At 67.0% G+C, this 57,671-nt stretch carries 48 protein-coding genes (2 of these 48 only partly in view); 21 read left to right on the top strand and 27 right to left on the bottom strand.

Translation table 11 applies throughout. The annotated features are described in order from the left end of the window. A protein-coding gene (locus ACFQ0E_RS01495; protein ID WP_386821935.1) for a hypothetical protein crosses the window boundary here: on the bottom strand, positions 1–268 show its beginning. It extends 407 nt beyond the left edge of the window; only the first 268 of its 675 coding nucleotides appear in the window; the start codon lies at positions 266–268; its stop codon lies beyond the left edge, outside the window. A gap of 203 nt (positions 269–471) precedes the next feature. Between ACFQ0E_RS01495 and ACFQ0E_RS01490 the strand changes: the two genes are divergently transcribed. Beyond that, entirely contained in the window at positions 472–3,588 is a 3,117-nt protein-coding gene (locus ACFQ0E_RS01490; RefSeq protein WP_386821934.1) for a WD40/YVTN/BNR-like repeat-containing protein, read from the top strand. Between the two features lie 304 nt (positions 3,589–3,892). Next, positions 3,893–5,161, top strand: a complete 1,269-nt coding sequence (locus ACFQ0E_RS01485; RefSeq protein WP_386821933.1) for a sensor domain-containing phosphodiesterase — start codon at positions 3,893–3,895, stop codon at positions 5,159–5,161. A 64-nt stretch (positions 5,162–5,225) separates the two neighbouring features. On the opposite strand, the gene ACFQ0E_RS01480 is transcribed toward ACFQ0E_RS01485, so the two are convergent. Continuing rightward, the gene (locus ACFQ0E_RS01480) at positions 5,226–8,429 is read right to left on the bottom strand and encodes a WD40/YVTN/BNR-like repeat-containing protein (RefSeq protein WP_386821932.1); all 3,204 of its coding nucleotides are present in this window, start codon (positions 8,427–8,429) and stop codon (positions 5,226–5,228) included. Positions 8,430–8,442: 13 nt separating this feature from the next. Further along, positions 8,443–9,168 carry a hypothetical protein gene (locus tag ACFQ0E_RS01475; RefSeq protein WP_386821931.1) on the bottom strand — a complete coding sequence of 242 codons (726 nt, stop codon included), beginning with the start codon at positions 9,166–9,168 and terminating at the stop codon, positions 8,443–8,445. Positions 9,169–9,450: 282 nt separating this feature from the next. Here ACFQ0E_RS01475 and ACFQ0E_RS01470 point away from each other — a divergent pair, with 282 nt between their 5' ends. The 8 genes from ACFQ0E_RS01470 (at position 9,451) to ACFQ0E_RS01435 (ending at position 18,629) form a co-directional block, all read left to right on the top strand. Further along, on the top strand, positions 9,451–10,236 hold the full coding sequence (locus tag ACFQ0E_RS01470; protein WP_386821930.1) for an ECF-type sigma factor: 786 nt from the start codon (positions 9,451–9,453) through the stop codon (positions 10,234–10,236). 163 nt (positions 10,237–10,399) lie between these two features. After that, positions 10,400–13,081, top strand: a complete 2,682-nt coding sequence (locus ACFQ0E_RS01465; RefSeq protein WP_386821929.1) for a protein kinase domain-containing protein — start codon at positions 10,400–10,402, stop codon at positions 13,079–13,081. A 110-nt stretch (positions 13,082–13,191) separates the two neighbouring features. Beyond that, positions 13,192–13,992 (top strand): NRDE family protein, encoded by an 801-nt coding sequence (locus ACFQ0E_RS01460; RefSeq protein WP_386821928.1) that lies wholly within the window; start codon positions 13,192–13,194, stop codon positions 13,990–13,992. Between the two features lie 259 nt (positions 13,993–14,251). After that, positions 14,252–14,839, top strand: a complete 588-nt coding sequence (locus tag ACFQ0E_RS01455; protein ID WP_386821927.1) for a YceI family protein — start codon at positions 14,252–14,254, stop codon at positions 14,837–14,839. A 289-nt stretch (positions 14,840–15,128) separates the two neighbouring features. After that, a complete protein-coding gene (locus ACFQ0E_RS01450) occupies positions 15,129–15,338 on the top strand; it encodes a cold-shock protein (protein ID WP_137850334.1) in 210 nt (69 codons plus the stop codon). Positions 15,339–15,477: 139 nt separating this feature from the next. After that, positions 15,478–17,061, top strand: a complete 1,584-nt coding sequence (locus ACFQ0E_RS01445) for a sialidase family protein (protein WP_386821926.1) — start codon at positions 15,478–15,480, stop codon at positions 17,059–17,061. 143 nt (positions 17,062–17,204) lie between these two features. Next, positions 17,205–17,729 (top strand): hypothetical protein, encoded by a 525-nt coding sequence (locus ACFQ0E_RS01440; RefSeq protein ID WP_386821925.1) that lies wholly within the window; start codon positions 17,205–17,207, stop codon positions 17,727–17,729. Positions 17,730–17,789: 60 nt separating this feature from the next. Beyond that, complete coding sequence (locus ACFQ0E_RS01435; protein ID WP_386821924.1) at positions 17,790–18,629, top strand: DUF4253 domain-containing protein; 840 nt, start codon at positions 17,790–17,792, stop codon at positions 18,627–18,629. Positions 18,630–18,668: 39 nt separating this feature from the next. Here ACFQ0E_RS01435 and ACFQ0E_RS01430 read toward each other — a convergent pair whose 3' ends face one another. Next, positions 18,669–18,989, bottom strand: coding sequence for a DUF3817 domain-containing protein (locus tag ACFQ0E_RS01430; protein WP_386821923.1), 321 nt, complete (start codon positions 18,987–18,989; stop codon positions 18,669–18,671). Between the two features lie 236 nt (positions 18,990–19,225). Here ACFQ0E_RS01430 and ACFQ0E_RS01425 point away from each other — a divergent pair, with 236 nt between their 5' ends. After that, a complete protein-coding gene (locus tag ACFQ0E_RS01425) occupies positions 19,226–20,035 on the top strand; it encodes a DUF3883 domain-containing protein (protein ID WP_386821922.1) in 810 nt (269 codons plus the stop codon). Between the two features lie 99 nt (positions 20,036–20,134). Here ACFQ0E_RS01425 and ACFQ0E_RS01420 read toward each other — a convergent pair whose 3' ends face one another. The 11 genes from ACFQ0E_RS01420 to ACFQ0E_RS01370 form a co-directional block, all read right to left on the bottom strand. Beyond that, a complete protein-coding gene (locus ACFQ0E_RS01420) occupies positions 20,135–20,644 on the bottom strand; it encodes a hypothetical protein (protein WP_386821921.1) in 510 nt (169 codons plus the stop codon). A 68-nt stretch (positions 20,645–20,712) separates the two neighbouring features. Then, positions 20,713–21,186 (bottom strand): hypothetical protein, encoded by a 474-nt coding sequence (locus ACFQ0E_RS01415; RefSeq protein WP_386821920.1) that lies wholly within the window; start codon positions 21,184–21,186, stop codon positions 20,713–20,715. A 246-nt stretch (positions 21,187–21,432) separates the two neighbouring features. Continuing rightward, positions 21,433–22,035 carry a hypothetical protein gene (locus ACFQ0E_RS01410; RefSeq protein ID WP_386821919.1) on the bottom strand — a complete coding sequence of 201 codons (603 nt, stop codon included), beginning with the start codon at positions 22,033–22,035 and terminating at the stop codon, positions 21,433–21,435. A gap of 59 nt (positions 22,036–22,094) precedes the next feature. Next, complete coding sequence (locus tag ACFQ0E_RS01405) at positions 22,095–22,457, bottom strand: hypothetical protein (RefSeq protein ID WP_386821918.1); 363 nt, start codon at positions 22,455–22,457, stop codon at positions 22,095–22,097. A 128-nt stretch (positions 22,458–22,585) separates the two neighbouring features. Next, positions 22,586–23,155 carry a hypothetical protein gene (locus ACFQ0E_RS01400; protein WP_386821917.1) on the bottom strand — a complete coding sequence of 190 codons (570 nt, stop codon included), beginning with the start codon at positions 23,153–23,155 and terminating at the stop codon, positions 22,586–22,588. A 96-nt stretch (positions 23,156–23,251) separates the two neighbouring features. After that, the gene (locus tag ACFQ0E_RS01395) at positions 23,252–23,509 is read right to left on the bottom strand and encodes a hypothetical protein (protein WP_386821916.1); all 258 of its coding nucleotides are present in this window, start codon (positions 23,507–23,509) and stop codon (positions 23,252–23,254) included. A gap of 301 nt (positions 23,510–23,810) precedes the next feature. After that, a complete protein-coding gene (locus tag ACFQ0E_RS01390) occupies positions 23,811–26,306 on the bottom strand; it encodes an HD domain-containing protein (RefSeq protein ID WP_386821915.1) in 2,496 nt (831 codons plus the stop codon). A 95-nt stretch (positions 26,307–26,401) separates the two neighbouring features. Continuing rightward, complete coding sequence (gene aceE, locus ACFQ0E_RS01385) at positions 26,402–29,092, bottom strand: pyruvate dehydrogenase (acetyl-transferring), homodimeric type (protein ID WP_386821914.1); 2,691 nt, start codon at positions 29,090–29,092, stop codon at positions 26,402–26,404. Positions 29,093–29,430: 338 nt separating this feature from the next. After that, positions 29,431–30,129 carry a methyltransferase domain-containing protein gene (locus ACFQ0E_RS01380; protein WP_386821913.1) on the bottom strand — a complete coding sequence of 233 codons (699 nt, stop codon included), beginning with the start codon at positions 30,127–30,129 and terminating at the stop codon, positions 29,431–29,433. Then, entirely contained in the window at positions 30,126–30,875 is a 750-nt protein-coding gene (locus ACFQ0E_RS01375; protein WP_386821912.1) for an SGNH/GDSL hydrolase family protein, read from the bottom strand. Before ACFQ0E_RS01375 ends, ACFQ0E_RS01380 begins: the two co-directional genes overlap by 4 nt. 16 nt (positions 30,876–30,891) lie before the next feature. Then, complete coding sequence (locus tag ACFQ0E_RS01370) at positions 30,892–32,154, bottom strand: aminotransferase class I/II-fold pyridoxal phosphate-dependent enzyme (RefSeq protein WP_386821911.1); 1,263 nt, start codon at positions 32,152–32,154, stop codon at positions 30,892–30,894. A 122-nt stretch (positions 32,155–32,276) separates the two neighbouring features. On the opposite strand from ACFQ0E_RS01370, the gene rsgA reads away from it, so the two are divergent. Together rsgA and ACFQ0E_RS01360 are read left to right on the top strand one after the other, a co-directional pair. Beyond that, complete coding sequence (gene rsgA / locus ACFQ0E_RS01365; protein WP_386821910.1) at positions 32,277–33,407, top strand: ribosome small subunit-dependent GTPase A; 1,131 nt, start codon at positions 32,277–32,279, stop codon at positions 33,405–33,407. Between the two features lie 114 nt (positions 33,408–33,521). After that, positions 33,522–34,787 (top strand): flavohemoglobin expression-modulating QEGLA motif protein, encoded by a 1,266-nt coding sequence (locus tag ACFQ0E_RS01360; protein WP_386821909.1) that lies wholly within the window; start codon positions 33,522–33,524, stop codon positions 34,785–34,787. Between the two features lie 87 nt (positions 34,788–34,874). Here ACFQ0E_RS01360 and ACFQ0E_RS01355 read toward each other — a convergent pair whose 3' ends face one another. Next, entirely contained in the window at positions 34,875–36,224 is a 1,350-nt protein-coding gene (locus tag ACFQ0E_RS01355; protein WP_386821908.1) for a hypothetical protein, read from the bottom strand. A gap of 163 nt (positions 36,225–36,387) precedes the next feature. Here ACFQ0E_RS01355 and ACFQ0E_RS01350 point away from each other — a divergent pair, with 163 nt between their 5' ends. Next, positions 36,388–38,667 carry an NADP-dependent malic enzyme gene (locus tag ACFQ0E_RS01350; RefSeq protein WP_386821907.1) on the top strand — a complete coding sequence of 760 codons (2,280 nt, stop codon included), beginning with the start codon at positions 36,388–36,390 and terminating at the stop codon, positions 38,665–38,667. A 48-nt stretch (positions 38,668–38,715) separates the two neighbouring features. Here the strand turns inward: ACFQ0E_RS01350 and ACFQ0E_RS01345 are convergent, their stop codons facing one another. Beyond that, positions 38,716–38,913, bottom strand: coding sequence for a DUF4177 domain-containing protein (locus tag ACFQ0E_RS01345; RefSeq protein WP_386821906.1), 198 nt, complete (start codon positions 38,911–38,913; stop codon positions 38,716–38,718). A 49-nt stretch (positions 38,914–38,962) separates the two neighbouring features. After that, entirely contained in the window at positions 38,963–39,775 is an 813-nt protein-coding gene (locus ACFQ0E_RS01340) for a polysaccharide deacetylase family protein (protein WP_386821905.1), read from the bottom strand. A 57-nt stretch (positions 39,776–39,832) separates the two neighbouring features. Between ACFQ0E_RS01340 and ACFQ0E_RS01335 the strand changes: the two genes are divergently transcribed. Then, the gene (locus ACFQ0E_RS01335; RefSeq protein ID WP_386821904.1) at positions 39,833–40,153 is read left to right on the top strand and encodes a rhodanese-like domain-containing protein; all 321 of its coding nucleotides are present in this window, start codon (positions 39,833–39,835) and stop codon (positions 40,151–40,153) included. A 255-nt stretch (positions 40,154–40,408) separates the two neighbouring features. On the opposite strand, the gene ACFQ0E_RS01330 is transcribed toward ACFQ0E_RS01335, so the two are convergent. From ACFQ0E_RS01330 to ACFQ0E_RS01305, 6 genes are all read right to left on the bottom strand, one after another. Next, positions 40,409–40,741: a hypothetical protein gene (locus ACFQ0E_RS01330; RefSeq protein WP_386821903.1), complete on the bottom strand. Its 333-nt coding sequence runs from the start codon at positions 40,739–40,741 to the stop codon at positions 40,409–40,411. Positions 40,742–40,807: 66 nt separating this feature from the next. Beyond that, the gene (locus tag ACFQ0E_RS01325) at positions 40,808–42,178 is read right to left on the bottom strand and encodes a dihydrolipoamide acetyltransferase family protein (RefSeq protein WP_386821902.1); all 1,371 of its coding nucleotides are present in this window, start codon (positions 42,176–42,178) and stop codon (positions 40,808–40,810) included. Next, complete coding sequence (locus ACFQ0E_RS01320) at positions 42,175–42,528, bottom strand: SH3 domain-containing protein (protein ID WP_386823994.1); 354 nt, start codon at positions 42,526–42,528, stop codon at positions 42,175–42,177. The genes ACFQ0E_RS01325 and ACFQ0E_RS01320 overlap by 4 nt, the downstream gene beginning before the upstream one ends. A gap of 260 nt (positions 42,529–42,788) precedes the next feature. Beyond that, positions 42,789–43,778 (bottom strand): alpha-ketoacid dehydrogenase subunit beta, encoded by a 990-nt coding sequence (locus ACFQ0E_RS01315; protein ID WP_386821901.1) that lies wholly within the window; start codon positions 43,776–43,778, stop codon positions 42,789–42,791. Then, on the bottom strand, positions 43,771–44,853 hold the full coding sequence (gene pdhA, locus ACFQ0E_RS01310; RefSeq protein WP_386821900.1) for a pyruvate dehydrogenase (acetyl-transferring) E1 component subunit alpha: 1,083 nt from the start codon (positions 44,851–44,853) through the stop codon (positions 43,771–43,773). The genes ACFQ0E_RS01315 and pdhA overlap by 8 nt, the downstream gene beginning before the upstream one ends. Positions 44,854–45,111: 258 nt before the next feature. Then, positions 45,112–48,717 (bottom strand): Calx-beta domain-containing protein, encoded by a 3,606-nt coding sequence (locus ACFQ0E_RS01305; protein ID WP_386821899.1) that lies wholly within the window; start codon positions 48,715–48,717, stop codon positions 45,112–45,114. Positions 48,718–49,045: 328 nt separating this feature from the next. On the opposite strand from ACFQ0E_RS01305, the gene ACFQ0E_RS01300 reads away from it, so the two are divergent. The 4 genes from ACFQ0E_RS01300 to ACFQ0E_RS01285 all read left to right on the top strand — a co-directional run bounded on the left by ACFQ0E_RS01300 (position 49,046) and on the right by ACFQ0E_RS01285 (position 53,824). Then, entirely contained in the window at positions 49,046–49,906 is an 861-nt protein-coding gene (locus ACFQ0E_RS01300; protein WP_386821898.1) for a tryptophan 2,3-dioxygenase, read from the top strand. Between the two features lie 104 nt (positions 49,907–50,010). After that, complete coding sequence (locus ACFQ0E_RS01295) at positions 50,011–51,606, top strand: AbgT family transporter (protein ID WP_386821897.1); 1,596 nt, start codon at positions 50,011–50,013, stop codon at positions 51,604–51,606. A gap of 127 nt (positions 51,607–51,733) precedes the next feature. After that, positions 51,734–53,236, top strand: a complete 1,503-nt coding sequence (locus tag ACFQ0E_RS01290) for a peptide MFS transporter (protein ID WP_386821896.1) — start codon at positions 51,734–51,736, stop codon at positions 53,234–53,236. A gap of 162 nt (positions 53,237–53,398) precedes the next feature. Beyond that, positions 53,399–53,824 (top strand): hypothetical protein, encoded by a 426-nt coding sequence (locus ACFQ0E_RS01285; protein WP_386821895.1) that lies wholly within the window; start codon positions 53,399–53,401, stop codon positions 53,822–53,824. Positions 53,825–53,854: 30 nt separating this feature from the next. Here the strand turns inward: ACFQ0E_RS01285 and ACFQ0E_RS01280 are convergent, their stop codons facing one another. Continuing rightward, positions 53,855–54,367, bottom strand: coding sequence for a MarR family winged helix-turn-helix transcriptional regulator (locus ACFQ0E_RS01280; RefSeq protein WP_386821894.1), 513 nt, complete (start codon positions 54,365–54,367; stop codon positions 53,855–53,857). A 266-nt stretch (positions 54,368–54,633) separates the two neighbouring features. Between ACFQ0E_RS01280 and hppD the strand changes: the two genes are divergently transcribed. Beyond that, on the top strand, positions 54,634–55,722 hold the full coding sequence (gene hppD / locus ACFQ0E_RS01275) for a 4-hydroxyphenylpyruvate dioxygenase (protein WP_386821893.1): 1,089 nt from the start codon (positions 54,634–54,636) through the stop codon (positions 55,720–55,722). Between the two features lie 145 nt (positions 55,723–55,867). Further along, positions 55,868–57,169, top strand: coding sequence for a homogentisate 1,2-dioxygenase (gene hmgA, locus ACFQ0E_RS01270; protein WP_386821892.1), 1,302 nt, complete (start codon positions 55,868–55,870; stop codon positions 57,167–57,169). A 48-nt stretch (positions 57,170–57,217) separates the two neighbouring features. Here the strand turns inward: hmgA and ACFQ0E_RS01265 are convergent, their stop codons facing one another. Continuing rightward, complete coding sequence (locus ACFQ0E_RS01265) at positions 57,218–57,517, bottom strand: hypothetical protein (protein ID WP_386821891.1); 300 nt, start codon at positions 57,515–57,517, stop codon at positions 57,218–57,220. A 146-nt stretch (positions 57,518–57,663) separates the two neighbouring features. After that, positions 57,664–57,671: the final stretch of a hypothetical protein gene (locus tag ACFQ0E_RS01260; protein ID WP_386821890.1), read on the bottom strand. Its footprint extends 682 nt past the window's final position; 8 of the gene's 690 nt are visible here — the last part of the coding sequence; its start codon lies off the right edge, out of view; the stop codon is at positions 57,664–57,666.

Genomic DNA, 57,671 nt, shown 5'->3' with positions numbered 1-57,671 from the left:
GTGCTTCGAGGTTTTCGCCCTTGTTCAAGCCGAAGAGCGACGGGCGCGATCCGCGCGGGTTGAACAGGAACATCGCGATGAAGATGGCGGCGGCGAGTGTGGCCATGATGGCTACGCCGCCCCAGGGCGAAAGATCGTCTCCGTCGCTGGCAAGCCAGCCCACGACCATCGTCAATGCAACGAAGATGAACAGTCCCGCGAGGATCACGCGCACGACGGACAAACAGCAGTGGAGTCCTTTCGCTGCTCGTCCCCGTTCCATGCGCACCTCCGCCTTCGATGCCGAATGCTATCGCCGGGCGTCTGCTCACGGGAGCAATGCCGTCGCCTGGGTAAGCGCAAAGCGCGCACCCGGGGCTCTTCGGAGAGACATGCGCCTCGTCGTCCCGGGTGCGCGCTTTGCGCTTACCCGGGCTACGGGATCCGAAATCGTATACGATCTGCCCATCTCAGCCCGACCCAGGTCTCCCCATGCCCAAGCTCATCCCCTGGTGCCTGCTCCTCGCGCTTTGCGCCGCTGCCCCTGCGCATGCCGATGACTTCGATGGGCTGCACTGGCGGTTCGTGGGGCCGTATCGGGCGGGGTGGGCGACGGTGGGGGCGGGGGTGCCGTCGCGGCCGAACCACTACTACTTCGGTGCGGCGGGGGGCGGGGTGTGGAAGACCACGGATGCCGGGCACAACTGGACCTCGGTGTTCGATCGCCAGGCGGCGTCGATCGGTGCGCTGGCGGTGGCGCCATCGAATCCCGACGTGATCTATGTCGGCACCGGGCAGCCGCAGCCGCGCTACGACACGGCGGCGGGCGATGGCGTGTACGTGAGCCGCGATGGCGGGCGCAGCTGGACGCATGCGGGGCTGGCGAAGACGCGGCACATCGGGGCGATCCATGTCGATCCGCGCAACGCGGACATCGCGGTAGTCGCGGCGCTGGGGCCGCTGTACGCCGAGTCGCCGGAGCGCGGCGTGTTCCGCACCACTGATGGCGGCCGTCAGTGGACGCGCACGCTGGCCATCGACGACGCGACCGGCGTGGTCGATCTCGCGGCCGATCCTGCGCGACCGCAGCGACTGTTCGCGGCGGCGTGGCAGGCACGCAACTATCCGTGGATGAGCTATTTCAAGCCGATGGTCGGCAATGCCGGCGGGCTGTTCCGTTCGGAGGACGGTGGCGCAACGTGGACGCGGATCTCCGGTGCCGGCTGGCCCTCGGGCGAACTCGGACGCATCGGCATCGCGGCGACTGCGTACAAGGGCGGCACGCGGGTGTACGCGATCATCGACCATCGCGAGAAAGGCGGCCTGTATCGCTCGGACGACGGCGGCGCGACCTGGCAGGTCATGCAGAAGAATCCCGCGCTGACCTCGCGCTATTTCGCGCGGGTCGTCGCGCATCCGACCGATCCGGACACGGTGTTCGTGATGGGGCGGTCGATGCAGGTTTCGCGCGACGGCGGGCGCACACTGTCGTTCCTGCGCGGCTCGCCCGGCGGCGACGACTACCACCACCTGTGGATCGATCCGCAGCAGCCCGAGCGCATGATCGCCTCGGCCGACCAGGGCGCGATCGTCACGCTCAACGGCGGCGCGAGCTGGAGCGACTGGTACAACCAGCCGACCGGGCAGTTCTACTGCCTGCATGTCGACAACCAGTTTCCGTACCGGCTCTACGGCGGGCAGCAGGACAACGGTTCTGTGCGCATCGTCAGTCGTTCGGACTACGGCGCGATCAGCTTCCGCGACTGGCAGCCGGTCGGCGCCGACGAGCGCGACTGCATCGTGCCCGATCCCGACGACTCGCATGTGTCGTACGGCAGCGGCCTCGGCGGGCGCGTCAGCCGCTACGACGACCGCACCGGCGACGTGCAGAACGTCACGCCGGTGCAGGTGAACACCTACGGCCGCGATCCGCGCAGCATCGACCAGCGCTGGAGCTGGATCACGCCGCTGACGATCGCCGAGGTGGCGCGCACGCCGAACACGCCGCGCGCCCTGTATCTCGCTTCGCAGCAGCTGTATCGCAGCGAGGATCGCGGTGCGACCTGGCAGGTCATCAGCGGCGATCTCACCGGCCGCACGAAGACCGCCGAGGCCTGCGCAGGCGACGTGGCGGAATCCGAGGCGAAGGCCTGCGGCTTCGGGGTGATCTTCAGCATCGCGCCGTCGCCGCACAGCGCCGACGAGGTGTGGGTCGGCACCGACAGCGGCCTGGTGCAGCGCACCCGTGACGGCGGGCGCAGCTGGGAGAACGTGACGCCGCCGGACCTGCCGGCGTGGTCGACGGTGGCGCGCATCGAGCTGTCCGCGACAGATCCGCAGCGCGCGTATCTCGCGGTGGACCAGCATCGCCGCAACGTGTTCGCGCCGCTGCTGTATCGCACCCGCGACGGCGGCCGCAGCTGGCAGCGCATCGTCACCGGATTGCCGGAGGGCGAATTCACCACGGTGCTGCGCGCGGATCGCACGCGCACCGGTCTGCTGTTCGCGGGCACCGATCGCGGCGTGCACGTCTCGCTGGACGACGGCGACCACTGGCGGCCGTTCTCGCCGGACCTGCCGGTCGCCTGGGTGCGCGACATGCGCGTGATCGGCGACGATCTCGCGATCGCGACGCAGGGGCGCGGGCTGTGGATCCTCGACAACGTCTCGCGCCTGCGCGCGCTTGCGCAGCAGCCGAACGATGCGCGTCCGCGTCTCTTTCCTGTCGCCGACGCGGTGCGCCTGCGCAAGAACATGAACAAGGACACGCCGCTGGCGGCGGAGATTCCGTTGGGCAGGAACCCGCCGACCGGCGCGATGATCGAGTACGTACTGCCGCGCGATGTGAAGCGCGTGGAACTGCGCATCCTCGATGCCGGCGGCAAGATGATCCGCAGCTTCGACAGCGAACGCGATGCCGATGCGAACCTGCCGGCGGAACAGTATTTCTCCGATCTCTACCGCAAGCCGGCCGGCCCGCTGCCGAAGACCGCCGGCACGCATCGCTGGGTGTGGAACCTGCGCCATCCGCGTCCGCTGGCCACGTCCTACGAATACTCGATCGCCGCCACCGCCGGCGTCGAAACCTCCGCGCTGCCGGAAGGCCCGCTGGCGCTGCCGGGCGATTACCGCGTCGAGCTGGTCGTGGATGGCGAGCGCATGACCTCGCCGCTGCGCATCCGCCTCGACCCGCGCCTGTCGCTGGACGACGCGCAGCTGCGCGCGATCCTCGCGTTCAACCTCGAACTGGCCGAGGTGCTGAAGCGCCTGGTCGGCGAGATCGGCGCGACGAAGGCCGCGCTCGACGCATTGGGCAAGGCGCCCGCATCCGAGGCGAAGACGCAGCAGGCGGCGCAGTTGCAGGCGCGGCTAGATGACAACACAAGCACGCGCGGCCTGAATGCATGGATGGAGATTCTGTCGTCCATCGCCACCGATGCGGAAAGCGCCGAACGCGTGCCGACCGAGGCACAGCGCGCGATGCTTGCGGAAGCCAAGGAAGCCAAGGAAGCCAAGGAAGCCAAGGAAGCCAAGGAAGCCAAGGAAGCCAAGGAAGCCAAGGAAGCCAAGGAAGCCAAGGAAGCCAAGGAAGCGCAGGCGGGTCGCTGATCGTGTCCTGTGCATGCGGCAATGCGCGGCGCAATTCACGCAGCCGATCCTGCATGCCCATTGCGATTGATGACGCCTTGCGGCGTCCGCCGCATTCCTTGACGAGTCAGCAGGCGCGGCGTATTGAGTGAAGGGAGCGTTCGAAGGCGACAACACGCGCGACCAGACGGCGAGTGGATGCGACATGGCCAGGGACTCATCGCAGCAAGCCTCCGGAAGGAACAGGGACGCGCCTGGCGCGGCGCCAAGGCGTGCGGCGTCTGACCGTGCGGACATCGGGCCTGCCGATGACTCGCCCGCCGACATGGCGCATGCCGACCTGTATGCGCGGATCATCGCCGCGCAGGCCGAGATCGCCGCGCTCGCGCACGATCCCAACCGGGTGGTCGAAGCGGTCATCCATCGTGCGCAGGAGCTGACGCGCTCCACCGGCGCGGTGGTCGAGATCCTCGACGGCGACCAGCTCGTCTACTGGGCGGCGTCCGGCAGCGCGAGCGGCCAGGTCGGCCTGCGCCTGCCGATGCGCGGCAGCCTGTCCGGCCTGTGCATCGTCGAGAACCGGGTGCTGCGCTGCGACGACGCCGAGCACGATCCGCGCGTCAACCGCGAGGCCTGTCGCCGCGTCGGCCTGCGCTCGATGCTGGTCATCCCGCTGCCGCACGAGGGCCGGCCGTTCGGCGTGCTCAAGGTCGTGTCGCCGTTTCCTTTCGCCTATCGCGAGGACGACGTGCGCAGCATGGGCATGATGGCGACCCTGGTCGGCGCGGTGCTCGGACATGCGATCCAGTACTCCGACCTGCTCGACGAGTACAACCATCGCGTCGAAGCCGATCGCAGCGAAGCGCGGCGCCGCGAGGACAGCATGCAGTCGATCCGCGCGCTGATCCGCGAGCATGCGATCGAGATGGTGTTCCAGCCGATCGTGGCACTGGAGACGCGGCGCATCTTCGCCTACGAAGCGCTGGCGCGCTTCCCCGGCGGCACGCTCGGACCGGATGCGTGGTTCGCCCGTGCGGCGGATGTCGGCCTGGGTCTGGAACTGGAGCTGGAAGCCGCCGGGCGCGCGCTGGACTGCCTCGACGCTTTGCCGCATCCGTACCGGCTGTCGATCAACGCATCGCCGGAAACGCTGGTCGCGCCCGAGTTCGACGCGCTGCTGGCGCGCCACGACACCGCGCGGCTGATCGTGGAGATCACCGAGCACACCACGGTCGCCGACTACCGGCGCCTCTCCGAACGCCTCCGCGCGCTTCGCGCGAAGGGGGTGCTGGTCGCCATCGACGATGCCGGCGCGGGCTTCGCCTCGCTGCGCCACATCCTCCATCTCGATCCCGACGTCATCAAGCTCGACATCTCGCTCACCCGCGGCATCGATGCCGACATCCGCCGGCAGACGATGGTGTCCGCGATCCGCACCTTCGCCGCCGGCACTAACGCGACGATCGTGGTCGAAGGCGTGGAGACCGAAGCGGAACTGCGCACCCTCGTCGGACTCGGCATCGAGTACGCGCAGGGCTACCACCTCGCGCGCCCGGCGCCGTGGCCCGAGGTGCTCGCATCGTTCGGCCGCTGAGGCATCGGAACGCACGAAGGGCGCCCTCGGGCGCCCTTCGTCTGATGGAACTGTTGGCGTCGGATCAGCGCCGCGGCTTGCCCGTGCCCTTGCGCTGTCCCTTCGCGGCGAGGCCTTCCGGCACGCCCGAGGACTGCCAGGCCAGCGGTGCCTGCGCGGGAAGCGCGATCTCCGGCAAGCCCTTGGCCTTCAGCGCGGCATTGGCCTTCGCCAGGTCGCCGTCCTGCAGCCCCTTCAAATCGGCTTCGAGCTTCGCCAGCCGGCGATCGAGCACGCCGGTGTAGTCGACCAGGGTGTCGGCGGGTTTGCCTTCGTAGCCGATCAGGCCGCCGTAGAGCGCGTCCATGTGTTCCCGCAGGCGCTCTTCGCCGGTGATCGCGCCGCCTTCCTTGGTCGCGACGATCTCCTTGCGCAGGGCGTCGGCGCGCGCGGACAGCGCGGCCAGCTGCGCACGCAGCGCGTCGTCCTGCGGCAGCTTGCCTGCGGTGCCGTCCGCACCGCCGCGCACGGCCTGGATCTTGGCGATCAGCACGCTCATCCGGCCGAACATCGCGTGGACCTTCATCGTCGCGTCGAAGTTGGCCCTGCGGTCGGCGACGCTGAAGGGCGCGCGGCGATCGAGGCCGACCTCGATCTTCTGCTCGAACACCTGTTCGCCCTTGGTCATGCGCACGGTGTAGGTGCCCGGCGGTACGCGCGGGCCCTGCAGGCTGTTGCCGGCGACCGAGGCCGCAGGTGGCACGACCGGAGGCTTCACGTTCATCGACCACAGCACGCGGTTGATGCCGCGACGCTTGCTCGCGGGCAGGGTCTCGATGACCTTGCCGTCGGGGCCGATCACTTCGAGCTTGAGCTTGCCGAACAAGTGGCGCGTCTTCTGGAAGTAGGTGATGACCACGCCGTTCGGCGCATTGGCCCCGGCATAGCTGGCGTCGCCTTCCGGCCAGCCGCCGAAGGTGTTGTAGCGCTGCTGCTGCGCGCGACCCGGCAGGAAGGCCGCGTCCTTCGCCAGCGTCGCCGCATCCAGCGAGCGCAGCGGCGTGAGGTCGTCGACGATCCAGATGCCGCGGCCGTGGGTGGCCAGCACCAGGTCGTGGTCGCGCGGCTGCACGACGATGTCGCGCACCGCCACCGCCGGGAAGTCGCCACCCTTGAATTGCGCCCAGTGCGCGCCGTCGTCGAGCGACACCCACAGGCCCAGCTCGGTGCCGGCATAGAGCAGGCCCGGACGCACAGGATCCTCGCGCAGCACGTGCGCGTAGCCACGGATGCCCTTCGGGTCCTTCGGCGTCGCCAGCGCGGTCCAGGTCGCACCGTAGTCGGTGGTCTTGTACAGCATCGGGCCCATCTCGCCGAAGGTGTGGCGATCGAAGGCGACATACGCGGTGCCCGGCGCATGGCGGCTGGCATCGATGTAGGACACCCACGAATTCGCCGGCACCTTCGCGTTCGCGGTCACGTTCTTCCACGACGCGCCGCCGTCGCGGGTGACCTGCACGTTGCCGTCGTCGGTGCCGACCCAGATCACCTTGCCGTCCTTCGGCGACTCGCTGATCGTGTAGATCGTCGTGTGCATTTCCGCCGAGGAGTTGTCGACGGTGATGCCGCCGGACAGCTCCTGCTGCTGCTTCTTCGGATCGTTCGTGGTCAGGTCCGGCGAGATGCGATCCCAGGTCTGTCCCTGGTTGCGCGTGCGGAACAGGAACTGCGAACCCATGTACAGCGTGCCCTTCTCGTTCGGCGACAGGTGCAGCGGCGTGTTCCAGTTCCAGCGCAGCTTCTCGCCGTCGCGCGCGCGCGGCTGGATGTCGCGCGTGGCCAGCGTGCGACGGTCGATGCGTGCGAGGTTGCCGCCCTGGAATTCGGCGTAGGCGAAGTTCGGATCGACCGGGTCGGAGAACACCCAGAAGCCGTCGCCGCCGTAGAGGTTCTCCCAGCGCGAATTGGTCACGCCGCCGGGATACGAGGAATCGCCGACCCAGCTGCTGTTGTCCTGCAGGCCGCCGTAGACCTGGTACGGGTCCTTGTCGTCGACGCTGACGTGGTAGAACTGCGAGATCGGCAGGTTGTTCGCCTTCCACCAGCGATTGGCGCCGTCCTTCGAGAACCACAGGCCGCCGTCGTCGCCGGCGATCACGTGCTGCGGATCCTTCGGGTCGATCCACAGGTCGTGGAAGTCGCCGTGCGCGCCGCCGCCGGCGTTCGAGAAGGTCTTGCCGCCGTCGTTGCTCTGGATCAGCTGCAGGTTCGGCTTGAACAGGCGGTCGGGATTGCTCGGGTCGACGACCAGGTGCGAGAAGTAGAACGGGCGCCAGACCATCATCTGGCTGTCGTCGCGACGTTCCCAGGTGCGCCCGCCGTCGGCCGAGCGGTACAGCGCGCTCTTCACGCCTTCGACCACGGCATAGACGATGTTCGAATCCGACGGCGCCACGGCCACGCCGACGCGGCCGTAGGGCTTCGCCGGCAGGCCACCGCCGGTGACTTCCTTCCAGGTGCGTCCGCCATCGGCCGAGCGGTACAGGCCGCTGCCCGACGGCGCATCCGGGCCTTCGCCGCCGGAGCGGAAGGTCCAGCCCTTGCGGCGGAAATCCCACAGCGATGCGAACACCACGTCGGGGTTCTTCGCGTCGATGCTCATGTTGCCGCAGCCCGTGGACGGGTTGCCGCCCTTGAGCACCAGCGTCCACGACTTGCCGCCGTCGGTGGTGCGGTACACGCCGCGTTCGGTCGAATCGCTCCAGAGTTTTCCGGTGACGCAGACAAGCGCGGTCTCCGCGTTGCGCGGGTCGACCTCGATGCGCACGATGCGCTCGGAGTTCGGCAGGCCCAGGTGCTTCCAGCTTTCGCCGCCGTCGGTGGAGCGGTAGACGCCGTCGCCGATCGACACCGAGTTGCGCACCCAGGCCTCGCCGGTGCCGACCCAGATGTCGTCGGGGTTGTTCGGATTGAGCGTGATCGCGCCGATCGACTGCACCGGCTGCTTGTCGAACTTCGGACGGAAGGTGGTGCCGCCGTCGGTGGACTTCCACACGCCGCCGCTGGCCGCGCCGACATAGATGGTGAGCGCGCCGTCCTTGCGGCGTGCGGCGGCCAGCGCGGACACGCGACCGCTCATCGCGGCCGAGCCGATGTTGCGGACCCCCAGGCCGGAGATCACGCCCTGGTCGGGATGAGAGGCGGCGTCGTCGCGCGTCTGCGCGAGGGCCATGCCGGAGGAGAGGGTGGCGCCGATCGCCAGCGCCAGGACGTTCATGGACAGGTGCATGGTGGTCTCCGGCTCAGGACTTGGACGCGGGGAAATCGAAGATCGCGGCATCGACCGGCTTGTTCAGCTCGATCGCGTCGAGCTGCATCGGCGCCTGCTCGAACGGGAAGTACACGCCGTCGACCTTCACGTATTCGCCGATGTCGGTGGTCGACACCTGCTCCTGGCCGCGCACGAACTGGTGGTCTTCGATGCGGATTTCGAGGAAGTGGTCGGGGTCGAGGAAGACCACGCGGCTGTCGCCGTTCTTGAACGTGACGCGGATCTTGTGCGCGTCGGTGCCGTCGATGTCCTCGGTGCCGAGGTATTCGACCTTGCTGCCCTTCGCCTTCCAGTCGAGCAGCGGCCCGCCGATGTCGGCGGCGACGATCAGGCCCTTGGCGTCGTCCTCGCTGGTCTTCTGCGGATCGCGGCGGCCCTGGAACGGCTGGATCGCCCAGGCCTCCTTGCCGTTCCACGCGTTCACTGCGGTCAGGCCCTGCAGCGACAGTTCGAAACGCACCTTGTCCGGCGCGACGGCGACCATCGTCACGTCGGCCTCGATGCCGCCGCCGAAGCGCATCTTGCCGGTGGCGCGCATGCTGCGGACCGCGCGCAGCCTGTCGGCGCCGCCGCGCGCGTCGAGGTTCTTCTGGATCAGGGTCTCCGCATCGACGGCAGGTTCGCCCGCGTACGCGGGCAAGGATGCGGGCACGGCCAGGCCGGCGAGGCCGGCCACGAGCAACAGTCGGGTCAACATGGACGTCCTCCGGCGCCGGATGGCGCAGTCCACCGACTCTAGGCGCGGACGATGCGCGCGGGGCAGGCCCGGAAGTCACGCTTCGCCACGTACCGAGGACATGCGCCGACGCATGGGCAGGAGGCCCTGCGGGCCGGTCGGCGTCGGGCCGCGCAACGTACGCGGATAGCGCGGAATGCGGTATCGTCGTGCTGCCGCGTGGCAGTGTCTGGTGTCTCCCCCGGGGGTTGCGGAATCGATCGTCGGCACGGTCCCATTCGCGCAGGAGGAGGCTTTCCGGACATGAACAACACAGCGCCGAACAGCAGGATTCACCGCCACGATTCGCCGGGGGAGCAGCCGATCGATGACGTGTCGAGAGACGACGTGTCGAGAGACGACGTGTCGAGAGACGACGCGTCCGGAAACGCTGCATCCAGCGACGACGCGCGCAACCTCGTGTCGCCGCTCGATCCGGCGCTGCTCGATTCGCTCGGTCTCGATTCGCCGGAGTCGGTCACGCGCCTGATCGCCGATGCGCGCTCCGGGCAGGGTTCCGCATGGGATCGCGTGTATTCGCTGCTCTACGACGACCTGCACCGCATCGCGCGTTCGCAGATCCGCCAGCGCACCTTCGGCCAGATCTCCGCGACCTCGCTGGTCAGCGAAGGCTGGCTGCGCCTGGTCGGCGCGCAGGTCGATGTCGAAAGCCGCAAGCACTACGTCGCGCTCGTCGCGCGCGCGATGCGCTACGTGCTGATGGACGAAGTGCGCAAGGGCATGGCGGTCAAGCGCGGCCAGGGACAGGCCGACGTGCCGCTGGACGAGGGCATCGATGCCGGCGGCGATTTCGTGCTGGAGGAGATGATCGCCCTCGACGCCGCGCTGACCCGGCTGTCGGCGATCGACCCGCGCCTGGGGCAACTGGTCGAAATGCGCTATTTCGGCGGGCTGGACGAGATGGAGATCGCCGAGGCCCTCGGCATCACCGACCGCACCGTCCGTCGCGACTGGCGCAAGGCCCGCGCCTTCCTGCTGACCCAGCTCGGCGACCTGTCGCCCCGCCTGCTGCGCGACGGGGACGGCTGAGCCCACGGACGGGGCCGTGGCACGCATCCATGTTGCGATGCAGCATGGATTCCGCTGGTCTGGTTAGCACTTTTGCGGCATGGTATGGACACCTCCGTGCGGTCCGGTCCTACCGGTGCCGCGTCCATCGTCCAGCCGCGATCCGTCGCCAAGACCTGCCGCCATGACGCCGCAAGACGCCATCGATCCTACCGCCCGGGCGTTGACGCTGTTCGATCATTACGCCGAGCTGTCGCGTGCGCAGCTGTCGCTGGCGCTGGCCGAACTGCAGGTGCGCGACCCGGATGCATGCGTCGAACTGATGGCGCTGCTGGCCGCCGACGAGCAGACCTATTCCTTCGAGTCTCCGCTGCGCTGGTACGCCGAGCGCGGCCGTGAAGCCGAGACCGGCGCGGGCCGCGCGATCTGGTCCGACGGCACCCGTCTCGGCGCGTGGTGCATCGACGGCATCATCGGCCTCGGCGGCATGGGCGTGATCTACGCCGCGCATCGCGCCGATGGCCTCTACGAGCGCGAGGCCGCGCTCAAGACCATCCGCTCCGAACTCGCCTCGCCCACGCTGATGCAGGCGTTCGGCAAGGAACGCAGCCACCTCGCGAAACTCGAACATCCCGCGATCGTCAGCCTGTTCGACGCCGGCATCAGCGACGACGGCCAGCCGTGGCTGGCGATGCAGCGCGTGAACGGCCTGGCCATCGACCAGTGGTGCGACGTGCACCAGGCCGACCTGCGCACCCGCGTGAAGCTGCTGGTCGAGGCCTGCGATGCGATCAGCTACGCGCACGCCCACGGCATCCTGCACCAGGACATCAAACCCTCGAACCTGCTGGTCACCGACGACGGCCGCGTGAAGCTGCTCGACTTCGGCCTGTCGGCGATGCTGTCGCCGCAGAACGACGCCGGTTTCTCGCGCATCGGCGTCAGCGCCGGCTATGCCGCGCCGGAAGTCTTCCAGGGCGCGGCGCCGAGCGTGGCGATCGATGTCTATGCGCTCGGCGTGGTGCTGTACCGGCTCCTGTGCGACGGCTGGCCGCGCCAGCCCGGCGTGGCCGGTGCGCCACCCGAAGCGATCGATGCGCGCGCGCCCTCTCGGCTCGCGCTGCAGGCGGACCTGCTGTGCGCCCGCACGCGCGGCGTGAGCGGCGCGCAGGCGCTGTCGCGCGCGATGCACGGCGATCTCGACGCCATCGCCCTGCGCTGCGTGCGCCAGGCGCCCTACGAACGCTATGCCTCGGCCGCCGACCTGCGCGCCGACCTGCAGGCCTGGCTCGAACGCCGTCCGGTGGTCGCGCGCAACGGCGGCCTGGTCTATCGCGCATCGCGCTTCGTCCGGCGGAACGGTTTTTCGACGGCCGCCGCCGCGATGCTGCTGGTCGCCTCCGTCGCGGGCGGCACGATCGCGCTGTACCAGCAGCACCGCGTACGCATGGAAGCGCGCAACGCCGACATCCTCAACGGCCTGTTCGAGAAATCGCTCGGCGCAGCCACGCTGTCGTCGCTCGACGGCGCGCCCTTCGATTCCAACGCCCTGCTCGAGAATGCCGAGCGCCAGCTGCGCATCGCCGCCGGCGCCGACAACCCGCGCCTGCTCGCGCGCGGCCTCTCGTCGCTGGCGCGCGCCTATCTGGTGCGCGGCGACGACGCGCGCGTGCGTCGCCTGCTCGCCGAATCCAAGTCCCTCGGTGGCGGCAGCGCGCTGCAGGACGCGCGCGCCGACGCGGTGCAGGCGCATCTCTACAACCTGCGAGGCGATGCGCCGAGTGCCGAGCGCATGGCCCAGTCCGGCCTGGATGCCGCGCGCCTCGCCGAACCCGGTGTCGAAACCGCGCTGCTGCGCCTCGAACTGCGCGGACAGCTCGCGCGTGCGCGCTGGGAGCAGGGCGACAGCGAGGACGCGGTCGCGATCCTCAATCGCGCGGTCTCCGACGCCACCGACCTGGGCGAGGAAGGCTCGCAGGCGCTGGCCGAACTGCTCGCGCTGCGTGGCGAAACCTATTTCCGCCTGCGTCGCGTCGACGCCGCCGAACGCGACCTGCGCCGCGCGCTGTCGCATCTCGACGGCCACGGTCCTGCGATGCGCAACCACGTGCGCCGCCTGCTGTCGGCGACGCTGGTGCGCAACGGCTGCAAGGACGACGCGCACCGCATCGCCGCCGAGTCCCTGGTCAGCAGCTTGCGCGTGTTCGGCCAGACCCATCCGGAAACCGGCCTGGCCTGGGCCACGATCAGCAAGTCCTGGTACCACTGCCGCCAGGATGCGCGGCGCACGCGCATCGCCTACGACCTGGCACGCTCGATCCTCGGCCGGCGCACGCTGGTCGAGCAGGGCGGCCAGGGCCTGGCGGCGCTCGGCGTCGAACAGCCGATGTTCGTGGTGCGTGGCGGTGCCGGCGGTGGCGATGCGCTGCCGCCGCTGATGGCCACGATCCGCGTGGTCGGCCGTCGCGCCGAGGAAGCCTTCCCCTTGCCGTCCACCGCCATCGACGAGGACCTGGCGCGGATGATCCGCCTCGGCGAACGGCAGACGCTCTCGCAGCTTCTGGTGAGCAGCGATGGCCCGGCCGGCCTGCGCGCCCAGGACACCGCTGCGTTGCTGATCGACGGCGCGACCGCCGATGCGCAGCCGCAGGCGATCGATCCCACGCTGCGTGAATGGCTGACGCGCGACGAGACCTCGTTCCTGACCTACTCGACCTACGTCGCACGCGGCAGCGGGCTCGACACCGACCGTGCCACCGGCCGTGCCGCGCGCACCGTCGCGCGTGGCGATGTGCGCAAGGCGAGCGATGCGCCGAAGCCGACTGCGCCGGCCGCATCGAGCGAAGTGACGCCCGAGCGGCGCTGACGCCGGCGCCCGGTGTCGCGGTGCGCAACGCACCGCAGCGTTGCGCCGGCTGCGATCCGGCCCGCGACCGGCTCGCGTAATCTGCAGGGCCCCGATCGCAGCGAACCGCCATGTGCCTGATCGCCCTCGCCTGGCATGCGCACCCGCGCTACCGACTGGTCCTGGCGACCAACCGCGACGAATTCCACGCACGCCCGACGCGTCCGCTCGCCGCCTGGGACGACGCGCCCGATGTCGTCGGCGGTCGCGACGAACTGCACGGCGGCAGCTGGCTCGCGCTGCGCGGTCGCCGGCTGGTCGCCGTCACCAACGTGCGTCGCCCGCCCGAACGCGAGGGCCTGTCGCGCGGCGAACTGGTCGCGCACCTGGTGCGCCACGATGCGCCCGCGGCGCAGGCACTGGCCTTGCTGGCGCCCGTCGCTCCCGGCTACCGTCCCTTCAACCTGCTCATGCACGACGGCGACACGCTCGCGTACGCCAGCAACCTGCCCGATGCGCCGCCGGACGGCGAGGACGGTCGTCGCTTCGTGATGCGCCCGCTCGCGCCCGGCGTGCATGGCATGTCCAATGGCGCCCTCGATGCCCCATGGCCGAAGACCGCCGCCGCGATGTCCCGCCTCGACGCTTGGCTGGCCTCGTCCGCCGCCCAGCCCGACGACGACGGCTGGCCCGATCTGGAGCCGCTGTTCGCCGCGCTCGCCGACCCCACGCAGGCCCCCGACGACGCGCTGCCCGACACCGGCATCGGCCTCGAACGCGAACGCTTCCTCTCCTCCGCCTTCATCCACGGCGACGCCTACGGCACACGCGCCAGCACCCTCGTGCTGATCGCCGACGACCACGCCCGCATCGTCGAACGCCGCTTCGGGCCGGGTGGGCGGTTCGATGGGGAGACGCGGTGGGTGGCGTGAGCGCTCGGCTTTCGCCCCCTTTGCAAAGGGGGCCGACGCGCGCCGCGCGGCGGGGGGATTTGCGAACGCAAGCGGCAGGCCATGAATTTCATCGGTATCGATCGGCCTGCAAATCCCCCGCTGTCGCCGCCCCCTTTTCCAAAGGGGGCTCAGTGCCCGCTCGCAAATTGCATGTGTGTGTCGATCCCGTTCCTCCTGGTTCGTCATCACCCCTGATCGCCCCGCATCGATCGACCCGACCGCATCCAAGGAGTTCCAGATGACCCGCACGCCGTTCCGCCTCGCCCTCGCCGCCGTCGCCGGTCTTGCCGCATGCAGCGCGCAGGCGGCGTCGACCACCTACATCATCGATCCGTCGCACACCTATCCCAGCTTCGAGGCCGACCACATGGGCGGTGTGTCGCTGTGGCGCGGCAAGTTCAACAGCAGCAGCGGCAAGGTCACGCTCGACAAGGCGGCCGGCGCCGGCACCGTCGACATCGTGATCGACACCGCGAGCATCGACTTCGGCCACGATGCGATGAACGAGCACGCGCGCGCGCCCGACTACTTCGACACGGAGAAGCATCCGCAGGCGCGCTATGCCGGCACGCTGGTCGATTTCGTCGACGGCAAGCCGACCCGCGTCGCCGGCACACTGACCCTGCGCGGCGTCACGAAGCCGGTCGACCTGAAGATCAACAGCTTCAAGTGCATTCCCCATCCGATGCACAAGCGCGAGCTCTGCGGCGCCGACGCCCTGGCCACGATCCAGCGCGACGACTACGGGATCAGTGCCGGCAAGGACTGGGGCTTCGACATGGCCGTCACCCTGCGCATCCAGGTCGAGGCCGTGGCCGAGGAGTGACCGCAACCTCCACGACGCCCTCGGTTTCGGCCTGGCCGGGGCAGGGCGGGGCGGGGCCGGTTGACCGTTCGTCGGGGCCTGGCGCCCCGGCATTCCGCCCGGGCATTTGCTTTGTGCGGCGAGAGGCCCTAAAGTGACCCCCGCTGAATGTCAAGGGTCACCATCGAATCGTGGCCTGCCGCTGTAGATCAAGTACACGTACACCTACACCGTTTCCCGTTTCCTTCCTTGCAGCCAGCCACCGCCGCTCACGCGGCATTCCACAACTCCAGCTCAAGGAAATAACACCATGTCCCAGAAACAGACCGGCACCGTGAAGTGGTTCAACGACGCCAAGGGCTTCGGCTTCATCACCCCGGAAAGCGGCCCCGACCTCTTCGTGCACTTCCGCTCGATCCAGGGCTCGGGCTTCAAGTCCCTCCAGGAAGGTCAGCGCGTTTCGTTCGTCGCCACGCAGGGCCAGAAGGGCATGCAGGCTGACCAGGTCGAAGTGATCTAAGCGCGACCGCTGCACGCAACACCAGAAACCCGGCTTCGGCCGGGTTTCTGCTTTTGGGGCACAGGGTGCCGTCCCGCATGAGCCCTGCGCCATAATTCCGGCCATCGACTTTCAGAACCCGAGGGTGCCGATGCGCTGGATGGTCCGTGTACTTGCCCTGTTCCTGATCGCATGCGGGCTTCCCGCCCACGCGGCGTGGCAGCCCGACAACGCCCTGCAGCCGGGGGAAGGCGCCGTGCTGCTGACGGTGTCGGTCGACTACCCGAGCTTCGCGAACGAGAACGCATTGCCCGGCCTCATCCCGCAACTCACCGTCGAACGCCTCGACGATGCCAAGCCGAAGCAGTTCGTGCTCCGCAATCGGCTGCAGGGTCTGCACACGACGCGCGCCTACGCGGGCAGCCTCCCGCCCGGTCGTTACCGGGTCTACGACATCATGGGCTCGAAGTGCAGGCTGATCTGCGCCAAGGGCGGAATCTCGAAGCCCGGGACCGAGCACCTCGCCGAGTTCGTGATCGAAGCGGGGCGGGTGCGCTATCTCGGCAGCGTGCTGGTTTCGGTGCGCCCGCCCGTCAAACCGCGCAAGACCGCGACGGTGTACTGGGGCTACACCCGGCAGCCGGACCCCGTGGCGGGACGTCGCCTGCTCGACGGCCTCTATCCCGAGCTCGCCGCAGCCGCCACCGGCGAGATGCTGGTGGGCTGGGAAACCCCGCCCCATGCCGAGGCCACCGCCGATGCCGCGCTCGACCGCATCCGTCGCGAAACCAGCAGCCTGCTCGACCCCACGCCGTACGGCGACAGCGGCGTGCAGTTCGGCGGGCTCAATGGCGTCGTCAAGCGCGCCAGCGCCCAGTCCATGCGCCTGATCGATACCGGCAGCGTCTTCACGATCAAGTCCGCCCTCCAGGGCCCCGACGGCCGCATGCTGGCGGGCGGCGAAGCGAGCACGCTGCGCTATTCGTCCGACGACGGCAGGACATGGCAGGACGTCGGCGCCGGGCTGCCCTACGGCATCGTGCTGCAAATCCGTTCGATCAGCGGCGACGAAGTGGTGTTCCTGCTCCATCACGGCGCCAATGCGGCGCTGTATCGCGGCCGTTTCGGCGACACGTCGTGGACGCAGGTCGGCGACTGGCCGATGGAATTCAAGTTCTGGACCGGCCTGCCCGGCATGCCGCCCGAGATGCAGCTCCAGGGGCGCAAGGTGGCCGTCACGCTGCCGAGCAAGAGCGGCGTGTTCGTCGACCTGGACTCGGGCGAGAGCCACGCGATCAATCCGCCGGGGTCGCTGGCGATGTTCACCTACACGCCCGATGGCGTGATGCGTTGCATCTGCTTCCGTTCGATCGCCGCGAATCCCTGGGAAAGCCGCGATCTGGGCAAGACCTGGCAGGATTCGCCGTTCGATCGCTGGATGGTGCTGCCGGCGTTCCGCGATGCCACCCATGCGTTCTCGTACAAGGGCGCGATGTTCAACAAGAACAAGATGGCCGTCATGCACACCCGCGATGGCGGCGCGACCTGGACCGAATCCCGGCCGCCGGTGCCGGGCGGCTGGTGGCGTCCGTTCTACGCCGCCGATGGTCGGCGCATGGTGCTCAGCGGCTTCGTCGCCGTTGACGGCGACATCCTCGCGCGCGCCTACTGGAGCGACGACGAAGGCGCGCAGTGGACCGAATGGGTCAACGAAGGCATCTGGCTCCACCCGAAGCAAAGCTGAGCTGCCTGCGCCCCCTCGGAGGGCCCGCAGGACGATGGGCGGGTGACCGCTCATTCGCGATGGCTTCGATTGTCGCGTCGTTCTTGGCATCATCGACCGCGCGGCATCCGCCGCCAGGCCCGCGTGGCCAAGGGGAGCAACTCATGCATCGCCACACCTGTCGCCATGCCGGCGTTGCCGGTACGCCTGCGCCATCCGTCGGCGCGACCGCGAAATGCCTGTTCGCCGTTGCGCTCGCGTTCTCCGCTGTTGCGTGCACCGATTCCACGTCACCAGACACCAGCGCTGCCGCGTCGGGCGCGACCACCGCCGATGCGGCAGCGTCCGCGCCTGCCGAACACCCCGTGCCCTCGGGCGAGCCGCCTGCGGACGTGGTGCGCGACCTGATCTTCGAGGAATACGCCGAGCTGGAGAAGGCCGGGCCGATGCCTGCGACCGTCACCGCCAGCGGACAGCCGCTCAAGCTGCGCGCCAAGCTGTTCGACGCGCGCAAGGAAACCTGCAGCCCGCGTCCGCAGCAGCCTCCGGGTCACTACGAATGCACGCTCACGATCAAGCTCAGCCTCACCGGCGATGGCAGCGATCCCGCGCGCGAGGAGCCGTCCGAGCAGGGCGCGCGACTGGGCGTGAAGTGGGATGCGGTCAGCGGTCGCTGGATACGCGGCTAGCCGCTTGCGGCTGCACGTCCGCATGCCTTCACGCCCACCCTGCACATCACGGAGCCCACCATGACCGTCTACGGCTGCGCCACCCCCGACTGCAAGCGCATGATTTCCAGCTCGATCGTGCCCGGTGGCAGCCCGATCGCCCATGCGAATCCGGAGCAGTGGTCGCTGTTCGGCTTTTCCTGCGGCGCCTGCAATGCGATGCGCTGCGACCGCTGCGCGATCCGCAGCATCGGCGCCTGCGGCTGTGGGCAGTCACTGCGCATCGCGATCCGCCCTCGGCCACCTGAAGACGGCGATGCGTCATCCACCGCAGTGCCTGCGTCCGGTACCGATGACGAACGCGCGCATGCGTTCGCTGCGATGGTCGCCGCTCAGACGGGTGGCGAGCTGGTCGAATACAGCACGGTCGACTTCGGACGCGAACGCAGGGACGGCGCGCGCACCCTGCTGCTGGACCGCGCGGGTCGCCGCGAAGGCGAGCAGGGCATCGCCCTGGTGCGGCTGCTGCGCAGCATGGGTCTGCCGCCGGGCGTGCAGGTGTTCGCGAACACGCTGCGCAACCTCGGCGACGACGCCACCCATGCCGGTCGCGACCATGTCGTCTTCGTCGCTTCACGCGATCCGTTCGAGGTCATCCGCGTCGCCGATGTCGACCCCGTGAACCACGGTCTTGCCGCGGAAGATGTCGTCGCGCAGCTCATGCGCTGGCACGAACGCCACGGCGTCGAGATCGTCGCCGCAGACACTGAGACCGTGGTCTTCCGCTTCCTGCGCATGCCCGAGGACGTGACGGAACTGACGCAGGAGATCGTCGAGTTCTGCCCGGACCTTGAGGAAACCTTCGAGATGGAACCCGACACCCTCGCGAAATCGCCGTGGGTGTGGCTGTGGTGGGATTGACGCGGGCCCTGCGCCGCTCGCGGCATGCAGGGCCTCGCCTTACGACGCGCGCTCGCCCAGCAGGCCGATGCGCCGGAACCACATCTCCACCGGCACGGTGACCAGCGGCGGCACGGCCGCGAGCAGCGCCACCACCAACGCCCACAGCGGCCAGCGCAGCCGCACGCCCGCCGCGACCGCCACCACGGCGTAGAACAGGAACGCGGCCCCGTGCAGCCGCCCGAACAACCACACGCCCAGGTCGGTGACTTCCAGCCCGTACTTCAGCCACATGCCGACCAGCAGCCCGGCCCAGGTGAAGCCTTCGATGAACGCAGCCGCCGCGAACCAGCGGCCCGCGGCTGACAGTGGTTTGGACATGTCGTGACTCCGGCCTGCCGCCTGCGGGCAGGGCATGCAGGGTTTGCGGTGATGGGGGCGATGCGGCGCGGGATTATGACTGATGTGCGGGGGCGATTCGGCATCACATTTCTCCCGACATTCGCCGACCGATGTCGTTGGATGCCGTTTGCCGGATCTTTGCTAACCTGGCGAAAAGTCGGGGGTGAGGGATGACGGCGGGCACTGACTGGTCTCGGGAGGAAGTCGAGGCATGCGTGGCGGACTATCTGCAGATGCTCACGCTGGAGTTGAACGGCCAGCGTTACGTGAAGCGGGCGCGTGCCAAGGCGTTGATGGATCGGCTGGAGGACCGCAGTCTCGGGTCGGTGGAGTTCAAGCGTTGCAACATCAGCGCCGTGCTGATCGAACTGGGTTATCCCTACATCAACGGCTACAAGCGGCGCGACAATTTCCAGAAACGCCTGCTGACCGAGGTCGTGGCGCGCATGGCGTCGGCCGACCAGGCCTTGCAGGACGCGGTGCTCGCGGCGGTGTCCCGCCCGGCGACGCCGGCCGTGGCGTACGGGGATCCCTGGGTCGCACGTCCAAAGCCGGACAAACGCGTCGCCGATGCGCCCGAGACATACGCGCCGACCTTCTCTGCGTCGCATCGGGATTACCTCGCGCAGGAGGCGCGCAATCGCTCGCTCGGCCGCGCCGGGGAGTTATTCGTCATGGATCTCGAAGCGCGTCGCCTGCATGCCGCAGGCAAGAAGCGGCTCGCCGACAAGGTCGAGCATGTCGCCGCCACGGAGGGCGACGGCCTCGGCTACGACGTGCATTCCTACGAAGACAGCGGCCAGGACCGCCTCATCGAAGTGAAGACCACCTCATTCGGCGAAGACACGCCGTTCTACGTCAGCCGCAATGAGTTGGCCCGCTCGCAGCGCGATGCGGAGGTCTACCACCTGTATCGCGTCTTCGACTTCCGCCAGAAACCGCGCGTGTTCTCGATCGATGGTCGCATCGATCAGTGGTGCCGATTGGATGCGGTGAACTTTCTCGCGCGTCTGTCGGAGGGATGATCGTATCCGGCTGCTTGTCCAGTCATTCAGAAACAAGACCATCGATCATCCCGTCACGTCGCCACCCTGCGAGTCCGCCTTGCGCTTTTTGTCGGACTTTCAATGCGGGTGCGCGCGAAACACCCCGTCGTCGTCGGGCAGGATGAAGGTGATGGCCGAGTCCGGCGAGTAGTCCCGCGCAGGGAATGGGCCGTAGATCATCATTGCGTCGGCATGCAGGCCCGAGAACTCCGTGCGGACTTCGGAGGCGGCGCAGAAGCCGAATGCGTCGATGTCGATGCCATTGTCTGCAACTCGGCCGACAACACATTCTCCGGTGCGACCGATGATCGCGTCGATGTCGTCGAGCGGCAGGTCCTCGGCGCGACAGGTCTTGATGCGATCATCGAAATAGAAGCTGACGACACTACCAGGCTTGAAACGGGTGCTGATGGCATCGAGGGCCGCCTCGCAGTCGCACACGTACCAGGACACCGCGCCTGCGCCACGGGCGATTCTTTCGAGAATGATGGCGGCTTTGCTTCTCAGCAATCGAGTTACACCATAGGCATCGAGCAGCTGATGAGTGATGGATGTCCTGATCGTCATGTCGTCTTCGTCCAAGGGCATGGGCGGATGTGAGGTGGGGCGTGCCGAGGAAGAAGGCTTTGGGTGTCCCGGCTTTCGTGCGACAAGGCCTAGTTGTCCGTCCACACGCTCTTGCGGTGCCTCTTGCCTTTCGTGGGGTCGATCTGCCGGGGGCATGCGATCTGCTTGTCCGGCGGTGGTGTTTCCATGATGTCGACGAAGAAGATGCGATGGAATGCGTCGTCGTCTACCTTCTTGACGAGTGTCACCACCTGGGCATGTGTCCTGCCGCCAGCGTCCACGTTGAAGGGGCGGGGTTCGACGTCCGTGTAGCGATCACTGAGCTTGAGTGCGATGGTATGCGCGCCCGGTGCCAGCTCGACGGTCATGCAGGCACCGTTCGGAAGGGCGGGATACTCTTCGCCGTCGATCACGACTCCCGGCTTGATGCCGCCGTTGATGAAGTACTTTGGTCGGCTGATGTGCAGGGTGCCGGTCTGGCTGTTCTCTTCGCCACTCGCATCCGCAGCGGGAACAGTCAGGGGCAGCAGCAGGAGGGCGATGGTGAGCAGGCGATATGTCATGTCATTGCGAGGTCACGGCGATGGTCGGCATCATCTGACAGCGAGCGCGGCCGTTCAATCAGGCTTGCCGCCGTTCGTCAGCGAGTAGGGTGGTGGTGAGCGCAGCGAACCCCACCATTGGCCGCGAGCGGTGATGTCGAATCGTCGTGGCATGCGCATTGAAGCTCACGTCGGCGGATGTCTCGTCGCTTCGTTCTGGTGGGGTTCGCTGCGCTCACCGCCACCCTACGAGTCCATCTTGCTCGTTTACGAGCCGCCCGGCACGTATGTGCCCGGGATTTCGGGCAAGCGTATGTCGGCGTATCCGAATGGTTCGATTTCAACCCGACCGTTCTCCATGGGTCGGCCGAGTTGGCCGATCAGCATGCCGTCCTTGAAGAAGATCTTGTATGCACTTCGCAGGTACTTCGCGGAGCCGATCCAGATGATGGTTTCAAACCTGCCGCCGCAGTCATCGTGACGCAAATGCGGGGAATCGATATCGATGTGCTGATACCCGCCGCAGTGCAGGCAACGGCCTCGGTCGTTGCGATGCCGTACCGCGTCATACAGCTGCCTGGCTCGGCCGAGCAGTGGGTTGGGGCCTTCTTCGTGCAAGCCGTCGTACGGAAATTCAACCCGCATGCCGATGCGCATCGCTGTGAAAGCGTCTTCCCATTCGGCAGGTGAGCGGATGTCCTCCGCCATGGTGGGAACATTGCATGCGCCGCACCACACGGTCTTTGTCGGCATCCACAATAGCTTGTCCTCATCCGCCGAATGCGTGGTTGTGTCGTAGTCGATGGCATAGAGTGCAAGACAGCCCGAAACTGGTATTTGCGTCGAGCACTTGATGCATTTGATGGGCATGGGAATCTATGTCGATGTACTTGCCGGCGCGCTGTCGTTTGTCTTTGGCTGAGTTTTTCTTACGGCAACGGCAGGTGATCGTTGCTGCAAACCCCGCATTTGCGGAAGTAGAAGCAGCCATGCACCTGGCAGAATGTGGAAGTGTCAGGATCAACGGAGTCCTGGGTGATGACTGCGCTTGCCGCGATAAATCCAGCGGGCAGGTGCACGGCTAGTCGCGCGGTTTCCGAGTACCAGACGAACTCCCATACGATGGTCATTTTCTGTTCCGCAGCGGCCTGCTTCGCGATCTGGTACGCCTGTGGGACGGACAGCGTGCTCACGCTTGCGAGGTGTTCCGCAGCGCGCAGGAGCTTCGATGGGTCGACATGGGCCCATATCGCGAACATCGCAGGGTCGTGAAGGATGTTGTGGTCGTTCATTTGCATGTCGCAGCATGGGTTCGGGGCGGTGGTGCAGCTTGCGGTCCTCTGACTCCGTTTGCGGCGGGTGCGAGACCCGCCCTACAACAGCAGGCATCGTAGGGCGGGTCTTGCACCCGCCTTACGGGTTACGAGTCAGCCCGCGCAAGCTCGAAAAGGAAGCGTTGTGCGCAATAACGAATGATCGCCTCGGCGTCGGCGTAGTGCATGTAACTCGCATCGGACTCGGACCCGAAATAATCCCACAAGCCATAGCCAGAATGCTCGCCATCGATGAAGAAGCCCGGCTGGTCGCTTTCACGCAAGCCGCATGGATCAACTTCTGGGTCTAGGCTGAGTGTGAAGCTCCATTCCGCATGTCGTGCGCGGAAATAGAATGGGTACCCACGAAGCATACCATCGCCTTCCACGGGGCTGTTTCCATGCACGTGGGCTTCCAGGCCGATGGTTTCATCCTTGAAACGGTGTTCGGCCAGATAGCCATCTTGAGATTGCACAACATTATAAGCAGCGCGTTTGGCGACAGACATTTCCCACCGCGGCGGGTGGGCATTCAATGTGTCTTGGGCGACACATCTCGTGGCATGCGCAGTTGTGTGGGTGTGGTCGACTGGCGTCACCGTGACTTCGCCTGATTCATGCAATTCATTCCGGAATGCGGAAAGACGCTGAATGATTCTGCTGAGGAAAGATTTCATTTTCTGGCTGGCTCAGTGAGATAGGGCGACGCTCAATTGCAGCCTGCGAGTTGGGATTCGGAAATGAACCTGGCCCCTTTCCGTTCGCGTATTCTTTCATCTGTCTATTCGATAGGAGGCAGACGCGCCTTGTGAGTCGCCATCGTAAAGCGTGACTTCACGAGCGATGATGCGTGCAGCTTCGCGATTGTCAATTTCCAGAACGATCCGCAGAGCCTGGCACAGGAAGAGCACGCCGCGAGGAGGCGTTCCCGCGAGCGTGCGCAACGCGTTGCCAAGAGGGACGCCGCGATCCAGCTGCAGTCGTAGCTCATCGGCAATGGATTCTGGCAAATTGGGATTCAGCAGTGTCATTTGAACTCGGTGGCGGGGAGTTTCGTCGGATAGGGCACGGATCGCTCCGGGGCTACCTGCTTCATGCTTTTCTAAACGTCCCGGGCGCGGCTTTTGGCCTTGCTCGGGCGCCTTGGTTCACGTGACATCTCGCAAGACTCGCAGACTTTGGCTCCGTTCGCGGCGGGTGCGAGACCCGCCCTACAACAGCAGGCACCGTAGGGCGGGTCTTGCGCCCGCCTTACGGGGTACGTCAGTCATCGCTCGTAGGGCGGGCTCAAGCACGCCATACGAGTTCAAGGCCGCCTTGCGGATTTGCCTGTTAATTTTGACGATAATATTTCGTTACCGTACGAAGTATTTCCGCACTTCTAACGGATCCAACGCATTCTTCCGATTCGGAAGTTTCAAATGCTCCCCATGCCTCGGCAATTATATTTTCTAGAATTGATTTGTACTTGATTGGAGCGATTCCTAGGAGCCAAGGGAATGAGTCTTTGAATTGATAAGGGGATGGGACGCAAATTATTTCATCTTCATACTCAAATTCATCGAAATAAAAGCTGCCTATCTCGTCATATTCCTCATGCTCGACTTGACCTTCATGCGTCGTAATGACGTCAGCTGTTTCTATCCAATCTTTAAGTTCACTTATAGTGAATCGCTTTCCTTCTTTCAGCCATATGGATAGGTCAAGGTTTGGCTGTAGTGGGTGTAGTCTTTCAAGGTCATCAAGAGAGTTTTTTCCATTATTTATAACATCTAGGGCCCATTGCTGCCAGCTCTCTATTGATCCTCCCACGGACGATTCGGAACGCTTTGCATCATGGTTGTTCGAGCCTGCCACCACGACTCCTGTCAGTCCTTTTGCTGTCCCGCACCTGAGTCCATTGATCGTAATGGCAGCCGCCTCGGAGGAGAAAGAGCTTTGATTAAGTCCGAGTCGACCTATTAATTTTCCGTTTTCATATAAATCATGTAGTTTTCGTCGGTCGCTTCGTGCGCGTCTCGTGAGATCCTCTTCGGGTATTGATTTCCAATCGTCAGGGGAAATTACTAAATACCTTTCTTTTGATATCCGAGAGTAAATTTTTATGTCGCTTGCTGGGGCGATGTTGCAGATCAGTTCGGATGCTAATTCTTTGGTTACTTCGATCAACTCTGATTTTTTTTGGCTATAAGGCGGCCCGGGCAAAATCCGAGCCATTTTTTCATTGCTAACTTTGAGGGAGACGATTGTCCCCTGTCTTTTTAGTTTTGAGTTTGCGTCTGGTTGCATTATTAGCGGACGCCCAGATAGGCCGTCATCAAAGATCAGATGCCATTGATCTGAGTCGTCCCCGGGCTTCCTCTCGTATCTGCGCGTGACTACTTCTACGTGATTTGCCAGCATAAATACAGAATAGAAGCCTATTCCAAAATTACCTACTGACTCAAATCCTTCGCTAGCAAGCCCAGGGATTTCCTCTCTTAAGAAATCTGATTTCCATAGGGAGTTGCCGAAGTCAAGCAGCGTGTTAGTGAGCACGTGCCTGCTCATTCCAATTCCCGTATCCGATACGCGAATCCAAGTGTGATTTTCTTCTTCTGCGGGATCAAATCCCACTTCCACCTCTCCTTCGTCAGCTCCAATTCCATCTATTGCGCGCAGTGCTCTTACCGCATCCATCGCGTTCTGGATCAGTTCACGGATGGGTACTTTAGGGCTGTCGCCGTAAAGTGCATTTCCTCCAAGCGCCTTGATCAATTTTGGTATGTCGCCAACAGTTGGGCCTATATTTAATGGCGCCCAGTTTTTGGTTGCAACTTGTCGGGAGAAGGCTTCAGGTGAGTTGCTCCCTAAAACGCCGATTGCAGCAAACACTTTTCTGCCGCTGTCTCTTAGTGCTGCGTATGCGTCCCGAAGCTCTCTGTCAATCATTTGTGCGGTGTCATATGCAAGCCACCATGCTGTTCTTTCGCTGCTTGTAAAGGGCGAGCCGGAGGAGATTATCAAATAGCCATCAGAGTTTCTTATAGGCTGCCCTAATTTAGATTGAAATTTCCAGTGGTCTCGTGATATTCCGGATGGCTGTTTGAGTGCGAATAAGAACCAAGGGGCGCGCAGTGCATCAATATGGGCGGCATCGGATGTTCTTAATAGTAATGCTATTTTTAATAGGTCGATCTGCCAGTCTGTTGCTTGAAGAAATGCTGGTGGAGGCAGTATTCGATCTGAAAATCTATTGCTGACGATGTGTGTGGGCCAGTGATGGCTGGCTGCAATTTCTCCAATGATTGAACCATAGTATGAACGTAACTCTGAGTCTTCAATTAAATAAGCTTGATCCCCTTCGCTGTCGGTCCACGAGGCTTTTGGGAGATCTTGTGCTTGGTCGGCATGGAGATGGCGTAAAATGTGAAATAGGGCAATTTTTTCTTCTTCAGATCCCTGCTCTGGTTCTTTGCTCTGAAATTTCTGAGCAATTAAGTCCTTCCATGTTGTTGTTTGTTTTATGCCTGTCAATCCTGCCGGGAATGCTGCTACTGAATGTGCTGCGTCATGAAGCAGGAATGAGCCTCCAAGGACATAGGCTTCTGCGGGGTTTATGGGGTAATCGCCGCCGGCAATTTCACGTGCAACGCGCCACAGGGCATCAACGTGTGTAATGTCATGTACCGTAAGGCCTGGTAACGTCGTTGATATTTCTTGAATCATTTTAGAGACACGGTTGCGAAAGGAGAGAAAGCTTGTCTTTAAGCGTTCTCGAGCGACTCTGTTTGAGTCGCCGCTGGCTCCGAGTGTCGCTTGCCATAACTGTTGATCTTCAATCCCCATGATTTCTCCTGGTTGCCCGAATCAGTTGAAAAAATTCAAAAGAGACTCTACTGAATATGCAAAAAAGGCGGCCAATGGCCGCCTTTTTGTTGAACTCAAACCCCCACCGGATTCCCCCGGTCCACATCGATCTTGTACAACTTGATCGCGCGGGCCGCATCTTTCGCCGTCATCTTGCCTTCCTTGGCGAGCGCGTCGATCGCGGCGTGCGCGATGTAGTAGCGGTCGACTTCGAAGTGGCGACGCAGGTTGGCGCGGGTATCCGAGCGGCCGAAGCCGTCGGTGCCGAGGACGGTGTAGCGCATCGGGACGAAGGCGCGGATCTGGTCGGCGAAACCACGGACGTAGTCGGTGGCGGCAATCGCGGGCCCCTGGCGGCCTTCGAGCAGTTCGGTGACGTAGGCCTTGCGCGGGGTCTTCGCTTCGGGGTTGAGGCGATTCCAGCGTTCGACGTCGTAGCCGTCGCGGCGCAGCTCGGTGAAGCTGGGGCAGGACCAGATGTCGCTGGTGACGCCGAAGTCCTTGTCGAGCAGTTCGGCGGCGGCGATGGCTTCGCGGAGGATGGTGCCGCTGCCGAGCAGCTGCACGCGCAGTTCGCCCTTCTTGGGCTTGCCGGCGTCCTTGAGCAGGTACATGCCCTTGATGATGCCGTCGGGCGCGCCTTCGGGCATGTCCGGGTGGCTGTAGTTCTCGTTCATCAGGGTGATGTAGTAGTACTCGTCCTGCTGCTCGGCGAGCATGCGCTGCATGCCGTACTGCAGGATGACCGCGACTTCGAAGCCGAAGGTGGGGTCGTAGGCGCGGCAGTTCGGGATGGCGCCGGCGAGCAGGTGCGAGTGGCCGTCTTCGTGCTGCAGGCCCTCACCATTCAGCGTGGTGCGGCCGGCGGTGGCGCCGAGCAGGAAGCCGCGCGCGCGCATGTCGGCGGCCTGCCAGGCGCTGTCGCCGATGCGCTGGAAGCCGAACATCGAGTAGTAGATGTAGAACGGCAGCATCTGCACGTCGTTGGTGCTGTAGCTGGTGGCGGCGGCCATCCACGAGGCGAAGGCGCCGGCCTCGGTGATGCCTTCCTCCAGCACCTGGCCGGCGGCGTCTTCGCGGTAGTACATGAGCTGGTCGCGGTCGACCGGCTTGTACTTCTGGCCGTGCGGGGCGTAGATGCCGATCTGGCGGAACAGGCCTTCCATGCCGAAGGTGCGGGCTTCGTCGGCGACGATGGGCACGCAGCGCGGGCCGACCTGCTTGTCGCGCAGGATCACGTTCAGCGCCTGCACGAAGGCCATGGTGGTGCTGATCTCGCGATCGCCGCTGCTCTTGAGCAGGCGGTCGAAGACGTCGAGCTTGGGCGCTTCGAGGTTCTGGCTGGCCTTGCGGCGGCGCTGCGGCAGGAAGCCGCCGAGCGCGCGGCGGCGTTCGACCATGTATTCCACTTCCGGCGACTTTTCGCCGGGGTGGTAGAACGGCACGGCGCCGTCCTTGAGCTGCTCGTCGCTGACCGGGATCTTGAAGCGGTCGCGGAAGGCGCGCACGGCTTCGTCGTCGAGCTTCTTGGTCTGGTGCGTGGGGTTGAGCGATTCGCCCGAGGCGCCCATGCCGTAGCCCTTCACCGTCTTGGCGAGGATGACGGTGGGCATGCCCTTGGTCTGGCGGGCGTTGTCGTAGGCGGCGTAGACCTTGTGCGGGTCGTGGCCGCCACGGTTGAGGCGCCAGATGTCGTCGTCGCTGAGGTTGGCGACCAGCGCGGCGGTTTCCGGATACTTGCCGAAGAAATGCTCGCGGGTGTACGCGCCGCCGAAGGCCTTGCAGTTCTGGTATTCGCCGTCGACGGTTTCCATCATCAGGCGCTTGAGCTGGCCGGTGGTGTCCTTGGCCAGCAGCGGATCCCAGTAGCTGCCCCAGACGGTCTTGACCACGTTCCAGCCGGCGCCGCGGAAGCTGCCTTCCAGTTCCTGGATGATCTTGCCGTTGCCGCGCACCGGGCCGTCGAGGCGCTGCAGGTTGCAGTTGATGACGAAGACCAGGTTGTCGAGGCCTTCGCGGCCGGCGACCGAGATGGCGCCGAGGCTTTCGGGTTCGTCGCACTCGCCGTCGCCCATGAAGCACCACACCTTGCGGTCGGACTTCGGGATGAGGCCGCGGGCTTCGAGGTACTTCCAGTTGCGCGCCTGGTAGATGGCGCTGATCGGGCCCAGGCCCATCGACACCGTGGGCAGCTGCCAGAAATCGGGCATCAGCCAGGGGTGCGGGTAGGAGCTGACGCCCTTGCCGTCGACTTCCATGCGGAAGTGGTCGAGCTGCGATTCGGTGAGGCGGCCTTCGAGGAAGGCGCGGGCGTAGATGCCCGGGGAGCTGTGGCCCTGCACGGCGATGAGGTCGCCGGGGTGGTCGCCGTCGGGGCCGCGCCAGAAGTGGTTGAAACCGACGTCGTAGAGCGTGGCCGATGAGGCGAACGAGGCGATGTGGCCGCCGAGGTCGCCGGGCTTGCGGTTGGCGCGGACCACCATGGCCATGGCGTTCCAGCGGATGATCGAGCGGATCCGCCATTCCATGTGCTGGTCGCCCGACATGCGGGGTTCCAGGTGCGCCGGGATGGTGTTGATGTATTCGGTGGTGGGAGCGAAGGGCAGGTGGGCGCCGGCGCGGCGGGTCAGTTCGACCATGCCGGTCAGGAGCTGGTGCGCGCGTTCGGGGCCGTCGGCGTCGATCACCGCCTTGAGCGACTCGACCCATTCGCGGGTCTCGGTGGGGTCGGGGTCGTTCTGCAGCAGTTCGTTCAACCAGCTCATGCCGTGGGCTCCGCTGCGGCCACCTGGCCGCGATTGTGTGGGGGTATACGAAATCTGGAGCAGAGATTCTAACAGGCGATCCCGGGCGCCCTGATGGCGTGAGGGCATGTGCGGCATGCCTGTCGGGGCGAAAACGATTCCATACGGCGGGGGATGTCGCGGGACATCCGGAATGACACGCGGGAGGCGGGCCGGCGGGCGCTGTTGTAGAGCGGAGCGCAGCTCCGCTCAGCCTCTCCGGAGAGGCGCATCGATGTGTGCTCTCGGGGCGGTTGATCGATGGCGGATGCCTGGAGCGGAGCAAGCTCCGCTCTACAACAGCACGGTCCGTGGTGCCGTCAGCGCTGCGCGACGATCAGCCAGTGGTTGAACGGGGTGTTGCCGTAGAGCGGGCGGAATTCGGTGCGCAGGCCGGCGTCGGCGAGGATGGCTTCGAGGCCGTCGCGGGTGGGGTAGTGACGCGGGCGCGAGCCCATCCAGCCGACGAGGTTGGCGAGGCGATCGGTCACGCGCGTGGTGCGCGAGCGACGGTCGCCGCCGTCGAGGGCGGCGCGCATCACCAGGCGGGCGTCGCCGTCGAGCATGCGTGCGACGGCGTGGAGCAGGCCGCGCTGGGATTCGGCGTCGAGATACTGCAGCACGTCGAGGATCGCGACCGAGCCGCTGTGCGTGGGCAGCGTGTTGGCGAGATCGACGACCTCGAACGTGGCGTCGCGCAGGCCGGCCTTGGCGGCGACGCGGGTGGCGCGTTCGATCTTGGCGCGGTCGTTGTCGACGCCGCGATAGACCTGCGCCTGGCCGTCCTGGCGCAGCGTGTGGGCGAGCAGGCCCAGGCCGCAGCCGAGGTCGAGTACCGGCGCGGTACTGCCGCGCAGGGCATCGAGCACGCCGGGATACAGCGGGTCGCTGCGCAGCTTGGCGCCGACATAGTAGTAGTCGTAGCGATTGCCGAGCGGCATGGCCGGCAGGAAGGCGCGGGCGATGGCCTTGGCGTGGTGGGCGGACAGCGGGCGGCCCGGGACTGCGGCGTCGGTCATTCGGTGCTGGCTTCGGTGCGAGTGTCGGTTCGAGGTTCGGACAGCAGGCGTCGTGCGACCGGGAGCGCGCGTGCGGTCCACTCGGCATACATCGCGGCGGAGGGGTGCAGGGCGTCTTCGACGAGCATGTCGGTGTCGGCGCCGCGTTCGCGGCTGACCGGCGTGATGTCGACGAAGGCGACGCCGCGTGCGGCGCAGATCCGTGCGGCAGCGGCGTTGTAGGCGTCCAGCGCTTCGGCGATGACCTCGGAATCGAAGCTGCCGGCGAACGCGAACGGCGTGACGCCCCAGTCGGGGATGCTCAGCACGATCACGCTCCGGGCGTCGCCACGGGCGTACGCGATCGCGCGGTCGAGCAGGGCGGTGAATTCGGGCACGTAGTCGTCGACCGGGCGGCCGCGATACTGGTTGTTCACGCCGATCAGCAGGCTGACCAGCGCCCAGTCGTCGCCCAGCGGTTCGACGGCGTCCAGCGCGGCGGACAGCTCGTCGGTGGTCCAGCCGGTGGTGGCGATGATGCGCGGGTCGTCGAGGGCGATGCCGGCCTCGCGCAGGCCGCGCGCGAGCTGCATCGGCCAGCGGTCCGCATCGTCGACGCCTTCGCCGATGGTGTAGCTGTCGCCGAGCGCGAGGTAGCCGCTGCGTGCGTCGTCCTTCGCCTGCGTCTGGTGGGCTGCGGATGCCGCCGTGGTCGTCGCGACGCTCGCCGCGATGACGGCGGCGAGTGCGGGCACGATGGTCGTCATGCGCGCGTCGCCATGCTCAGGCGACCGCGACCTGCTGGGCGCGGCTGCGTTCTGCGCGACGATCGAGCACGCGATCGATGCGCGCGAACACTTCGCGCAGCACCGGCGCTTCCGGCAGCAGGGTGACGCGGAAATGGTTGCGCTCGGGCACGTTGAAGCTGGAGCCCGGGACGATCAGCACATCCTCGCTTTCCAGCATTTCCAGGGCGAAGCCGTGGTCGTCGAAGCCCTTCGCGGCATCGCCGACGACGGCCGGGAAGCCGTACAGCGCGCCGGCCGGCGCGACCAGCGACAGGTGTTCGCTGGCATCGCAGCATTCGATCAGCGCACGGCGGGTTTCGTACAGGCGGCCACCGGGTGCGGTGAGTCCGCTGATGGTGTCGGTGCCGTGCAGCGCGGCTTCGATCGCGAACTGGCCGGGCACGTTGGCGCACAGGCGCAGCGCGCCGAGCAGGTCCATCGCGTGGTGCAGGTCGCCGCTGCGCAGCGGGTCGCCGCTGAGCACGGCCCAGCCCACGCGCCAGCCGCAGGCGCGATGCACCTTCGACAGGCCGCCGAACGACAGGCAGGGCAGGTCGCCGGCCAGCGGCGCGAGCGGCTGGAAGGTGTTGTCGTCGTAGAGGATGTGGTCGTAGATCTCGTCGGCCATCAGCAGCAGGTGGTGCTTCGCGGCGATGGCGACGATGCGTTCGAGGATCTCGCGGCTGTAGTTCGCGCCGGTCGGATTGTTCGGGTTGATCAGCACGATCGCGCGGGTGCGCGAGGACACCAGCTGGGCGATCTCGTCCGGGTCCGGCAGGAAACCATTTTCGGCCTTGCAGCGGTAGTAGACCGGGCGGCCGTCGTTGAGGATGGTCGCGGCCGACCACAGCGGGTAGTCGGGCGAGGGCAGCAGCACTTCGTCGCCGGGATTGAGCAGCGCGCGCAGCGACAGGTCGATCAGCTCGCTGACGCCGTTGCCGACGAACACGCGTTCGGGCGACGCATTGGGCGTGCCGCGCTGCCGGTGGAAGGCGGCGATGGCCTCGCGCGCGGCCGGCAGGCCCTGCTGGTGGGTGTACGGGTCGGTGTCGGCGATGTGGTCGGCGATGGCGCGCTGTAGGTGTTCCGGCGCGCGGAAGCCGAACGCCCCCGGGTTGCCGATATTGAGCTTGATCAGCGTCCGGCCCTGGCCTTCCAGCTCGCGCGCTCGCCGGGCCAGCTCTCCGCGGATCTCGTAGCGGACTTCGGAGAGGCGTTCACGGGTCTTGAGGGCGGGTTTCGGGCTGGAGGTGGGCATCGCGGCGACAGGGGTTGGGGTGGAAAAAAGAGCCGCCAGCCTAGCGGAAAACCGCTGGGCCTGCTGGGACGGAGGTGCGGGCCGGCATAGAATCGGCGCATGCACGCCATCGCCCTCTCCGCTTGAGTTCCGCCCCTTCCGTTCCGTCCGTCGCCGTACTGGCGGCGATCGGCTGGCCCTGGCCCGGCACGACGGCCGGCGACATCAACGATTCCGCATGGTCGGGGCTGATCGCGGCCCATCCCGATGCGCGCCCGGCGCGGGTGATCGAACAGCACCGCACCGGCTACGTGGTCGCCGAGTCGGCGGGCCACGCGCTGGCGGTGGAATCGCCGCCGGAATGGATGCGCCGCCGCTTCCCGGCCCAGGACCGCGCCGCGGTCGGTGACTGGGTGCTGATCCGCGAGGCGAGTCCGCGACCGCAGATCGCGGCCCTGCTGCCGCGCCGTAGCACGATCAAGCGCGCCGCCGCCGGCGAGCACTACCAGCAGCAGATGATCGCCGCGAACATCGACACGGTCTTCGTGGTCTGCGGCCTGGACGCCGACTTCAACCCGCGCCGCATCGAACGCTACCTGCTGCTGGTGCGCGGCGGTGGCGCCGAGCCGGTGGTGGTGCTGACCAAGGCCGACAAGGACGGCAGCGACGCCGAAGCCTCGCTGGCGGCGCTGGCCGAACTGGCGGCGCAGGGCATCGTCGCCGTGGCGGTGAATGCTCGGGATCGGGACAGCGTCGCGGCGCTCGACCGCTGGCTGGGACCGGGGCGCACGGCGGTGCTGGTGGGATCGTCCGGCGCGGGCAAGTCTACGCTGACCAACACCCTGCTGGGCACCGAGAAGATGAAGACCGGCGAGGTGCGCGAGAGCGACGCGCGCGGCCGGCACACCACGACCTATCGCACGCTGATCCCGCTGCCGTCGGGCGCCTGCCTGATCGACACCCCAGGCATGCGCGAACTCAAGCCGACCGGCGAGGAAGACCTGGCCGACGGCGGTTTCGCCGACATCGAGACGCTGGCCGGCGAATGCAAGTTCCGCGACTGCCGCCATGCGAAGGAGCCGGGCTGCGCGATCCGCGCCGCGATCGACGCCGGCACGCTGGATCGTGCCCGCTTCGCGAACTATCTCAAGCTGCGCGACGAAGTCGCCGGCGCCGCGAACGTGCTGGCGACGCGGCTGGCGCAGAAGTCCGACGCCCGCGTGCAGAACAAGGCGCTGAACAAGCGGCTGGACGACAAGTATGGGAAGCGTTGAGCGCTTGGCTTGTGCAGGCGCGATCGTGGGAGCGACGCAAGTCGCGATTGTCGGAGCCGTCGTCTTGCCCGATCGCGACTTGCGTCGCTCCCACAACAGCCACGGCGGCGCACGATGAGCGTGCCCCGCGATATCGCCCGTCACGCCGTGCTCGATGCGCGCCTGGCTGCCGCGGTGCGCGGCATCCGTCTGCTGGAAACGCTCAGCTGGCCGGCGAGCGCGCAGGAGACCTTCCTCGGCGCGTGGAAGATCGGGCGCATCCACCTGCCGAAGATCGACTATCCGAAGGACGACTACACGCACATCCGCGCCGAGCTGGATGCGGTGACGAAGGCGGCCGATCCCGATCACCCACTGGGCCATTACCTCATCCAGACCGCCGACAGCTGGCGCATCGCCACGCGCCTGCTCGATGCCGCCGGCGGCTACAGGGTCACCGCGTACTCCACGCGCCTCTACGGCCGCCCGGTCGAACTGCTGCCCGGCGACGGCCCGACCAATCTCGAAGCGGCGCAGCATTTCGTCACCCTGGCCGACGACATGGACCAGGAGCTGCGGGTCATCGAGCCCGATGCGGTGATCGCCGCCGAGACCGTGCGCGACGAGCTGCAGGCGGCGGTCGACGGTTTCTTCACCGACCACAAGGTCAAGGTCGAGCTGGACCCGGCGCTGATCGCCAAGGCCGCCGCCAGCCCGACCCGCATCCGCGTCCGCACCAACACCGGCTTCAGCGAATACGACCGCCACCAGCTGCTCGTGCACGAAGCCTTCGTGCACACGCTCACCGGCATCAACGGCCGCGAGCAGCCGCACCTGAAGTCGATGGCGCGCAGCGCGCCACGCACCACCGCGACACAGGAAGGGCTGGCGACTTTCGCCGAGCTGATCTCCGGTTCGATGGACATCGAGCGCATGAAGCGCATCAGCCTGCGCATCGTTGCGATCGACATGGCGATCGGCGGCGCGGATTTCGTGCAGGTGTTCCGTTTCTTCCTCGACGCCGGGCAGAGCCCCGAGGACAGCTTCGCCTCGGCGCAGCGCGTGTTCCGTGGCGCACCGCTCGGCGGCGGCGCGGCCTTCACCAAGGACACCGTGTACCTGCACGGCCTGCTCAGCGTGCACACCTTCTTCCGCTGGTGCCTGCGCCATCGCAAGCTGTCGGTCGCGCGGCAGCTGTTCGCCGGCAAGCTGGCGCTGGAGGACGTGTTCGCCCTGCAGCCGATGTTCGACAGCGGCGCGATCGCGCAGCCGCACTATCTGCCGCCGTGGATGCAGCGCGCGAACGGCCTGGCTGGGATGCTCGCGTTCTCGCTGTTTGCCAACAAGATCCGCCTGGACCGGGTCGAGGCCGACGACCTGGTGCTGGGATTGGGCGTCTGACATCGCCCCATCTCTCGTAGAGCGGAGCTTGCTCCGCTCAATCCCGTTATCGCCATGGCTGAAGCGATGCGCGGAGCAAGCTCCGCGCTACGGGGGCGTCAGTTGCCCGTCCGGCTGGATCACGCGATCCGCCGGTGCGTCGTCGCCGACCAGCTGCACGCGATCGCCGATCGCTACGCCACGGTAATGCGGGATCTCGTGGGTCAGGCGCTGGAAGATCCAGCGCGTGTGCGGCTGCGCGGTGCGCAGGCGCAGCGGTGGCGCATCCGCCGGACGGGTGGACAGCGCCTCCGCCAGTGCCGGCGAGAACGTCGCCTGGATCGTGCCGACGCGATGCACCAGGCGCATCACCATCGCGCCGTGCGCCACCGCGAGCAGCGCCAGCAGCGCGACAGCCAGCCGCCAGCGCGCAGTCAGCCTGGGCCAGGCCGCGCCGAAGCACAGCGCGATCCACGCCGACCAGGCATAGCCGTAGTGATTGAAGCTGGCGCCCAGCGGCAGCACCGGCAGCAGGCTGGCGGTGCCGCCGAGCAGCGCCAGCGCGAACAGCCTGCGATCGGCGCGGAACAGCGCGACGAGGCCGGCCAGCCACAGCAGTGCGGAGATCGCCAGCGGCCCGCGCCCGCCCTGGGTGAAGGTCGCGAAGGTTTCCGGCACGTGCAGCAGCGGCGCGAACAGCGGGTATTCCAGCCAGCGCAGCGGCACGTGGGCGAGGCTCAGTGCGTATTGCGTGCCCTGCGGTGCCGCCTGCGTCAGGCCATCGAAACGCAGCGCCAGGTACAGCGCTGCGACCGCGCCGGACGCCAGCATCGCGATCGCCCATCGCGGGCGTCGGTCGAACCACCAGGCCACCGCGAGCAGGGCGGGGATGGCCAGCGCCGCTTCCTTGCCGGCCAGGCCGATCGCCGTCGCGAGTGCCGCACCGGTCGCGATCACGGCCAGCGGCAGTCGACTGGTGCCCAGCAGGCCCGCGCCGAGCGCCGCGCTGAACCAGATGAGGTCGCCCAGCGTGCCCACCCAGCCATGCGTCAGCGCGGCATAGGGACCGAGCGCGAAGACCAGCGAGGCGGCGGCCGCCTGTCGCGCCGGCACGCCGAGGCGCTGCCCCAGCACGCACAGCAGCGCCGCGTTGACGCTGCCCCAGGCCACGCACACCGCATGGAATGCATACGGGACGTCGAACAGGTGGCGCGAGAACCACAGCCAGAGATTGAAGGTCAGCGGACGATACTGGTAGGCATCGATGGCCGCCCAGGAGAACCACGGCGGCGGCAGTCCCGGCACGGCGTTGGCGGTGGCCGCCCACTGCAGTTCGTCGTGGCTGAAATAGCCAGGATTGAAGATCAGCGGGGATTGCGCGAGCACGGCGGCCACGAGCACCAGCCATGCAAGGCGAAAGGAGACCGAGGCGCTGGCGGGTGCGATGGGCGTGGTCATGGGTACGGCGGGCGGGCGAAGCGGCGATTCTGGGGGAAGCGGTGCCAGCGACGCCAATCGCGGGTCCGGTCGACCATCCGTCACCGCACGGTTCCGGTCGGGCTTTGAGGCTAGAATCGGGGGCCCAACGTGCACGGCCGGCGCACGGCCCCCCAGACCTCGAATGTCCGACAACGCCAACGATCTGAAGCAGTCCGCCCTCGACTACCACCGTCAGGATCCCCCCGGCAAGATCAAGGTCGCCCCGACCAAGCCGCTGGTCACCCAGCGCGATCTCGCCCTCGCGTACTCGCCCGGCGTGGCCTACGCCTGCGAGGCCATCGTCGAAGACCCCAACGCCGCCAGCCAGATGACTGCGCGCGGCAACCTGGTCGCCGTGATCACCAACGGCACCGCCGTGCTCGGCCTGGGCGACATCGGCCCGCTGGCCGGCAAGCCGGTGATGGAAGGCAAGGGCGTGCTGTTCCAGAAGTTCGCCGGCATCGACGTGTTCGACATCGAGCTGGACGAGCGCGACCCCGACAAGCTGGTCGACATCATCGCCTCGATGGAGCCGACCTTCGGTGGCATCAACCTCGAAGACATCAAGGCGCCGGAGTGCTTCATCGTCGAGCGCAAGCTGCGCGAGCGGATGAAGATCCCGGTCTTCCACGACGACCAGCACGGCACCGCGATCATCGTCGGTTCGGCGGTGCTCAACGCGCTGGAGATCGTCGGCAAGAAGATCGAGGACGTGAAGCTGGCCACCTCCGGCGCCGGCGCCGCCGGCATCGCCTGCCTCGACATGCTGGTCGCGCTGGGCATGAAGCCGGAGAACATCCTCGCGGTGGACCGCGACGGCGTGCTGCACACCGGTCGCCCGAACATGGATCCCGACAAGGCGCGCTATGCGCGCGACACCGACAAGCGCACGCTGGCCGACATCGTCGCCGGCGCCGACGTGTTCCTCGGCCTGTCCGCCGGCGGCGTGCTCAAGCCGGAGATGGTCGCGACCATGGCCGAGCGCCCGATCATCCTCGCGCTGGCCAATCCGAATCCGGAAATCCTGCCGGAAGACGCGAAGAAAGTGCGTCCGGACTGCATCATCGCCACCGGCCGTTCGGACTACCCGAATCAGGTCAACAACGCGCTGTGCTTCCCCTACATCTTCCGTGGCGCGCTGGATGTCGGCGCCACCGAGATCAACGAGGCGATGAAGCTCGCCTGCGTGCGCGCGATCGCCAAGCTGGCGCGCATGGAAGCCTCCGACCTCGGCAGCGCCTACGGCGGCGAAGTGCCGAAGTTCGGCGCCGACTACATCATCCCGCGCCCGTTCGATCCGCGCCTGCTCACCGTGCTCGCGCCGGCGGTGGCGCAGGCGGCGATGGACTCGGGCATCGCGCAGCGCCCGCTGGCGTCGATGGACGCCTATCGCGAGAAGCTCGGCCAGTTCATCTACCGCACCGGCCTGCTGATGAAGCCGATCTACGACCGCGCGCGCAGCGACCAGAAGCGCGTGGTGTATGCCGAAGGCGAGGAAGAAACCGTGCTGCAGGCGGTGCAGACCGTCATCGACGAAGGGCTGGCGCGGCCGATCCTGATCGGTCGCCCGGACGTGATCGAGACGCGCATCCAGCGCCTCGGCCTGCGCATGAAGGCCGGCGTCGATTTCGAGCTGACCAACATCCACGACGACCCGCGCTTCAACGACTACTGGCAGCACTACCACGCACTGACCGAGCGTCGCGGCGTGACCCCCGCTGCGGCGAAGAACCTGCTGCGTTCGCGGTCCTCGCTGATCGCCGCGATCATGGTCGAGCGCGGTGAAGCGGACGCGATGATCTGCGGCCTGGTCGGTCGCTTCCACAAGAAGCTCGGCTACCTGCGCAGCGTCTTCAACTTCGACAAGGGCGTCACCGGCACCGCCGCGATGACCGGTGTGATCAACAGCCAGGGCGTGTGGTTCTTCCTCGACACCCACGTGCAGGTCGATCCGTCCGCCGAGCAGATCGCCGAGGCCACGCTGATGGCCAGCTTCCGGCTCAAGCTGTTCGGCATCGAGCCCAAGGTCGCGTTGCTGTCGCATTCGAACTTCGGCAGCCATGACAACCCGAGCGCCGCGAAGATGCGCCGCGCCTACGAGATCATCCGCGCGCGCGCGCCGAAGCTGGAGATCGACGGCGAGATGATGGCCGACACCGCCTGGGACGACGGCCTGCGCAAGCGCATGTTCCCGAACACCACGCTCAGCGGTCGCGCCAACCTGTTCGTGATGCCGAACCTCGACGCCGCCAACATCACCTACAACATGGTGCGGGTGATGACCGACGGCGTGGCGATCGGCCCGATCCTGATGGGCCTGAACCGTCCGGCGCACGTGCTCACGCCGGCGTCGAGCCCGCGCCGCGTGGTCAACATGACCGCGATCGCCGCCGTGGAAGCGCAGATCCGCAAGACGCGCTGAAGCCGGCGGTGGACGTCGCCTCCCGCTGGGGGAGGCGACCTGGTCGGGTCAGGCGGCGCGATTGCGCCGATAGACCACGGCGAGGCGGACCACGTGGCCGCTGCTGGCGTTGATGCGCAGCGGAAAGGCACCGACGAATGCCCAGCCTTCGAGGGATTCGCGATGGATGCTGCCGGAGACCCCGACGCCGAGGTCTCCGGAAAATCCGCCGTCGTCGAGCGTGAGCGTCCTGTATTCCCAGTCCATGGGAGATTTTTCCGATCCGTGAGTGTGGGGGCGTGCGTCGTCTGTCGCCTCAGGGCAGGCGCGTACGGTAACCCAGCGCATCCAGCCGTTGCAGCAGGCGCCGGATCGTCTCGACGTTGCCGCCATGCGCGGCACCTTCGTGCAGCAGCACGATCGCGCCCGGCCGTAGACTGCGCTCGATGCGTGCCACCACCACATCCGGATCGGCGGCGACGCCGTCGAAGCCGCGCGCGCTCCATGCGGCGCGCGCCAGGCCATGGGCCTTGAGTGGCGCCTGCACGAAAGGATTGCTCATCCCGACCACCGCGCGGAACCAGCGCGGCGGCGTGCCGGCGATGTCGGTGAGGATGCGCTGCGTGTCCGCGATCTCGCGGCGCATGCGCGAAGGCCCAAGGGCCCAGAACCAGCGCGCGGGATGCGAATGGCTGTGGTTGCCGATCTGGTGTCCGCGCTGCAGGATCTCGCGGACCAGTTCGGGACGTCGAGCGGCGCGTTCGCCGACGAGGAAGAACGTCGCCTTCGCGCCGTGCGCGTCCAGCGCATCGAGGATCGGCCGGGTCTCGTCGGACGGTCCGTCGTCGATGGTCAGCCAGACGCGTCGGTCGTCGATCGGCAGGCGGTTGAGCACCGGACCGAAGACGCGCGAATGCGGCCAGAGCGTGCCCCACCAGAACGGCGCATGGCTCACCGCCATCGCCGGCAGGCCCAGCGTCCAGCCCCAGCGCCACCACACCAGCGCCACGATGACCTGCGACAGCACCAGCAGCACCAGCCAGGCATGCGGCCGGCGTGGCACGCGGTGGATCCCGTCGAGCATGGCGTCGTCGAGCGCGGCGGGCGGGCTGGCGGAGCGGTCGGTCATCGCGGCATGATGCCACGCCTCGCCTCATGCCTTTCGTCCTTGCCTCCGGAGTCGACCATGGCCTTCCGCAACCTCTCCGTCGCCGATGCCGACGCCCGTGCCCGCGACGGCAGTGTCACCCTCGTCGATGTGCGCCCACCTGCCGAGCGCGACATTGCCGCGGTGACCGCGCCCTTCGAGGCACTGGAAGACGGCGGCCTCGAACGCCTGCTCGCCCTGCCCAAGGATGCGCCGCTCGCCTTCCTCTGCCACCACGGCGGCCGCAGCGCCCAGGCCGCGATGTATTTCGCCCAGCAGGGTTTCAGCGACGTCTACAACGTCGTCGGCGGGATCGACGCGTGGAGCCTGCAGGTCGATCCGGCGGTGCCGAGGTATTGATCGAGGCCGAGCCACGTCACTGCGCAGGCATGCGGGCTTTGTAGGAGGGCCTTCAGGCCCGAGCTTTTCGCGGGCCGAATGACGATCGATAAAGAGTTCGGGCCTGAAGGCCCTCCTACAAAGCGGCGCAACGCGATATGGATCACCGTCGATGCCATCGCTGTTGTAGAGCGGATCGAAGATCCGCTGTGATGTCTCCGGCAACCGTCCAGCGGATCTTCGATCCGCTCTACAGCAGATGACTCTGGGGCAGGCCTAGCTCGCCGTCAGAAACCCGTACAACGCCAGGCCGCCGAACAGCACGCAGAGTCCACCCACGAAGACCAGCGTGCCGATCACGCCTCGCTGCCAACCGGCGAGCGCATTCCATTTTTCGGACATCGCGGAAAACGGCAGCCCCGTGATGGCCTGGAGCAATCCGGCGAACATCAGTCCGCCGGGTGCCGCGAGCGCGATGAGGCCGAACGGGCCGCCGGGCAGCGAGCCCGAGGGATTCGTCTGCTGCCGGTCCATGAACCACCACAAGGCCATGGCGAAGACGGCGCCACCGGCGAGACTCTGCAGCAGGCCGCGCATGCGGATGTTCATGCAAAAAAACCTCCAACAGTGGATGTCGGTGGATCATGCCGCAGCCAAGGTCCGTTCGTTCTTCCCTCAATTCGACAGCGCCAGATCATCCAGCATCGCGCGGAGGAAGCGCGCGGCTTCGCCGCCGGTGCAGGCGCGGTGGTCGAAGGTGACCGACAGCGGGATGACCTTGTGCGATTCGAAGCCGCCGATCACCGGGGTGATCTGGTGGCGGGCACGGCCGGCGGCGACGATGGCGACGCAGGGCGGTACGACCACCGGGGTGGCGTAGCGACCGGCGAACATGCCGAAGTTCGACAGCGAGATCGTGTAACCGCTGAGTTCGCTCGCCGGGATGCTGCGGTCCTCGACCTGCGCGCGCAGGCGGTTGATGCCCTGGCGAACACCGTTCGCGTCGAGCACGTCGGCGTTGCGCAGCGCGGGCACGAACAGGCCGTCGTCGGTATCGACCGCGATGCCGATATCGACCTGCGGATGCAGGGTGCGCACCAGCTTCTCGCCGTCGAACCACGCGTTCATCGCCGGCACCGTCTTCGCCGCGACGCAGATCGCGCGGATCAGGCGCACGGTAACGTCGTTGCCTTGCGCCCAGGCGTGGATGTCGGCGTCGTCGCTGAGCGTGGTCGGCACGACCTTGCTGTGCGCGTCGGCCATCACGCGCGCCATGTTGCGGCGCACGCCCTTGAGCTGTTCCGGCTGGCCGGTGACCGACACCGACGGCGGCTGCGTGCGCATTGGCTTGCCGGTGGCGGAGAGCTGGGTGCGCGGGCTGGTTGCCGGCGCACTTGTGGGAGCGACGCCAGTCGCGACTTGCGTCGCTCCCACAGGCGCCGCAGCGGCGCGCGGTGCCGGTGCACCGGGCTTCGCCGAACCATCGGCAGCGGCGCGCTTCACGTCGTCCATCGTCACCACGCCGTCGGCGCCGGTGGCGCGGACGCGGGCGATGTCGACGCCGAGCTTGCGCGCCATCGCGCGCACCGCCGGCATCGCCTTCACGCCGCCGACCGCGACCGCGGCCTCGGTGTGCACGGCATCGGAGGACTGCATCGCACCGACCACGGTGCCGGCGTCGTCGCGCTTGGTTTCTGCTGCGGGTGCGGGTGCCGGTTCGGCCTTCGCAGGTGCGGGCGCGGCATGACCGCCGCCGTGGTGATGGCCGGTGTCCTGGCCTTCCGCGCGCTGCGGCATCGACGGATCGATCTCGAACTCGGCGAGCATCGTGCCGGTGACGATCACGTCGCCCGCGCCGCCAGCCAGTTTCAACACCTTGCCCGACACCGGCGACGGCACTTCGACCACGGCCTTCGCGGTCTCCATCGACACCAGCGGCGCATCGAGCTTGATGACGTCGCCCGGTTTCACGAACCACTCGACGATGGTGGCGTCCGGCAGGCCTTCGCCGAGGTCGGGGAGGAAGAAGGTCTTGGTCTGGCTCATGCGTCTCTCTCTTCGATTGTTCTGAAATGCGTGTCGGGAATCCATCCGGCACGTCCATCGTCATGCGTCGCCCACCACCAGCCGCCGAGTTCGTGCAGCAGCGCGATCTCGTCGCCCGGATCGGCATCCAGTTCCTGCGCCGAGTAGTCGCGCAGCGCTTCGGCACGGCCATCGCCCAGCGGCTTGAGCCAGTCGAACGGCGCCCAACCGGCGTTGCCGTCGGCGGTGATCGCCCAGATGAACGCAGGCCATTCGGTGTCGCGCTCGCCCAGCGTCACGATCTCGCCGGACGCGAACCCGATCGGGTTCGCGTACTGGGTGCGATACGTCTCGACGACCCGGGCGCGGATCATTGCGGTGCCCTCTCGCGGAGAGCAAATCCCCCCGTCATCGCTGCGCGATGCCGGCCCCCTTTTGCAAAGGGGGCAAAGTGCGGGGCGCGATGCCGTTGCTCCTCACGAGTCCACGCAATGCACAGGTTGTCATGCGGTTGTCCATCAGCGAAGCGCATGCACCACGCGTGGCGCGACAAGCCCCCTTTGAAAAAGGGGGCGATCGCCTGCAGCGCAGGCGATGGGGGATTTGCCTTTGCGCCAGAAACAAACAAGGCTCAGCCCGCCGCCAGCGTCCGCTTCGCTGCGGCGACGATCTTCTCGACGCTCGGCAGGTACTTCATTTCGAGGCGGAACAGCGGGATGTGGGTGTCGTAGCCGGTGACGCGCTCGACCGGCGCGACGAGGTCGTACATCGACTCCTCGGCCAGGCGCGCGGCGATCTCGGCGCCGAAACCCGCAGTCTTCGGTGCTTCGTGGACGATCACGCAGCGGCCGGTCTTGCACACCGATTCGGCGATGGTGTCGAAGTCCAGCGGCTTGAGCGTGGCGACGTCGATGACTTCCGCGCTGATGCCGTCCTTCGCCAGCGCGTCGGCGGCTTCGAGGCATTCCTTCACCTGTGCGCCCCAGGTCACCAGGGTCACGTCGGTGCCGTCGCGCAGCACGTAGCACACGTCCAGCGGCAGCGCTTCGCCGTCGTCCGGAACGACTTCCTTGTACTGGCGGTAGATGCGCTTGGGTTCCATGTAGATCACCGGATCCTCGTCGCGGATCGCGGCCAGCAGCAGGCCGTAGGCGCGCGCGGGCGAGGACGGCATGACCACGCGCAGGCCGGGCACGTTGGTGAAGATCGACTCGTTGGCTTCGCTGTGGTGTTCCGGCGCGCGGATGCCGCCGCCCCACGGCACGCGCAGCACCATCGGGCAGGTGAGGCGGCCGCGCGTGCGGTAACGGAAGCGCGCGGCGTGGCAGATGATGTGGTCGACCATCGGATAGACGAAGCCGTCGAACTGCGCTTCGGCGACCGGGCGCATGCCCTGCGCGGCGAGACCGACGGTGAGGCCGGCGATGGTGGTCTCGTCCAGCGGCGTGTCGAGCACGCGCTCCGGGCCGAACACCGACTGCAGGCCGGCGGTGGCGCGGAACACGCCGCCGTTGACGCCGACATCCTCGCCGAGCACGAGCACGCGCTCGTCCTTGCGCATCTCGTAGGCGAGCGCCTGGGTGATCGCCTCGATGAGGGTGATGGGGGCGATGTCAGCCATGCTTGCGGCCCTCCGCGGCGACGGCTTCGTCGCGCTGCGCGCGCACGTCCGGCGGCATGTCGGCGTAGAGGTAATCGAACATCGCGCTCACGGGCTGCACGGGGGTTTCCAGGTAGGCGTTGATTTCCACGTCGACGCGCTTGCCGCATTCGTCGGCCCACGCGTTCTCCTGCGCTTCGTCCCACAGGCCCGCCTTGGTCAGGTAGGTGCGCAGGCGGGTCATCGGGTCGCGCGTCCACGCGGCCTTCACTTCCTCTTCGCCGCGATAGCGGCGCGCGTCGTCGGCGGTGGTGTGGTCGTGCAGGCGATAGGTCATGAATTCGATCACGCTGCCGCCTTCACCGTTGCGCGCGCGGTCCATCGCGCGGCGCATGCCTTCCATCACCGCGATCAGGTCGTTGCCGTCCACCTGCAGGCAATGCAGGCCGCCGGCCAGGCCCTTCTGCGCCAGCGTCGGCGCGCCGGTCTGCGCGGCGCGCGGCACCGAGATCGCCCAGCCGTTGTTGATGATGCACTGCACGAAGGGCAGGGCGTAGGCGCCGGCGGAGTTGATCGCGGCGTAGGTGTCGGTCTTCGAACTGCCGCCGTCGCCGCAGCAGGTCACCGCGACGCGCGGCTCCTTGCGCAGCTTGAACGCCAGTGCGGCGCCGGCGGCGTGCAGGCACTGCGTCGAGATTGGCACGCACCAGCTGTAGTCGTGCTTCGGGGCTTCGGCGAAGTCGTTGCCGCGCTCGTCGCCGCCCCAGTACATCAGGATTTCGCGGGGACGCACGCCGCGCACCATCTGCGCGCCGTACTCGCGATAGCTCGGCGCGAACACGTCTTCGGGGCGCATCGACGCGCCGATGCCGACGTGTGTGGCTTCATGGCCGAGGCAGGCGGCGTAGGTGCCGAGCTTGCCGGTGCGCTGCAGGGCGATCGCCTTGCTGTCGAAGGTGCGCACGAACAGCATCTGCTTGAACAGCGGCAGCAGCGTGGCCGGATCGGCGAAGGCCGGCGGCGGTTCCGCGACGAGCGTGCCGTCGGGTCCGAGGTACTGCAGGTATTCGATTTCGAATCGGGCGGCGACGGTCATCGTGTTCGGTCGTTCCGAGGGGCGAGCGCGCATGATAGCCGCTGTCGGCATGACGGCGTTTGCGCACTGCGCAACGGCGGGGGTGCACGAATGCACTTGACAGCGCGTGCGGCAAGGCGCGCGTGAACGAAACGTATACGACGTGCGCAGCGGTATGGTGCGCTGCAGCGATGCCTGCGCAGTAAGTGTCCTGCACAAAAAAGGGAGCGCGGCCGTGGCCGCGCTCCCTGGGGTCGACTTCGCGTCGGATGCGCCGGATCAGGGCACGATCGTGGCGCTGTAGCTGGCGGTGTTGTTCACCGGCACGGTGTCGGTGATGCCGGCGGCATTGATGTTGCTCGACACCGACAGCGTCGGCTGCACGCCCACGGCCGGCGTACGCACCGAGAGCGCGAAGGTCGCGCGCGCGCCGGGCGCCATCGAACCGGACTGCGTGCACTGGATGCTGAAGCTGGCGGTCGTGCCGCTGCTGGTGCAGCTCCAGCCTGCGGGCGCGGCGACGCTGGCGCTGGCCAGCGGCACGTTGCCGCTGAACGTCGCCACCGGCGCCGGGGCGGCATTGGTGCCGCCGTTGCGCGCGATCGCCGAGAACACCAGCGAGGAACCGCCACGCACCGTGCCGGCCGGGCCGCCGATCATGCGCATCTGCAGATCGGTGGACGGCAGCGCGAGCGCAGCGACCGAGACGCTCACGGTGGCCGAGTTGTCGGCATTGGCGCGATCGCGGGTCTGCGACTGCACCGATGCGGCCATCTCCAGCGTGCTCGCGGTTGCCAGCGACGGCGCGGTTGCGGTGGCGGTGAACACGGCCTGCGACACTTCTTCCAGCGAACCGGCGGTGCAGGTGACCGTGGTCGTGCCACCGGCCTGCACCGGCGCGGCGCAGGTCCAGCCGGCCGGCGCGGAAACGCTCACCGGCACCAGCGCGTTGAACACCAGGGCGACCGCCGGGAACGAGGCCTTGTTCGGGCCGGCGTTGTTGACGGTGATCGTGAACGGCACCGCGGCGCCGGCGGCGACGCTGGCCGACGGCGTGGTGGCGGCCAGCGACAGGTCGGCGGTGCGGAAATCCGCCACGCCGATGGTCAGGCGCACCGGATCGTGGTCGGACACGCGGATCGCGTTGCCGGCCACGCCGTAGTTGTGCACGCCGAAGTCCGCGTTGATGCGCGCGTGGTCGACCGACAGGCCGGCCACGTTCATCACCACCGCTTCGTTGACGACCACGTGGTCCAGCGTCTGCGCATTGCCTTCGAACACGTACGAGTACTTCTCGGCGGTGTCGGCGATCAGCTCCGAACCGTCGATCAGTGGCGTGGTGATCGGGCTGTCGATGTCGTTGACCACCTGGTCAGCCGGTACTTCGTCGCCGCGCACGATGCCCATCACGTCGACATAGCCGTCGTTGAACTCGAACGCATTGAAGTCGCCCAGCAGCACGATGTGCTCGGACGGATTCGCCTGCTGGCGCGCATGCACCAGGTTGGCGAGGTACAGCGCCTGCTGTGCGCGCTTGGCGCGGACGCGGTGGCCTTCGCTGGCCCAGCCGCTGCTGCCCGGACCGGTGTCGTCGACGCCGTTGAGCGAACGCAGGTGGTTGACGTACACGGTGATCGGGTAGTTCGCGCCGTTGTCCTGGTGGACGCGTGCGCGCAGCATCAGCGGCGGACGGTCGTTCAGCAGCGAGGTGCTGCTGTCCGGGTTGGTGAACAGCGTGTCCTTGCCGAACTGCGTCACTTCGAGCACTTCGACGCGGTTGGTCGTGCCCAGGCTGCGGGTGCTGACCAGGAAGCCGACGTTGATGCCGCCCTGATCGTTGCCCTGCACCAGGTAGGGCACGTACTGCGGCGCGCGCGCGCAGGTGCTGTTGATGCGGTCGGCGAGCAGGCCGAGCACGCGCAGGTTCTCGACTTCGACCACGCCCAGGATGTCGGGCGCCTTCATGTAGTCGCAGATCGCCAGCGAGGTCTTGGTCAGGCGCTTGTCGAGCGCGGCGGCCTGCAGCGTCGGCGCGCCGTTGCTGTCGTTCACTTCATCGAAGAAGCGCAGCAGGTTGAAGCCGCCGATGGTGACGTCTTCGTAGCGCGCGTCGGCGACGGCGGTCGGCGTCTTGCCGCCGCTGACCGAGACCGTGCCGGCGTCGGGCAGCAGCGCCCAGGTGCCGGAGAAGTAGTCGAGCACGCCGACCATGCCGTTCACGTCGGTGCCGGCGTCGATGGCGACGGCGGTCGCGCCGACCTGGCCGCGGCTGCGCACCATCAGGCGTTCCTGGTTGGTGTCGAAGCGCGGCGGGGTCTTGCCGCCCGGGATCGGGAACACGTCGAGCACGCTGATGCCCGGCTCGCGGAACGGGCGGTCCACGCCCGGCAGGGTCACGTGGAACACGCCGGTAGTCGACGAGGTTGCGGGGCCTTCGCTGATGTTGCCGTCCGAGGCCGAGACCGAGAACGCGCGCGGCACGCTGACGCGCATGCCTTCGAACTTCTCGGCCGTGCCCGGGTTCGAGCCCGGGCTGAAATCGGCGGCGGTCAGTTCCACCGGTGCCGGCAGCGCGTTGCCGGTCGACAGCACCTGGATCGAGCTGACCGACACGATTTCGGTGATCGACAGCTGGTTGAGGTTGGTGCTGGGCGTGAACTCGGTGACGGTGCCGGTGACGCGGACGCGGTTGCCCACGGTGGCGGTGGCCGGCGGCGCGGTCGAGGTGAAGACGAAGATGCCCTGCGAGGTGTTCGGGTCGGCATCGACGCTGGCGTCGGCGGTCTGCAGGAAGAAGCCGTTGTTGAACTTCTGCGCGGTGACGATGCCTTCGGTGGTGACCACGGCGCCGTTGAGCGGCGAGAGCAGCCCGCTGCCCTGGATGTCGTGGATTTCCACGACGCTGACGTCGTCGTTCTGGATCGTGCCCTGGCCCTGGCCATCCGCAATGTTGGCGCCGGTGACCGAGCCGATGTTGACGAAGAAGGTCTCGTCCGCCTCGGTCGTGGTGTCGCCATTGACCGTGATGCTGAAGGCGACCGAGTTCGAGCCTTCCGGAATCGTCAGGCTGCCGCTCGCGGCGACGTAGTCGCTGCCGGCCGTGGCGGTGCCGTCGGCGGTGGCGTAGTCGATCGTCACGCCGCCCGCGCCGGCCGGCTGGCTCAGGCCGAAGGCGAAGAAGAACTGGGTCGTGCCGCTGTCGGTTTCGATGGCGGCGACGTCGTTGATCGACACGAACGGGGTGCCGCCGCCACCGCAGACCGATGCCGGCGATGCGCTGTTGCGTGCGCTGGGCGTGCCGGCGGTGAAATCGGCGCCGTTCTGGTTGGTGTCGTTGCAGCCGTTGCCCGAGCGCAGCGCCGACAGCGTGGCGCTCAGCGCCGGCGTGGGGGCCGTGCCTTCGAAGTAGTTCGCGGTGCCGTAGCCGACCAGGTCGACGATCTGGGCAAGCTGCGGGGCGGAGCAGGGCGTCGAACCGCCGTTGCAGGCGAGCGCGGACGTGCCGTTGACGAGGACGACCTTGCCGGCGGCGGTGGCCATCGACGACGTGCCGCTGGTGTCCACGGTCGGCAGCGCCGCGCCGTTGGCGCCGCTGGACATGCCCACGAGGTGGTACTGCCCGGGCGCCAGGTTCACGTTCGGCAGCGTCGCGCCGACGGCGAAGTTGCCGGTGCCGGTGGCGCTGGCGTACTGCACGGTGAGTCCGGCCAGCGATACGGGCGTCGAGCCCCGGTTGAAGAGTTCGACGAAGTCGCGGTTGTAGGTCGCGCCGGTGTTGCCGCCAGCGCCATAGACCTGGCTGATCACGACCTGTGCATGCGCCGCTCCGGCGGCGCCAATCAGTAGAAGCCCCGCCGCGAGCGTGCGGGTGACGATGCGTAGCATTGGATTCCCCTCGGCTTGATTGGATGGTGCACGGGCTTCGTGCCTGCGCCCCCTGATCGCCCCTCCGGTCCCCCGGACCGGAAGTTCTTCCGGCAATCGGTCCGCTTGCGCGGCCGTCTCGCCGATGTGGCCATCCATGCCCACATTCCCCGCATACCCACGGCCAGAGGCGCGTGTCCCCGACCATTCGCCCCCGTCCGGGGGTGATCGCGGATTGTGACGGAAATCCTGCGCGCTGTGCGTTGCAGCCCGATGACTGGGATCGCGGCGGCTGGGCGTATACGGTCCGGGCCCGGTTTTCCATACGCTGCTGCGCTATCCTGTATGGATGAGCATCGAACGCAACGAGCGCCCGCTCGAATCGGGCATCCACACCGACCTGGCCGGCCGCATCACCTACGGCGGCTACCTGCACCTGGATCGCCTGCTGTCCGCCCAGCACCCGCTGTCCGCCCCGCCGCAGCACGACGAGATGCTGTTCGTCATCCAGCACCAGGTCGCCGAGCTGTGGATGAAGCTGCTGATCCACGAGCTGACGGCGGCGGTGGAGCACCTGCGCAACGACCGCGTCTGGCAGTTCGGCAAGGTCACCGCGCGCTGCAAGCGCGTGCAGGAACAGCTGACCGGCATGTGGTCGGTGCTGGAGACGCTCACGCCGTCGGAGTACATGGAGTTCCGCGAGACGCTCGGGCCGTCGTCCGGCTTCCAGTCGCTGCAGTACCGCACCATCGAGTTCCTCATGGGCAACAAGAACGCGGCGATGCTGAAGGTATTCGACTACGACCCGCAGGCCCAGGCCGGGCTGCGCGCCGTGCTGGAGGCGCCGAGCCTGTACGACGAATTCCTGCGCTACCTCGCCCGCTGGGGGCATGCCGTCCCGGCGGAGCACCTGGCGCGCGACTGGACCAAGGCGCACGTCCACGATCCGGCGCTGGTCCCGGTGTTCGAACGCATCTACGAAGACACCGGCACCTACTGGCGCGAATACGCGCTGTGCGAGGACCTGGTCGACCTGGAGAACCAGTTCCAGATCTGGCGCTTCCGCCACCTGCGCACGGTGATGCGCGTGATCGGCTTCAAGCGCGGCACCGGCGGTTCCAGCGGTGCCGGCTTCCTCAGGCAGGCACTGGACCTGACCTTCTTCCCCGAACTGTTCGACGTGCGCACCTCGATCGGCCCGGATCGCTGAACGCAGAGGGCGGATCCGGCACAGCGCGAGACCCCCGGGGCCGGATGAAAAAGCCCCGGGCTCCCTCTACGATTCGGGGCTCCCGACCGATCGAGCAATCCGCGATGTCGCAAGCCGCGCCGACACCGACCCAGCCTGCCGCGCCACGCGGCGTCCTGACCCGCTTCCTGGACGGTGTCGAACGCGTCGGCAACAAGCTGCCGGATCCGGCGGTGCTGTTCCTCGGGCTCATGCTGCTGGTGTGGGTGCTCTCGGCGCTGCTGGCCAACGTCCAGTTCGAGGCGATCGATCCGCGCAGCGGCGAGCCGATCCGGATCAAGAACCTGCTCGCCGGCGCCAGCCTCACCGGCTTCGCGTCGGAGATGGTCAAGACCTTCGTCAACTTCCCGCCTCTGGGCGTGGTGCTGGTGGCCATGCTCGGCCTGGGCGTCGCCGAACATACCGGCTTCATCAACGCGGCCCTGCGCGCGATGCTCGGCGTCACGCCGAAGATGCTGCTGACCCCGGTGCTGATCGGCGTCGGCGTGCTCAGCCACGTCGCTGTGGACGCGGGCTACGTGCTGGTGATTCCGCTCGGCGCGGTCATCTTCTATGCGGCGGGCCGACATCCGCTCGCCGGCATCGCGGCCGCGTTCGCCGGCGTGTCCGGCGGTTTCTCGGCGACCTTCTTCGTGCCCTCCAGCCTGGACCCGATGCTGGCCGGCTTCACCCAGCAGGCCGCGCAGCTGATCGACCCGGCGCATACCGTCAATCCGCTCAACAACTACTACTTCACCTGCGTGTCGACGCTGCTGATCATGTCGGTGGGCTGGTTCCTGACCGACCGCGTGATCGAACCGCGCCTGCGCGGCACCCCGATCGACGGCGACACGGCGCAGTTGCCGAAGCAGATGGAGGCGATGACGCCCCAGGAAAAGCGCGGCCTCGCCTGGGCGGCGGCCTCGATGCTCGGGATGCTGGTGCTGCTGTGGCTGAGCACGTTGCCGGAAACCTCGGCGTGGCGCGCCCCGGCGACCGCCAAGCCCGACGAAGTCGGCAAGCTCGCCGTCGCCGCAGCGCCGCTGATGCAGTCGATCGTGCCGCTGATCCTGATCTTCTTCCTCGTGCCGGGCATGGTCTACGGCATCGTCGCGGGCTCGGTGAAGACCCATCGCGACGTCATCGCCGGCATGAGCAAGGCCATGAACGGCATGGGCTACTACATCGTGATGGCGTTCTTCTGCGCGCAGTTCGTGTACGCCTTCGGCCAGAGCAACCTCGGCGCGCTGCTCGCGCTGGAAGGCGCCGAAGGTCTGAAAGCCCTGGGCCTGCCGATGGGCGTGACCCTGTGCGGCATCATCCTGCTCACCGCGCTGGTGAACCTGTTCGTGGGTTCGGCCTCGGCGAAGTGGGGCCTGATCGGCCCGGTCATGGTGCCGATGCTGATGCAGCTCGGGGTGTCGCCGGATCTCACCCAGGCGGCCTACCGCGTCGGCGATTCGACCACGAACATCATCACCCCGCTGATGCCGTACTTCCCGCTGATCGTGGTCTTCTGCCAGCGCTACGTGAAGGGCACCGGCATCGGCACGCTGGTGGCGATGATGCTGCCCTACACCGTGACCCTGCTGATCACCTGGACCCTGTTGCTGATGGCGTTCTGGGCACTGGGCCTGCCGCTGGGCGTGCAGGCGTCGTACACCTACCCGACGGGGGGCTGATCGGGCGCGCCATGTTGCGCCGCAACAATACGCATGCGGTTTGACGCGCCGTGGCCGGTCGGTCATCCTCCGCCGGCCCCGCAGACAGCGCGGGTTCACTTCGTTTCCATCTAGAGAGAGAACCCGCATGAGCGGATCCGCGACCACCGACGGGCAGCAGCCCATCCCCGAGTTTTCACAGGTGCTGGGTCATCCCAAGCCCCTGTGGATGTTGTTCATGTCGGAATTCTGGGAGCGCTTCGCGTTCTACGGCATCCGCTGGGCGATGGTGCTGTACATCGTCGCGCAGTTCCACGGCGGCGAGGCCTCCGGCGAGAAGCCGGCCAGCGAGCTGTACGGCGCCTATCTCGCGCTGGTCTACGCGGGTGCGATCTTCGGCGGCTACGTCGCCGACAAGCTGATCGGCTTCCAGCGTTCCATCCTGCTCGGCGCGGTGTTCATGGCCGTCGGCCTGTTCATGCTGGCCTCGCCCACCGAGACCCTGTTCAAGCTGGGCCTAGCGACGATCATCGTCGGCAACGGCCTGTTCAAGCCGATCATCTCGACCATGGTCGGCAAGCTCTACCTGCAGGGCGATGCGCGCCGTGACGCGGGCTTCACCATCTTCTACATGGGCATCAACATCGGCGCGATGATCGCCCCGGTCATCACCGGCTGGCTCGCCCGCAAGATCTTCGGCACCGACACCGACCCGCATTACCAGTGGGTGTTCATCGCCGCCGGCATCGGCATGGTGATCAGCCTGATCTGGTTCTGGGCCGGCCGTGGCCAGCTCAAGGGCATCGGCCTGCCGGCCCCCGGCCAGGAAGGTCTCGGCCGCCTGGGCATGGTCGCGGTGCTTGGCGCTGTCATCGGCATCCCGCTGTTCTACTTCCTGCTGACGATCAATGCGACCGCGCTGCAGGCCATCCTGATGGGCCTGTTCGTGGTGCCTGCGGTGATGCTGCTGGTCGAAGGCGCCCGCAATGGCCAGGTCGCGCGCGACATGGTCGTGGCGATGCTGATCATCTTCGTGTTCAACGTGCTGTTCTGGATGTTCTTCGAGCAGGCCGGCAGCTCGTTCACCTTCCTCGCCGACAAGATCGTCAACCGCGACTTCGGCGACTGGACCTTCCCGCTGGAGTGGTTCCAGTCGGTGAACTCGATCGCGATCATCACCCTGGCGCCGATCATGGCGTGGATGTGGGTCAAGATGGGCCGCAACAACCCGTCGATCCCGCGCAAGTTCGGCCTCGGCCTGATCTTCAACGGCCTGGCCTTCCTGCTGCTGATGATCGCGCTGAACAGCATGGTCGACGGCAACGGCAAGATCCCGTTCTGGACGCTCTTCATGGTCTACGTGATCCAGTCGGTCGGCGAGCTGTGCCTGTCGCCGATCGGCCTGTCGATGACGACCAAGCTCGCGCCCGCCCGCCTCGCCGGCATGGCGATGGGCTGCTGGTTCCTGTCGATCGCGATCGGCAACAACCTCGCCGGCATCTTCGCCGGCCATGTCAGCGGCGAAGGCGGCATGACCGCTGCGTCGGCGCTGTCGGGCTACACCTTCGGCTTCTGGGCGCTGGTCGGCTCGGGCGTGCTGCTGTTCCTGGTCGCGCCGCTGGTCAACAAGCTGATGCACGGCGTGAAGTAACTCCGGAAGTGCAGCACATGCCGCGACCCCGTGTCGCGGCGTACCATCCGGGAAGCCGGGTGGCTCGACGGGCCCGCGAAAGCGGGCCCGTTGTCGTTGTGACGCGCGGCGCCACGCATCATCGTTCATCCATCGCATCCGCCCTGGGGAGGGCACATGGTCATGCGCGAGAAACCGCCACTGTGGTTCTGGATCGTCGCCGTCCTGATGATGCTGTGGAACGGCGTGGGCGTGATGGCCTACATCGGCGAGGCGATGATGTCGGCCGACGCGCTGCAGGCGCTGCCCGAGGCGCAGCGCACGCTGATCCTGGGGCGTCCGGCCTGGGCGACGGCGGCCTACGCCGTGGCGGTGTTCGGCGGTGTCGCCGGCTGCCTGCTGTTGCTGATCCGCCGGCGCTCGGCCATCGCCGTGCTGGCGCTGTCCCTGCTGGGCGTGCTCGTGCAGATGGGGCATGCCTTCCTGCTCGCGGATGCCTTCCGCCTCGTCGGCCCCGCGGGCACGGTGCTGCCGGCCCTGGTCATCGCGGGCGCGCTGTTCCTGGTGTGGTTCGCCCGCCATGCGCGGGCGAAGGGCTGGTTGCGCTGAGGTGACGCTCCAGGTCTGCCCCCGGCGCGGTCAGTCTTCCGGCAGGCCCAGCCCTGTGAGCCGCTCCAGGCCCTTGCCGAGTTTCGACAGCAGGCCGTCGAGCTGGCGGCGGTCCTCGTCGCTGAAATGCGCGAGCAGCGCCTGCTCACAGTCCTGGGCCAGCGGCGCCACTTCGTCGTAGATCGCGTAACCGGCTTCGCTGAGCTCCAGCACCGAGCGGCGGCGATCGTCGCCGTGGATGTCGCGCTGGACCAGCCCGCGCTCCAGCAGTTTCGCGATGGTCCGGCTCACCGCCACCTTGTCCATCGCCGTGCGCTCGGCCACGCCGTTCGCCGACAGCCCGGGGTGCCGGCCCAGCACCGCGATGACCCGCCACTCGGTGATCACCAGGTTGAACCGGTCCGCATAGGTCTGGGCGATGGTCTGGCTGATCCGGTTCGACAGCACGCTGAGCCGGTAGGGCAGGAAGTGCTCCAGGTCCAGCGCGGCATGCGTCGCGGGGCGGGCCGCCGGCGCGGTGTCGGCGGGCGCTGGGGCGTCCATGGCTGGATCGGTCGTCGCGGGGTCGGTCATCGCAGGAGCGGTCATCGGTCGGAACTGTCTTGTCTGTAGTTTCAATTGAAACTATATTCCCGTGCTCGGTCCGTCGAATGCACGGGGCCTGTCCGCGCCCGCCGCCCGGCTTTCCGGTATCGGCGCCGGCCGTCGCGGGCGTGGAACCCGGCAGTGTACGTGGCGTGGCGTCCGCTGTGCGGACGCGCGTCGCGGGTTCGAAGGCCCGCCTCCCTCCCATCCCAGGAAGCACGTCCATGAGCGCCCAGCCCAACCTCGGCATGCAGGTCACCACCTTCGAGAACCCGATGGGGATCGACGGATTCGAGTTCGTCGAATACGCCGCGCCGGCCGACCGCGCCGCAGCCCTGCACGACTACTTCCGCCGCATGGGCTTCACCGCCGTGCTGCGCCACAAGACCCGCGCGATCACCGTCTACCGCCAGGGCGGCGTGAACTTCCTCGTCAACGAGGACCCCGATTCCTTCGCTGCCGACTTCGCCGCCGCCCATGGCCCTTGCGCCTGCGGCTTCGCGATCCGCTTCCGCAAGCCCTCCGCCGAGGTGCAGGCCGAAGTGCTGGCGCGCGGCGGCGAGCGCGCCACCCGCGAGGACACCCGCGCGATCGACCGCCCGGTGGTGATGGGCATCGGCGGCGCCATGCTCTACCTCGTCGACGACTACGGCACCGGCAGCAACGTGTACGCCGACTTCGCGCCGATCGAGGGCGCCGAGCAGAACCCGATCGGCTTCGGCCTGACCTTCATCGACCACCTGACCCACAACCTCTATTTCGGCAACATGGAGAAGTGGTCGAACTACTACGAGAAGCTGTTCAACTTCCGCGAGATCCGCTACTTCGACATCAAGGGTGCGAAGACCGGCCTGGTGTCCAAGGCGATGACCGCGCCGGACGGCATCGTGCGCATCCCGCTCAACGAGTCCAGCGATCCGAAGTCGCAGATCAACGAATACCTCGACGCCTACAACGGCGAGGGCATCCAGCACATCGCCTGCTTCACCGATGACATCTACACCACCGTCGAGGCGATGCGCGCGCAGGGCGTCGAGTTCCTCGACACGCCGGACACCTACTTCGAGGTGATCGACCAGCGCGTGCCGAACCACGGCGAGGACGTGGCGCGCCTGCAGAAGAACAAGATCCTGATCGACGCCGACCTGGAGACCAAGCAGCGCAAGCTGCTGCAGATCTTCACCCAGAACGCGATCGGCCCGATCTTCTTCGAGATCATCCAGCGCAAGGGCAACGAAGGCTTCGGCGAAGGCAACTTCCAGGCGCTGTTCGAGAGCATCGAACGCGACCAGATGAAGCGCGGCGTGCTGTAAAGGCAATTGGCCACGGATTCGCGCGGAGGGCGCGGATGAAGCGAAAGGCGGAGTGGATCCACTTGGTCTGATCCATCCTGTTTTTCATCCGTGACAATCCGCGAAAATCCGTGGCAAAAAAAGACGCTTTGAGGACATCACCGCAATGACAGTCAGCTACCAATCCGGTTTCGGCAACGAGTTCGCCACCGAGGCGCTGCCCGGCACCCTGCCGGTGGGGCGCAACTCGCCGCAGCGCGTGGCGCATGGCCTGTACGCCGAGCAGATCAGCGGCACCGCGTTCACCGCGCCGCGCCACGAGAACCGCCGCAGCTGGCTCTACCGCATCCGCCCGGCGGCGATGCACGGCAGCTTCACGGCGTACACGCAGCAGCAGTTCCACAACGACTTCGGTGATGGTCCGGTGACACCGGACCAACTGCGCTGGAGCCCGCTGCCGCTCCCGGGCAGTGATGCGACCGCGCCGCGCGTGGATTTCGTCGACGGCCTGTTCACCATGGCCGGCAACGGCTCGCCGGCGGCGATGCACGGCATCGGCATCCACCTGTACGCGGCCAATGCCGACATGCAGGGTCGCTTCTTCTACGACGCCGACGGCGAACTGCTGATCGTGCCGCAGCAGGGGCGACTGCAGATCGACACCGAGCTGGGCGTGATCGAGCTGGAGCCGCAGGAAATCGCGGTGATCCCGCGCGGTATCCGTTTCCGCGTGTCGCTGCCCGACGGCGTGGCGCGCGGCTACGTGTGCGAAAACTTCGGCGCGCACCTGCGCATTCCCGACCTCGGCCCGATCGGCAGCAACGGCCTGGCCAATCCGCGCGATTTCCTGACGCCGACTGCGGCGTTCGAGGATATCGAAGGCGAGTTCGAGCTGATCGCGAAGTTCCAGGGGCACCTGTGGCACGCGAGCATCGGCCATTCGCCGCTGGACGTGGTGGGCTGGCACGGCAACCACGTGCCGTACAAGTACGACCTGCGCCGCTTCAACACCATCGGCTCGATCAGCTTCGACCACCCGGACCCGAGCATCTTCCTCGTGCTCACCTCGCCCAGCGACACGCCCGGCGTGGGCAACATGGATTTCGTGATCTTCCCGCCGCGCATCCTCGCGATGGAAAACACCTTCCGCCCACCGTGGTTCCACCGCAACATCGCCAGCGAATTCATGGGCCTGATCCACGGCGCCTACGATGCCAAGGCCGAGGGCTTCGCGCCCGGCGGCTGCTCGCTGCACAACTGCATGACCGGCCACGGCCCGGACGCCGCGACCTTCGAGACGGCGAGCAACGCCGACACCTCGAAGCCGCACTACATCCGCGACACCATGGCCTTCATGTTCGAGGCGCGTGCGGTGATCCGCCCGACGCGCCAGGCGCTGCACGCACGTCATCGCCAGATCGACTACCAGCAGTGCTGGGCCGGGCTGGCGAAGCACTTCAAGGGCTGAGTCCGTCAGACGGATGCGCGGTCGCGCCGCGCATCCGCACGATCGGCGTCACCGGCCGCGCAGCAACCCGCCGATACGGTCGGCCGGTGCCAGCACGAAGCGATCGATGGCCTTGTCGCGCGGACGCGCGACGAGGTAACCCTGTTCGACGAGGTGATGCACCGAGGGCATGATCGCCTCGCCCAGCGTGTCGACCAGATCCTTCAGGCTGCGCTTGCCGTTGGTGAGGATCAGGATCCGGCGTTCGGCCAGGCTGATCGTCTCGGCGCAGGTCTTCGACAGGATCGCGTGGGCCTTGTCGGTCTTGTCCAGCAGGACACGGTGGGGTTTGAGCGTGCGCAACGGCATGGGCCTTCCTTGGATGGATGCGGCGGTTCGCCGCGAAACACCCCGGGTCCGTGGGGTGCGATGGTCAAGTGTTTCAAAAGCGTGCGCCGGATCCCGGCGGACGCGCGCGAATCCTAGCGGTTGCCGCTGGCGGGTTCAGTGAAGCCCTACTCAG

It is taken from the genome of Lysobacter brunescens (genome assembly GCF_042677005.1).
Classification (GTDB): Bacteria; Pseudomonadota; Gammaproteobacteria; order Xanthomonadales; family Xanthomonadaceae; genus Lysobacter_I; species Lysobacter_I brunescens.
Note: the sequence above shows the minus strand (reverse complement) of the source record. Positions and strands in the feature narration are given on the sequence as shown.

Coding starts and splice junctions, on each gene's coding strand:
- hmgA (WP_386821892.1), top strand. CDS start 55,868: ATGACAGTCAGCTACCAATCCGGTTTCGGCAACGAGTTCGCCACCGAG.
- ACFQ0E_RS01470 (WP_386821930.1), top strand. CDS start 9,451: ATGAACAACACAGCGCCGAACAGCAGGATTCACCGCCACGATTCGCCG.
- ACFQ0E_RS01370 (WP_386821911.1), bottom strand. CDS start 32,154: ATGCCCACCTCCAGCCCGAAACCCGCCCTCAAGACCCGTGAACGCCTC.
- ACFQ0E_RS01335 (WP_386821904.1), top strand. CDS start 39,833: ATGGCCTTCCGCAACCTCTCCGTCGCCGATGCCGACGCCCGTGCCCGC.
- aceE (WP_386821914.1), bottom strand. CDS start 29,092: ATGAGCTGGTTGAACGAACTGCTGCAGAACGACCCCGACCCCACCGAG.
- ACFQ0E_RS01265 (WP_386821891.1), bottom strand. CDS start 57,517: ATGCCGTTGCGCACGCTCAAACCCCACCGTGTCCTGCTGGACAAGACC.
- ACFQ0E_RS01460 (WP_386821928.1), top strand. CDS start 13,192: ATGTGCCTGATCGCCCTCGCCTGGCATGCGCACCCGCGCTACCGACTG.
- ACFQ0E_RS01485 (WP_386821933.1), top strand. CDS start 3,893: ATGGCGCATGCCGACCTGTATGCGCGGATCATCGCCGCGCAGGCCGAG.
- ACFQ0E_RS01380 (WP_386821913.1), bottom strand. CDS start 30,129: ATGACCGACGCCGCAGTCCCGGGCCGCCCGCTGTCCGCCCACCACGCC.
- ACFQ0E_RS01340 (WP_386821905.1), bottom strand. CDS start 39,775: ATGACCGACCGCTCCGCCAGCCCGCCCGCCGCGCTCGACGACGCCATG.
- ACFQ0E_RS01415 (WP_386821920.1), bottom strand. CDS start 21,186: ATGACATATCGCCTGCTCACCATCGCCCTCCTGCTGCTGCCCCTGACT.
- ACFQ0E_RS01280 (WP_386821894.1), bottom strand. CDS start 54,367: ATGGACGCCCCAGCGCCCGCCGACACCGCGCCGGCGGCCCGCCCCGCG.
- ACFQ0E_RS01305 (WP_386821899.1), bottom strand. CDS start 48,717: ATGCTACGCATCGTCACCCGCACGCTCGCGGCGGGGCTTCTACTGATT.
- ACFQ0E_RS01315 (WP_386821901.1), bottom strand. CDS start 43,778: ATGGCTGACATCGCCCCCATCACCCTCATCGAGGCGATCACCCAGGCG.
- ACFQ0E_RS01405 (WP_386821918.1), bottom strand. CDS start 22,457: ATGAACGACCACAACATCCTTCACGACCCTGCGATGTTCGCGATATGG.
- ACFQ0E_RS01325 (WP_386821902.1), bottom strand. CDS start 42,178: ATGAGCCAGACCAAGACCTTCTTCCTCCCCGACCTCGGCGAAGGCCTG.
- ACFQ0E_RS01445 (WP_386821926.1), top strand. CDS start 15,478: ATGGTCCGTGTACTTGCCCTGTTCCTGATCGCATGCGGGCTTCCCGCC.
- ACFQ0E_RS01350 (WP_386821907.1), top strand. CDS start 36,388: ATGTCCGACAACGCCAACGATCTGAAGCAGTCCGCCCTCGACTACCAC.
- ACFQ0E_RS01330 (WP_386821903.1), bottom strand. CDS start 40,741: ATGAACATCCGCATGCGCGGCCTGCTGCAGAGTCTCGCCGGTGGCGCC.
- ACFQ0E_RS01490 (WP_386821934.1), top strand. CDS start 472: ATGCCCAAGCTCATCCCCTGGTGCCTGCTCCTCGCGCTTTGCGCCGCT.
- ACFQ0E_RS01400 (WP_386821917.1), bottom strand. CDS start 23,155: ATGAAATCTTTCCTCAGCAGAATCATTCAGCGTCTTTCCGCATTCCGG.
- ACFQ0E_RS01440 (WP_386821925.1), top strand. CDS start 17,205: ATGCATCGCCACACCTGTCGCCATGCCGGCGTTGCCGGTACGCCTGCG.
- ACFQ0E_RS01300 (WP_386821898.1), top strand. CDS start 49,046: ATGAGCATCGAACGCAACGAGCGCCCGCTCGAATCGGGCATCCACACC.
- ACFQ0E_RS01465 (WP_386821929.1), top strand. CDS start 10,400: ATGACGCCGCAAGACGCCATCGATCCTACCGCCCGGGCGTTGACGCTG.
- ACFQ0E_RS01345 (WP_386821906.1), bottom strand. CDS start 38,913: ATGGACTGGGAATACAGGACGCTCACGCTCGACGACGGCGGATTTTCC.
- ACFQ0E_RS01435 (WP_386821924.1), top strand. CDS start 17,790: ATGACCGTCTACGGCTGCGCCACCCCCGACTGCAAGCGCATGATTTCC.
- ACFQ0E_RS01455 (WP_386821927.1), top strand. CDS start 14,252: ATGACCCGCACGCCGTTCCGCCTCGCCCTCGCCGCCGTCGCCGGTCTT.
- ACFQ0E_RS01410 (WP_386821919.1), bottom strand. CDS start 22,035: ATGCCCATCAAATGCATCAAGTGCTCGACGCAAATACCAGTTTCGGGC.
- ACFQ0E_RS01480 (WP_386821932.1), bottom strand. CDS start 8,429: ATGCACCTGTCCATGAACGTCCTGGCGCTGGCGATCGGCGCCACCCTC.
- ACFQ0E_RS01390 (WP_386821915.1), bottom strand. CDS start 26,306: ATGGGGATTGAAGATCAACAGTTATGGCAAGCGACACTCGGAGCCAGC.
- ACFQ0E_RS01430 (WP_386821923.1), bottom strand. CDS start 18,989: ATGTCCAAACCACTGTCAGCCGCGGGCCGCTGGTTCGCGGCGGCTGCG.
- ACFQ0E_RS01360 (WP_386821909.1), top strand. CDS start 33,522: ATGAGCGTGCCCCGCGATATCGCCCGTCACGCCGTGCTCGATGCGCGC.
- ACFQ0E_RS01355 (WP_386821908.1), bottom strand. CDS start 36,224: ATGACCACGCCCATCGCACCCGCCAGCGCCTCGGTCTCCTTTCGCCTT.
- hppD (WP_386821893.1), top strand. CDS start 54,634: ATGAGCGCCCAGCCCAACCTCGGCATGCAGGTCACCACCTTCGAGAAC.
- ACFQ0E_RS01395 (WP_386821916.1), bottom strand. CDS start 23,509: ATGACACTGCTGAATCCCAATTTGCCAGAATCCATTGCCGATGAGCTA.
- ACFQ0E_RS01475 (WP_386821931.1), bottom strand. CDS start 9,168: ATGTTGACCCGACTGTTGCTCGTGGCCGGCCTCGCCGGCCTGGCCGTG.
- ACFQ0E_RS01295 (WP_386821897.1), top strand. CDS start 50,011: ATGTCGCAAGCCGCGCCGACACCGACCCAGCCTGCCGCGCCACGCGGC.
- ACFQ0E_RS01285 (WP_386821895.1), top strand. CDS start 53,399: ATGCGCGAGAAACCGCCACTGTGGTTCTGGATCGTCGCCGTCCTGATG.
- ACFQ0E_RS01290 (WP_386821896.1), top strand. CDS start 51,734: ATGAGCGGATCCGCGACCACCGACGGGCAGCAGCCCATCCCCGAGTTT.
- ACFQ0E_RS01420 (WP_386821921.1), bottom strand. CDS start 20,644: ATGCCCTTGGACGAAGACGACATGACGATCAGGACATCCATCACTCAT.
- pdhA (WP_386821900.1), bottom strand. CDS start 44,853: ATGACCGTCGCCGCCCGATTCGAAATCGAATACCTGCAGTACCTCGGA.
- ACFQ0E_RS01375 (WP_386821912.1), bottom strand. CDS start 30,875: ATGACGACCATCGTGCCCGCACTCGCCGCCGTCATCGCGGCGAGCGTC.
- ACFQ0E_RS01450 (WP_137850334.1), top strand. CDS start 15,129: ATGTCCCAGAAACAGACCGGCACCGTGAAGTGGTTCAACGACGCCAAG.